Annotated in this window: 41 protein-coding genes and 1 pseudogene (1 of these 42 only partly in view); 23 read left to right on the forward strand and 19 right to left on the reverse strand. The window is 69.9% G+C overall.

Annotation, left to right across the window (positions count from 1 at the left end; genetic code table 11):
* The 3 genes from AB0M73_RS17250 to AB0M73_RS17260 all read right to left on the reverse strand — a co-directional run.
* Positions 1–498, reverse strand: the beginning of a protein-coding gene (locus AB0M73_RS17250) for an aldose epimerase family protein (RefSeq protein WP_363891586.1). It extends 759 nt beyond the left edge of the window; only the first 498 of its 1,257 coding nucleotides appear in the window; its start codon is at positions 496–498; the stop codon falls past the left edge of the window.
* A gap of 281 nt (positions 499–779) precedes the next feature.
* The gene (locus AB0M73_RS17255) at positions 780–1,433 is read right to left on the reverse strand and encodes a response regulator transcription factor (RefSeq protein WP_363891587.1); all 654 of its coding nucleotides are present in this window, start codon (positions 1,431–1,433) and stop codon (positions 780–782) included.
* A complete protein-coding gene (locus tag AB0M73_RS17260) occupies positions 1,433–2,557 on the reverse strand; it encodes a histidine kinase (RefSeq protein ID WP_363891588.1) in 1,125 nt (374 codons plus the stop codon). Before AB0M73_RS17260 ends, AB0M73_RS17255 begins: the two co-directional genes overlap by 1 nt.
* Positions 2,558–2,677: 120 nt before the next feature.
* Between AB0M73_RS17260 and AB0M73_RS17265 the strand changes: the two genes are divergently transcribed.
* The 6 genes from AB0M73_RS17265 (at position 2,678) to AB0M73_RS17290 (ending at position 7,796) form a co-directional block, all read left to right on the forward strand.
* Positions 2,678–3,769 carry a DUF418 domain-containing protein gene (locus AB0M73_RS17265; RefSeq protein ID WP_363891589.1) on the forward strand — a complete coding sequence of 364 codons (1,092 nt, stop codon included), beginning with the start codon at positions 2,678–2,680 and terminating at the stop codon, positions 3,767–3,769.
* The gene (locus AB0M73_RS17270) at positions 3,744–3,974 is read left to right on the forward strand and encodes a hypothetical protein (RefSeq protein ID WP_363891590.1); all 231 of its coding nucleotides are present in this window, start codon (positions 3,744–3,746) and stop codon (positions 3,972–3,974) included. The genes AB0M73_RS17265 and AB0M73_RS17270 overlap by 26 nt, the downstream gene beginning before the upstream one ends.
* Positions 3,975–4,058: 84 nt before the next feature.
* Positions 4,059–4,814, forward strand: a complete 756-nt coding sequence (locus AB0M73_RS17275) for a nuclear transport factor 2 family protein (RefSeq protein ID WP_363891591.1) — start codon at positions 4,059–4,061, stop codon at positions 4,812–4,814.
* 38 nt (positions 4,815–4,852) lie between these two features.
* Positions 4,853–5,854, forward strand: a complete 1,002-nt coding sequence (locus AB0M73_RS17280; RefSeq protein ID WP_363891592.1) for a macro domain-containing protein — start codon at positions 4,853–4,855, stop codon at positions 5,852–5,854.
* A complete protein-coding gene (locus AB0M73_RS17285; RefSeq protein WP_363891593.1) occupies positions 5,842–6,699 on the forward strand; it encodes a hypothetical protein in 858 nt (285 codons plus the stop codon). Before AB0M73_RS17280 ends, AB0M73_RS17285 begins: the two co-directional genes overlap by 13 nt.
* Positions 6,696–7,796, forward strand: a complete 1,101-nt coding sequence (locus tag AB0M73_RS17290; RefSeq protein WP_363891594.1) for an NAD(P)-dependent alcohol dehydrogenase — start codon at positions 6,696–6,698, stop codon at positions 7,794–7,796. Before AB0M73_RS17285 ends, AB0M73_RS17290 begins: the two co-directional genes overlap by 4 nt.
* 37 nt (positions 7,797–7,833) lie before the next feature.
* Here AB0M73_RS17290 and AB0M73_RS17295 read toward each other — a convergent pair whose 3' ends face one another.
* Together AB0M73_RS17295 and AB0M73_RS17300 are read right to left on the reverse strand one after the other, a co-directional pair.
* On the reverse strand, positions 7,834–8,829 hold the full coding sequence (locus AB0M73_RS17295) for an amidohydrolase family protein (RefSeq protein ID WP_363891595.1): 996 nt from the start codon (positions 8,827–8,829) through the stop codon (positions 7,834–7,836).
* Positions 8,826–10,250: an MFS transporter gene (locus AB0M73_RS17300; RefSeq protein ID WP_363891596.1), complete on the reverse strand. Its 1,425-nt coding sequence runs from the start codon at positions 10,248–10,250 to the stop codon at positions 8,826–8,828. The genes AB0M73_RS17295 and AB0M73_RS17300 overlap by 4 nt, the downstream gene beginning before the upstream one ends.
* A gap of 129 nt (positions 10,251–10,379) precedes the next feature.
* On the opposite strand from AB0M73_RS17300, the gene AB0M73_RS17305 reads away from it, so the two are divergent.
* The 5 genes from AB0M73_RS17305 to AB0M73_RS17325 all read left to right on the forward strand — a co-directional run bounded on the left by AB0M73_RS17305 (position 10,380) and on the right by AB0M73_RS17325 (position 15,603).
* Positions 10,380–11,030, forward strand: a complete 651-nt coding sequence (locus AB0M73_RS17305; RefSeq protein ID WP_363891597.1) for a GntR family transcriptional regulator — start codon at positions 10,380–10,382, stop codon at positions 11,028–11,030.
* A 2-nt stretch (positions 11,031–11,032) separates the two neighbouring features.
* Complete coding sequence (locus AB0M73_RS17310; protein ID WP_363891598.1) at positions 11,033–11,731, forward strand: 4-carboxy-4-hydroxy-2-oxoadipate aldolase/oxaloacetate decarboxylase; 699 nt, start codon at positions 11,033–11,035, stop codon at positions 11,729–11,731.
* Positions 11,728–12,729: a PrpF domain-containing protein gene (locus AB0M73_RS17315; RefSeq protein WP_363891599.1), complete on the forward strand. Its 1,002-nt coding sequence runs from the start codon at positions 11,728–11,730 to the stop codon at positions 12,727–12,729. Before AB0M73_RS17310 ends, AB0M73_RS17315 begins: the two co-directional genes overlap by 4 nt.
* Positions 12,730–12,741: 12 nt before the next feature.
* Positions 12,742–13,680 carry a VOC family protein gene (locus AB0M73_RS17320; RefSeq protein WP_363891600.1) on the forward strand — a complete coding sequence of 313 codons (939 nt, stop codon included), beginning with the start codon at positions 12,742–12,744 and terminating at the stop codon, positions 13,678–13,680.
* Positions 13,681–14,193: 513 nt separating this feature from the next.
* Entirely contained in the window at positions 14,194–15,603 is a 1,410-nt protein-coding gene (locus AB0M73_RS17325; protein WP_363891601.1) for an RNA polymerase sigma factor, read from the forward strand.
* Positions 15,604–15,698: 95 nt separating this feature from the next.
* On the opposite strand, the gene AB0M73_RS17330 is transcribed toward AB0M73_RS17325, so the two are convergent.
* The 3 genes from AB0M73_RS17330 to AB0M73_RS17340 form a co-directional block, all read right to left on the reverse strand.
* A complete protein-coding gene (locus tag AB0M73_RS17330; RefSeq protein ID WP_363891602.1) occupies positions 15,699–16,271 on the reverse strand; it encodes a DUF4360 domain-containing protein in 573 nt (190 codons plus the stop codon).
* Between the two features lie 91 nt (positions 16,272–16,362).
* A complete protein-coding gene (locus tag AB0M73_RS17335; protein ID WP_363891603.1) occupies positions 16,363–16,554 on the reverse strand; it encodes a hypothetical protein in 192 nt (63 codons plus the stop codon).
* Positions 16,555–17,317: 763 nt separating this feature from the next.
* Positions 17,318–19,135, reverse strand: coding sequence for a GAF domain-containing protein (locus tag AB0M73_RS17340; protein WP_363891604.1), 1,818 nt, complete (start codon positions 19,133–19,135; stop codon positions 17,318–17,320).
* Positions 19,136–19,278: 143 nt separating this feature from the next.
* Between AB0M73_RS17340 and AB0M73_RS17345 the strand changes: the two genes are divergently transcribed.
* Complete coding sequence (locus tag AB0M73_RS17345) at positions 19,279–20,667, forward strand: MFS transporter (RefSeq protein ID WP_363891605.1); 1,389 nt, start codon at positions 19,279–19,281, stop codon at positions 20,665–20,667.
* A 20-nt stretch (positions 20,668–20,687) separates the two neighbouring features.
* Complete coding sequence (locus tag AB0M73_RS17350) at positions 20,688–22,346, forward strand: tannase/feruloyl esterase family alpha/beta hydrolase (RefSeq protein WP_363891606.1); 1,659 nt, start codon at positions 20,688–20,690, stop codon at positions 22,344–22,346.
* A 59-nt stretch (positions 22,347–22,405) separates the two neighbouring features.
* Here the strand turns inward: AB0M73_RS17350 and AB0M73_RS17355 are convergent, their stop codons facing one another.
* From AB0M73_RS17355 to AB0M73_RS17395, 9 genes are all read right to left on the reverse strand, one after another.
* A complete protein-coding gene (locus tag AB0M73_RS17355) occupies positions 22,406–23,722 on the reverse strand; it encodes an alpha-glucosidase/alpha-galactosidase (RefSeq protein ID WP_363891607.1) in 1,317 nt (438 codons plus the stop codon).
* Positions 23,719–24,651, reverse strand: coding sequence for a carbohydrate kinase family protein (locus tag AB0M73_RS17360; protein ID WP_363891608.1), 933 nt, complete (start codon positions 24,649–24,651; stop codon positions 23,719–23,721). Before AB0M73_RS17360 ends, AB0M73_RS17355 begins: the two co-directional genes overlap by 4 nt.
* Positions 24,652–24,654: 3 nt before the next feature.
* The gene (locus AB0M73_RS17365; RefSeq protein ID WP_363891609.1) at positions 24,655–25,521 is read right to left on the reverse strand and encodes a carbohydrate ABC transporter permease; all 867 of its coding nucleotides are present in this window, start codon (positions 25,519–25,521) and stop codon (positions 24,655–24,657) included.
* A complete protein-coding gene (locus tag AB0M73_RS17370) occupies positions 25,518–26,435 on the reverse strand; it encodes a sugar ABC transporter permease (RefSeq protein ID WP_363891610.1) in 918 nt (305 codons plus the stop codon). Before AB0M73_RS17370 ends, AB0M73_RS17365 begins: the two co-directional genes overlap by 4 nt.
* Positions 26,436–26,447: 12 nt before the next feature.
* Positions 26,448–27,746, reverse strand: coding sequence for an ABC transporter substrate-binding protein (locus AB0M73_RS17375; protein ID WP_363891611.1), 1,299 nt, complete (start codon positions 27,744–27,746; stop codon positions 26,448–26,450).
* Between the two features lie 17 nt (positions 27,747–27,763).
* Positions 27,764–28,567 carry an endo alpha-1,4 polygalactosaminidase gene (locus AB0M73_RS17380; protein WP_363891612.1) on the reverse strand — a complete coding sequence of 268 codons (804 nt, stop codon included), beginning with the start codon at positions 28,565–28,567 and terminating at the stop codon, positions 27,764–27,766.
* A gap of 192 nt (positions 28,568–28,759) precedes the next feature.
* A complete protein-coding gene (locus AB0M73_RS17385) occupies positions 28,760–29,950 on the reverse strand; it encodes a Gfo/Idh/MocA family oxidoreductase (protein ID WP_363891613.1) in 1,191 nt (396 codons plus the stop codon).
* Positions 29,951–30,038: 88 nt separating this feature from the next.
* A complete protein-coding gene (locus AB0M73_RS17390; RefSeq protein WP_363891614.1) occupies positions 30,039–30,161 on the reverse strand; it encodes a hypothetical protein in 123 nt (40 codons plus the stop codon).
* A complete protein-coding gene (locus tag AB0M73_RS17395) occupies positions 30,162–31,058 on the reverse strand; it encodes a hypothetical protein (RefSeq protein ID WP_363891615.1) in 897 nt (298 codons plus the stop codon).
* Between the two features lie 200 nt (positions 31,059–31,258).
* Here AB0M73_RS17395 and AB0M73_RS17400 point away from each other — a divergent pair, with 200 nt between their 5' ends.
* The 3 genes and pseudogenes from AB0M73_RS17400 to AB0M73_RS17410 all read left to right on the forward strand — a co-directional run.
* Positions 31,259–31,489 (forward strand): TetR family transcriptional regulator, encoded by a 231-nt coding sequence (locus tag AB0M73_RS17400; protein ID WP_363891635.1) that lies wholly within the window; start codon positions 31,259–31,261, stop codon positions 31,487–31,489.
* Positions 31,486–31,653 (forward strand): hypothetical protein, encoded by a 168-nt coding sequence (locus tag AB0M73_RS17405; protein WP_363891616.1) that lies wholly within the window; start codon positions 31,486–31,488, stop codon positions 31,651–31,653. The genes AB0M73_RS17400 and AB0M73_RS17405 overlap by 4 nt, the downstream gene beginning before the upstream one ends.
* Positions 31,654–31,785: 132 nt before the next feature.
* A pseudogene (locus AB0M73_RS17410) lies at positions 31,786–31,985 on the forward strand (integrase core domain-containing protein); the annotation flags it as partial.
* Positions 31,986–31,998: 13 nt separating this feature from the next.
* Here the strand turns inward: AB0M73_RS17410 and AB0M73_RS17415 are convergent.
* Entirely contained in the window at positions 31,999–32,976 is a 978-nt protein-coding gene (locus AB0M73_RS17415; RefSeq protein WP_363891617.1) for a LuxR C-terminal-related transcriptional regulator, read from the reverse strand.
* A gap of 166 nt (positions 32,977–33,142) precedes the next feature.
* Here AB0M73_RS17415 and AB0M73_RS17420 point away from each other — a divergent pair, with 166 nt between their 5' ends.
* Positions 33,143–35,047: a S53 family peptidase gene (locus tag AB0M73_RS17420; RefSeq protein WP_363891636.1), complete on the forward strand. Its 1,905-nt coding sequence runs from the start codon at positions 33,143–33,145 to the stop codon at positions 35,045–35,047.
* Positions 35,048–35,115: 68 nt separating this feature from the next.
* Here AB0M73_RS17420 and AB0M73_RS17425 read toward each other — a convergent pair whose 3' ends face one another.
* Positions 35,116–35,337 carry a TetR family transcriptional regulator gene (locus AB0M73_RS17425; protein ID WP_363891618.1) on the reverse strand — a complete coding sequence of 74 codons (222 nt, stop codon included), beginning with the start codon at positions 35,335–35,337 and terminating at the stop codon, positions 35,116–35,118.
* 390 nt (positions 35,338–35,727) lie between these two features.
* On the opposite strand from AB0M73_RS17425, the gene AB0M73_RS17430 reads away from it, so the two are divergent.
* From AB0M73_RS17430 to AB0M73_RS17455, 6 genes are all read left to right on the forward strand, one after another.
* Positions 35,728–36,594, forward strand: coding sequence for a hypothetical protein (locus tag AB0M73_RS17430; protein ID WP_363891619.1), 867 nt, complete (start codon positions 35,728–35,730; stop codon positions 36,592–36,594).
* 93 nt (positions 36,595–36,687) lie between these two features.
* Positions 36,688–37,617, forward strand: a complete 930-nt coding sequence (locus tag AB0M73_RS17435; protein WP_363891620.1) for an alpha/beta hydrolase — start codon at positions 36,688–36,690, stop codon at positions 37,615–37,617.
* Between the two features lie 161 nt (positions 37,618–37,778).
* Entirely contained in the window at positions 37,779–38,381 is a 603-nt protein-coding gene (locus AB0M73_RS17440) for a MerR family transcriptional regulator (RefSeq protein WP_363891638.1), read from the forward strand.
* Positions 38,382–38,633: 252 nt separating this feature from the next.
* A complete protein-coding gene (locus tag AB0M73_RS17445) occupies positions 38,634–39,620 on the forward strand; it encodes a hypothetical protein (RefSeq protein ID WP_363891621.1) in 987 nt (328 codons plus the stop codon).
* A 139-nt stretch (positions 39,621–39,759) separates the two neighbouring features.
* Positions 39,760–40,494, forward strand: coding sequence for a rhomboid family intramembrane serine protease (locus AB0M73_RS17450; protein WP_363891622.1), 735 nt, complete (start codon positions 39,760–39,762; stop codon positions 40,492–40,494).
* Positions 40,495–40,877: 383 nt separating this feature from the next.
* Positions 40,878–42,218 (forward strand): hypothetical protein, encoded by a 1,341-nt coding sequence (locus AB0M73_RS17455; protein ID WP_363891623.1) that lies wholly within the window; start codon positions 40,878–40,880, stop codon positions 42,216–42,218.
* Positions 42,219–42,381: the final 163 nt, after the last annotated feature.

A 42,381-nucleotide genomic window follows, 5' to 3' on the forward strand; every position in this document is an offset into this window, starting at 1 on the left:
GTTGTTGAGGGGAGTCCGGTAGACGACGCCGTCCAGGGTGAACCGGCCGCCGGCGATCCGGTTGGCGTACCTGCCGATCAGCGCCCCGAGGAAGACCCTGGCCGCGCCCGGCTCGTTGTTGGCGACATAGCCCTCGAGTCCGGCGAACCCAAGCACCACATTGCCCGGCAGCCCGTCGCGATCCGGCGCCTCCAGCGACTGGATCACCCCGCCGTAGTCGAGAACGCGCACGGTGAGCCCGCCGGGCCACGCCAGAACGTACCGATGGACGTCGGTGTCCCCGACCCGTCCGAAGAACTCCCGGCTGAGTTCGGGCGCCGTCGCCGTGAAGCGGGCCATCAGACGAACTCCTCGCTGGTTCGGTCCAGGGGCCGGCGAGTTCCTTCTGCCCGCTCCGACGCCGCCGGACAAGTTGTTAGCGCTAACACAACGCCGCCGCGTCGACAGTAAGATCCGCAACGGCCAGCGGTCAAGAGCACGCGAGATCTCCCCGTTCATTCGGCTACCGCCGCGCGGACCCTGCGGGGCTCGAAAAGTCGTCGCTACAGCTCAGGCCACGTATCGATCGTCGCTGACGACTCCGGCGAGGACTCGAGTCCGTAAGAGGCCGCAGGCCTTGACCTTCAGGCACGGCCCAGCGTTGCTGCTGCCCTGTAGCCGGGCGATGACTACGCAGGTGCCACCCGTCCCACGGATTGATGACGGCACCACTGCCGCTGCAGACCGTTTCCGCGCGCATCCGCTCATGCCGGGCGGAGGAAGTGGTTCCGCGACGGCCGTCAGGTGGCGCGCAACAGGCCGTTCTCCCAGGCCCATACGGCGATCTCGACGCGATTGCGCAGGCCCAGCTTGTGCTGGACGCCGGCGACGTGGCTCTTGACGGTGCTCAGCGAGATGAACAGCTCGGCGGCGATCTCCTGGTTGGTGCGGCCACGGGCGACGGCACGGGCGACCTCGGTCTCGCGGTCGGACAGGGCGCGGGGCGCGCCGCTGCGGGAGGTGGTGATGGCGGTGAGATGGCGCAGCAGGCGGACGGTGATCGAAGGCGAGACGAGGGCGTCGCCGGCATGGGCGGCGCGCACGGCTTCGACCAGCAGGGCGGGACCGGCGTCCTTGAGGACGAAGCCGGCGGCACCGCCGTGTAGGGCGCCGTAGACGTACTCGTCCAGGTCGAAGGTGGTGACCACGACCACCCGCAACGGATCCACGACGCCCGGACCGGCCAGGGCGCGGGTCACCTGGATGCCGTCGACGCGAGGCATGCGGATGTCGACCAGGCACACGTCGGGGCGCAGGCGTCGGGCCAGGGCGACAGCTTCGAGGCCGTCGGCGGCCTCGCCGATCACGGTGATGTCGGGCTGGTCCTCCAGGATCAGCCGCAACCCGCGGCGGATCATCGCCTGGTCGTCGGCCAGCAGCACGGTGATGCCCATCAGCGTCGGCCCGCCGGAACGGGCAGCCGGGCGACCACGGACCAGCCGCGTTCTGGACCCGGACCGGCGGTGAGCGTGCCGCCGAGGGCTTCGACGCGTTCGCGGAGTCCGATCAGTCCGTAGCCGCCGCGGTGTCGCATGGCCGGCGCCGGGGCGTCGTCGGCGACCTCGACGGCGACATGCCCCGGTTCCTGGCTCACCTGCACGGTGGCGCGACCGGCGTTCGGGGCGTGCCGGACGACGTTGGTCAACGCCTCCCGCACGACCCGGTGGACGGTGCTGGTGATCTCGTACGGCCACTCCGACTGGTCTACGGGCAGCTGCAGGCTCACGGCGGGCCCGTGCCGGGCGAAGCGGCCCACGAGATCGGCAAGGTGCTCGGTCCCGGCCGGCGCGGCGTCGTCGGCCTGACGCAGCAGACCCACGACCCGGCGCATCGCGATCAGCGCCTCGGAGCTGGCCGTCTCGATGTCGGCCAACGCCTCGTCGAGCTGCTCCGGATGCCTGCGGCGGGCGATCCTGGCGGCCTGCGCCTGCACGACAACGCCGGTGATGTGGTGGGCGACGACATCGTGCAGTTCCCGCGCCAACTCCAGACGTTCGTCGCGGCGAACCTGGTCGATCACGGCCAGCCGGCGGATCCGGCGCAGCCTCAGCGCGAGGCCCGTGGCGACGGCCAGCAGCCAGCCCAGCCCATTGGCCAGGACCACACCCGAGTGCAGGGGCGAACCATGCGCGGTGAGCAGACTGCCCGCGGCCACCGCGAGACCGCCGACCGCGACGCCGGTCACCGGTAGCGGCGGCAGCGTCCGGACCGCGGCGGCCACCAACACCGAAAGCGCCAGGGCCATGGCGGGCCCTGGTTCTCCCGGCCAGCCGGTGAATCCCGCGACGGCAACGGCAACCGCGGCCACGGCCAGCGCCGCGACCGCCGGACGGGCCGGCTCACGCCGTCCCAACAATGCGATGCCGCACACCACGGCCCCAACGGCCAGGTCGAACTGCCAGTAACCCGCGCCCCAACTCGTCGCGATGCGCACAGCCTCAAAGCCGAGCGCGGCAGTGAACACCACCCCGAACACGACATCTGCAGCGGTCCTCGCCAGCCGCCCCCACACGTTCACGCGGCCAGGCTACGGAGTCGTGCCCGGGGCGGAGCACTGGCCGAAAGTACGAACGCGGGCCCGTCAATCGTGCTTTGCCCTGATGTCGACGGTCGGTCCGGCTGGCCAGGATCAACGGCCATGTCCACCCAAGATGCTCCGGTCGACCGCGGTCGAATCGTGGCCCTCGACGTCGTCCGCGGGTTCGCACTGTGCGGGATCCTGCTTGCCAATGTGCAGCCGATAGCCGCCGAGGGAGGGTTCGCCGCCACCTCGGGACCGGTGGTGGATCCCGCCGGGTTCGGGCTGTTCGTGGAACAGCGCTTCATGCCGATCTTCTCGCTGCTGTTCGGTGTCGGCTTCTCGCTCCTGCTGCGCGCCGCCGCCGGCCGCACCCCCAGCCCTCGACTGCTTCTGCTGCGCCGGTTGCTGGCGTTGCTAGTCGTCGGTGTGGCGCACTTCGTGTTCCTGTGGCACGGCGACATCCTGTCTACCTACGCCGTCATGGGCTTGCTCGTGCTGCTGCCTTCCACCTGGCTGCCTCGCGCCGCCGTCGCCCCGCTCGGCGCCACCTTCCTCGCCACATCACTGCTCACCGGCGACGGCCGCTTCACCTACGTCGCCGGCCTGTTCCTGCTCGGCTCCGCCCTGGTCCGGTACGACGTCATCGACCACTCCGTCCGGGGTGTGCGCCTGGCGGCCCCGGTGCTGGCCGTCGCGGCCGTGCCGGCCCTGTGGTGGCAGTCCGGTCTCTCGTCCACCGACCGCCACTTCCCGCTGGCCCTGGCCCTGGCCGGCCTCCTGCTGGCCGGGTTCTACATCTGCTTGATGCTTCTCCTGCTCCGCACCCGCTTTGGGCCCGTGCTCGTGACCGTGTTCGCGCCGCTCGGCCGAATGGCCCTGACCAACTACCTCACCGCCACCGTCTTGGTGCTCGTCATCGGCCGCCTGATCGGCGGCCACCCCGAGGCCTGGACCGCCGGCGCCGTCGTGGGCATCGCCGGCGGCATCCTCGCCATCCAGTGGCTCTGGTCAACCCTGTGGCTGCGCCGCTGCCACTACGGACCCGTGGAGTGGCTCTGGCGCTGGGCAACGTGGCTGCGCCGCCCACCCCTGCGTCGCCGTCGCACCGGGTCCGCATTCGTGGGGGTGCGCGGTGGCGCCAAGAATGCGGATGCGCCGGCCAGTGTGCCGGGTGGGTGCAGGGGTGCTCGCCGAAATCGACCATCGTGAAGCCGGCATCGCCGGTGAACAGGAACACCTGTTGGAGATCGGTGCGGTGCACTGCGGCCACCGACTCGGGCGACAATCTGGCGCGCAGAGTGCGGAAAACGACCACCTCGAGTCCGAGGTGAGGCCTTTCGGAGTTGCTGAAGCCGGATTGGACGACCGGATCCCGCGGCGTGACGTGTCCACTTTTGACCACCACGATTCCTGAATCTACCTCGTACCGCCGCCCTTGCCCGGGCAGATTGGTCACGGCGGGTGAACGGGCCCGCGGACCAGACGAGGGAGACCGACGGTGGACAACAAAGAACTGGTGCTCAAGGCCGCGGGCGAGCTGTTCGGCGAGCGGGACACGACGGCGGTCGACCGGTGGGTCGCGCCCGGCTACCGGCAGCACAGCTCGTTGGCCGCGGATGGCCCAGAGGCGCTGCGCGACTTGGTGGCCGGGCTGCCCGACGGCTTCCGCTACGAGCTCGCCCGGGTGATCGCCGACGGCGACCTCGTCGCCCTGCACGGCATCTACCACGGCTTCGGCCCCGAGCCTCTGGTCGCGTTCGACCTGTTCCGAGTGGAGAACGGCAAGCTCGCCGAGCACTGGGACGCGCTGACGCCGGTGGTCGGCAAGACCGCCAGCGGTCGGTCGCAGACCGACGGCGCCGCCGCGCCCGCCGCGTTGGCGGACACCGAGGGGAGCCGCGCGGTTGTCGCCGAGTTCGCGCAGCGCGTGCTCATCGACGCCGATTACTCCGTGCTCACCGACTACATCTCGACCGAGACCTACCTCCAGCACAACCCCGAGGCGGCCGACGGCCTGGACGGTTTCGGCGCCGCCGCCGCGCGCTGGGCGGCTGATGGCAAGAACCTGGCCTACAAGACCGTGCACCGGGTCGTGGCCGAAGGCGATCTCGTGCTGCTCCAGTCGGAGGGCGAGTTCGGCCAGGCGGTCGCCTACTGGGACCTGTTCCGGGTCGACGGCGGCAAGATCGTCGAGCACTGGGACGTCATCGCGCCGGTCCCGGCGGAGCTGCCGCACCGCAACGGCCTGTTCTGAGCCGGCGGGCGAAACGACTGGCACGAAAGCGAACCATCATGGTCATCGAGCGAGGGGCCGTCATCGGCGGGCAGAGCGTTTCCGCCGCGGGCCGGCGCACCACCGAGAACGTCAATCCCCACCCGGGCAGGCCGGCCAGCGACCTCCGCGTCAGCTTGCCCCTGGGCGCGTACCGCGAAGCCATCCTCCTCGACCGGCCGTTTCAGCCCACGGCCCCGCCCGCCTCGCCGGAGCTGCTCGACGGCATCGCGGAAGCCGCGGTGCGGGCGCTCGGCCATGGGGCGAGCACGTGGCGGAACACGGGGCTCACGCCCCGCCAGGTGTTGCGCGCGGTGCTCACGGTCCGGATGCCGGAGCCGTTGGAGCCGCACGTCGCATTGCTACTGGACGCGTTGCTGGGCGGGGAACGCGCACTGCGCATGGCAGCGGACGCGCTGGCCGTGCCCACGGTGGCGGAGATCTGGCCGGCGACCCGATATCCGGCCGCCGATCTGACGGCGCTGTGGCGTGGCGACATCACGATGCTGCGGGCCGACGCGGTCGTCAACGCCGCCAACCGTGCACTGCTCGGTTGCTTCCGGCCGATGCACAACTGCGTGGACAACGCTGTCCACGCCGCCGCCGGGCCGTGGCTGCGCGAGGACTGCCACACGATTGCGACTGCGCAAGGGGCGCCGGAGGCGACCGGCGCCGCGAAGATCACCCGCGGGTACCATCTGCCCGCCCGCTACGTGGTGCACACGGTGGGGCCGATCGTCGACGGCCCGCTCGAGCCGTGGCACGAACAGGCACTGACCCGGTCGTACCGAGCCTGCCTCGATTTGGCCGCGGAGGTCGAGGACATCCGCACGGTCGCGTTCTGCGGCATCAGCACCGGCGTGTTCGGCTTCCCGAAGGCTCGTGCCGCCCGGATCGCCCTCGACGCCGTCGCCGACTGGCTCGGCACGCGTCCCACCCGGTTCGACCGCGTCGTTTTCACCACTTTCGCCTCGGACGACGACGCCGCATACCAGGAGCACCTAGCCACATGGACGATCTGACCCGCACGCTGTCCCGCTGGTTCGACGAGGCCGACCACGTGCTGGTGGCGGCGGGCGCAGGCCTCTCGGCCGCCGCAGGTTACGACTACGCCGACACCGGCCGGTTCGCCGAGCTGTTTCCGGTCCTGCGCCGGCTCGGACTGCGTGCCCGCTACCAGCTGATCGGCCTGCCGCTGCCGCCGCACCTGCTGTGGGGCTACTGGGCGGTGCACGTCGACGACATCCGCTTCGGCCCGGGGACCGCCACGGTGTACGAACAGCTGCGCGAGCTGGTCGGCGAGCGGGACCACTTCGTCTGGACGTCCAATGTGGACGGACTGTTTGACCGCAACGGCTTCGCACCGGAGCGGGTCTGGACCCCGCAGGGCGACTACGCCCGCTACCAGTGCGAACTCCCGTGCAGCGGCGAGACCTGGCCGAGCCGGCCGATCATCGAGGCCGCGTTGGCCGCCTACGACCCGGCCACCGGCGCGGTCGCCGACGACGCCATTCCGGCCTGCCCGAACTGCGGCGGAGCCGTCTTCCTCAATGTCCACAAGGGACCCGAGTTCATCGGCGAACCGTACGACGCCACCGGACGAGAGCTCGCCGGCTGGTGGCGAGGCCTGCCCGCCGGCGCGCGCCCGCTGGTGGTCGAGATCGGCGCCGGACTCAGCACCCCGTCGGTGGTTCGCTGGCCGGTCGAGGCGGCGACCCGGCTCGTGCCGGGAGCTCGGCTGGTCCGGATCAACACCGCACACCCCGAGGTGCCGCCGGACCTGGAAGGCCGCGCCCTCGCCGTGCCGAGGGAGGCCACCGGGTTGCTGGCGGATCTCGCCAGCACCTACCGAAAGGCGAGGACATGAAGATCACCGCCGCGGTGGTGGACGAACTGCACGGCTCGTTCGGCCTGCGTGATGTGCTGCTCGACGAACCCCGGCCGGGCGAGGTGCTGGTCCGGGTCGCCGCGACCGGGATCTGCCACACCGACTCGATCACCCGCCACGGCGATCTGCCGTTCCCGCTGCCCGGCGTGCTCGGGCACGAGGGTGCCGGCGTGGTGGAAGCGCTCGGGCCCGGCGTCGACCACGTCCAGGTGGGCGACCACGTGGTGCTGGGCTGGCCGTGGTGCGGGGCCTGCCGCAACTGCCTCGACGGTCAGCCGCGCTACTGCCTGCGGCTGACGGACCTGCTGGTCGGCGGTCGCCGTCCAGACGGGTCGACCGCGCTGCGCGACCTCGACGGGACGCCGTTGTCGAGCCACTTCTTCGGCCAGTCCTCGTTTGCCACCCGGGCGGTTGTGCCGGCCCGCGGGCTGGTCCCAGTTGCCCCGGACCTCCCGCTCGACCTGCTCGGGCCGCTCGCCTGCGGGCTGTCGACCGGCGCGGGCGCGGTGCTCAACGTGCTGCGTCCGCACGCCGGCTCCGCGCTTGTCGTCTACGGCGCGGGCTCGGTCGGGCTCGCCGCGATCATGGCGGCCCGCAACACCGGCGCCACGCGGGTCATCGCCGTCGACCGGCACGCCTCGCGGCTTTCGCTGGCCAGCCGGTTCGGCGCCACCGACACGATCGAGGCCACCGGCACCGACCCTGTCGCCGCGGTGCACGAGATCTGCGGCGGGCCGGCCGACTTCAGCCTGGAGTGCACCGGCGTCGTCGCCGTCTGCCGCCAGGCCGCGGACTCGGTCGGCATGCGCGGGGTCTGTGCGCTCGTCGGCGGCGCGCCGGCCGGCGCCACGATCGAGCTGGACCACCTGAGCACCTTGTGGGGCAAGCGGATCATTGGCATCCTCGGTGGCGAGGGGCGGAGCATCCCGCTGATCACCACCTTGATCGAGCTGCACCGCCAGGGCCGCTTCCCGTTCGACGAGCTGGTCACCCATTTTCCGTTCGAGCGCATTGAAGAGGCATTCGCCGCCGCGCACTCCGGCGCGGTGCTCAAACCGGTGCTGCGCATGTCATGAGCCCGGCACCGAGCGGGCGGCAGCGGTCGGTCGTCGCTCACAGCCGGGATGGGACCGTCTTCAGGCGCGGGTATACCCGGCGGGCATTGTGCTCGTAGACCTTGGCACGGTCCACTTCGGACAGACCGGCCGCGTCCACGTACCGACGGGTGTCGTCGAAGTGGTGGCCGGTCCGACTGTCCACGCCGCGGACCGCGCCGAGCGTCTCCGAGCCGAACAGCACGGCGTCCGCGCCGATCACCTCGAACAGCAGATCGATGCCAGGCTGGTGGTAGACGCAGGTGTCGAAGGACACGTTCGCCAGCACGTGCTCGGCCGGCTCCGGCCGGGCCAGCATGTCCGCGAGCCCGCGGTAGCGGCCCCAGTGGTACGGGACCGCGCCGCCGCCGTGCGGGATCACCAGCCGTAGCTCGGGCAGGTCGGCGAACAGGTCGCCCTGCAGCAGCTGCATGAACGCGGTCGTGTCGGCGTTGAGGTAGTGCGCGCCGGTGGCGTGGAAGACGGGGTTCGCGGACGCGGACACGTGCACCATCGCCGGCACGTCCAGCTCGATCATCGCCTCGTAGAACGGATACCAGCCGCAGTCGGTCAGCGGCGGCGCGGTCCAGTACCCGCCACTGGGGTCGGGATTCACGTTGCAGCCGACAAAGCCCAGTTCCTCGACGCAGCGGCGGAGCTCGCCGATGGACCGTTCGATCGGCACACCCGGCGACTGCGGCATCTGGCCGACGCCCGCGAACCGGCCCGGGTGGAGCGTGACCACGCGGTGCACGAGGTCGTTGCACGCGCGAGCCCAGGCGGCGCTGGTCGATTCGTCGCCGAGGTGGTGGGCCATGGCGGAGGCGCGCGGCGAGAAGATGGTCAGGTCGATGCCGCGCTCGTCCATGACCCGCAACTGGCCCTGCACCGACTCGCGGATCTCGTCGTCCGTGATGGTCGGGTACTTCCGTGCGTCGCCGGCGAGTTGGTGCTCCCGCCAGGCCGTATGCGCGGCCGGCGCGGTCGTGTAATGGCCATGGCAGTCGATGATCACGGGGACAGCTCCTCCAGTGCGCGGTTGCGGGTACGCGGCGTGAACTGGGCCAACACCGCGGCGACCACCAGGAAGCTCGACACCAGCAGCAGCGCCGGCAGCGGTGCGAGCAACGGCACCAACGGGGCGATCACCAGCACGCCCATCGCCCCGCCGAGTACGCCGATGCCGTCCACCAGGCCGAAGCCGGCGGACCGGACCCGGGTCGGAAAACTCTCCGCGGACAGCGCGAACGTCGGCGGCACCCACACGTTGAAGCCGAAGAACACGAGGAACGAGCCGGCCAGCGCCCAGCCGATGTCGGCGCCGAGCAATGCGATGATCACGGCGCCCAGCACGGTCATCGCCGCGCCCACGGGCAGCCAGTAGCGGCGCTCCAGCACCTCGGAGTACCGGGCCGAGAACAGGCCCTGCACGAAGAACCCGACGCCGCCGGCGGCGGAGATCATGCCGGCCACCGGCGGCGTGAAATGCAGACTGGTCAGCACGACCGTGGAGCCGGTCGAGTAGGAGAAGACCGTCGCGTAGCCGGTGAACCACATCGCGACCAGCAGCAGCGCCCGGTTTCGGTAGCGGCGGTCCACGAACAGCTCGCGGTAGGCGTGCCGCGCGTGCTCGGCGGGCGGCGGCACCGTCGACGTATCGGGCTCGGACAGCGGGCCCTTCGCCCTGGTCTCCAGCCTCGCGACGACCGCTGCCGCGTCGTCGATCCGGCGATGTTCGACCAGCCAGCGCGGGGATTCGGGCAGTCTTGACGCGGCGGCTACGGCGAGCGCGCCCAGAATGACCGCCACCCAATGGATCCAGCGCCAGCCGCTGGCCAGTCCGAACGCGACCGGCATGCCCTCGGGGAACGGCGCGGCCTCCGTGGTGAGCACCAGCCCGAGTCCGATGCCCACCATCGCGCCCAGCGTGCACAGCACGAAAGTCGTTGCGGTGTACCGGGCTCGGGCACCGTGCGGGGCGAGTTCGCCGATGTAGGTGTTGCCGACGGCGAGTACGGCACCCATCGCGATGCCGGTGATGGCACGGCCGATGGTGAACGTGCCGTAGTCGCCGGCGACCGCGGCGATCAGCGAGCCCAGCGCGGCAAAACCCACCGAGCCCGCGAGCACCGGCCGGCGGCCGAGGCGGTCGGACAGCGGGGCGATCAGCAGGCATCCGACGACGTAGCCGGCGAGGTAGGCGCAGACCGGCAGCGGCAGCCAGGACTGCGCGACGGCCGGGGTGCAGGCCGGCACGATCTGGCCGCACGTCTGGAGAAACGAGACGTTGATGTCGAAGTTGCAGTAGAAGATCACGAACATCGCGAAGCCGACGATGCCGGTGGCGGCGTGGCTGACGGCCTGTCGCGGCAGCCGGTCCAGCCTGGCCAGCACGGCGGCCCGGTCCCGCGTCGGCACTTGCGCGCTGCTGGACATGAACCCTCCCTCGGGTCGATGGCCACGAACCGTAGCTCTGTCGACGTGATCGTCACAAGAGTTGTCGACAGGATTGTTGACAATCTTGTGTGAGATGCTTAGCGTCCGTTGTCGAGGAAGGGAGCACCCATGTCCAGCGCGCCTCAGGAGGGCGAGGCAGGCAGGCAGGCCACGGTGGCGGCGCTGCGCGCGGCCCTGCTGGCCGGGGACGTCGTGCCGGGCCAGCGCCTGGTCGAGGCGGAGCTGGCCGACACGTTCGGGGTGACCCGGGCCAGCGTGCGCGCGGCGTTGATCGACCTCACCGCCGAGGGGCTGGTCGAGCGCATCCCGAATCGGGGGGCCAGGGTCCGAGTCGTCACCGTCGACGAGGCCGTGGCGATCACCGAGTGCCGCATGGTGCTGGAGGGGTTGTGCGCGGCCAAGGCCGCGGTGAAGGCCACCGACGATCAGATCGACGCGCTGGCGCGGGTCGGCGAGCGGATGCGGGCGGCGGTGGCGGACGGGGAGCCGATGAAGTACTCGGCGCTGAACCGGGAACTGCACCGGCTGGTCCGCGAGATCGCCGACCAGCCGGTGGCGAGTGAGCTGCTGGAGCGGCTGCACGGCCAGATCGTGCGGCACCAGTTCCGGCTGGCCATGCGGGACGGCCGCACGCACGTGTCGCTGCCGGAGCATCTGGCGATCATCGACGCGATCGCCCGCCACGATCCGAACGCCGCCGAGCAGGCGGCTCGCGACCATCTGCGGAGCGTGATCACCGCGCTCAGGGAGACGGAGTAGGCATGGACACGGTTGTGGTGACGGACGTCCCGCGCGCGCCGCTGGCCTCGATCGACCGGCTGGCCGGATACGGGGTGGCAACGGTGCACGAGGCGTTGGGGCGCATCGGTTATGTCGGCACCGGGCACCGGCCGACGCACCTGGGCAGCCGGATCGGCGGCTCGGCCGTCACGGTGTTGTGCTGGCCCGGCGACAACCTGATGATCCACGCCGCGGTCGAGCAGTGCCAGGCCGGCGACGTCCTGGTCGTCACCACCACCTCTCCCTGCACGGACGGCATGTTCGGCGAGCTGCTCGGGACCTCATTGCAGGAACGGGGAGTTCGCGGGCTGGTCATCGACGCCGGGGTGCGGGACGTGGCCGAGTTGCACCACCTCGGATTTCCGGTGTGGTCCAAGGCGATCAGCGCGCAGGGCACCGTCAAGTCGACCGCCGGCGCGGTGAACGTGCCGATTGTCGTGGGCGGGCAGGCGATCCGGCCCGGCGACGTGATCCTCGCCGATGACGACGGCGTGCTCTGCGTTGCCCAGGGCGCGGTGCCGCGGGCGATCGAGCTTGCCCAGGCTCGGGTGGAGAAGGAAGAGGCGGCGCGAGAGGCGTTCCGCGCCGGGCAACTCGGCCTCGACCGGTACGGATTGCGGGACAAGCTGGCGGAATTGGGCGTGCGATACGCGACCGCCGCGGAGTACGGGGCCCGATGATGACCGGCGTGCCGTGCGTGCTGATGCGGGGCGGCACCTCCAAGGGCGCCTACTTCCTCGCCGCGGACCTGCCGTCGGATCCGGCCGCCCGGGACGACCTGCTGATCCGGATCATGGGTAGCGGGGATCCGCGTCAGATCGACGGCATCGGCGGCGCGAACCCGTTGACCAGCAAGGTCGCCGTCGTGTCGCCGAGCTCCAACCCGGACGTCGACGTCGACTATCTGTTCCTGCAACTGGGCGTGGAGGAGGCGACCGTCTCCGACCGGCAGAACTGCGGGAATCTCCTGGCGGGCGTCGGCCCGTTCGCCGTGGAGCGCGGGCTGGCGCCGGCGGGCCGCCCGGTGCGGATCCGGATGGTCAACTCCGACAGCGTTGCCACGGCCCGGTTTCCCACCGAGGGCGTCGCCATCTCCGGCGTTCCCGGCACCGCACCCGGCGTGGTGTTGGACTTCGAGGACACCGAGGGTGCGAACGGCGTGCTGCCGACGGGCAATCTCGTCGACGTGATCGGCGGCGTGCCGGTGACCTGCGTCGACAACGGCATGCCGGTTGTCGTCGCCCGGGCCGCGAGTCTCGGTATCACCGGCTACGAGCCGGTCGCCGAGTTGGCCGAAGATGTTTCCCTGCGCGATCGTGTGCAAGAACTCCGCTTGTCCGCGGCCAAGCTGATGGGGCTCGACAACACTACTTCGGTGCCCAAGACCACGGTGGTGGCCCCGGCGGTCGACGGCGGCTCGATCTGCACCCGCACGTTCATTCCCTTGAAGCTGCACACATCCATCGGCGTGCTCGGCGCGGTCAGCGTCGCCACCGCGCTGATGATGGACGGCGCCGTCGGCAACGAGCTGTTCAGTGGATCGTCCAGAGTGGACGTCGAGCATCCGACCGGCCATCTCCAGGTGGAGGTCGAGCTGGACTCCGACGGCCGCGTCCGGCGCAGCGGGGTCGTGCGCACGGCCCGGAAGCTGTTCGACGGCAAGGTTTTCCCCCGCTGACAAGGAGATCGCATGGCTCCCCGGCACGACGTCGCGCACCTCGGACACGTCGAGCTGCTCACCCCGGAACCCGAGCGCAGCCTGTGGTTCTTCACCGAGCTGATGGGGCTCACCGAAAACGGCCGCGACGGTGATTCGGTGTTCCTGCGCACGTGGGACGACTACGAGCAGTACAGCCTCGTGCTCACCGCCAACGACACGTCCGGAATACGCCGCACCGCCCTGCGTGCATCCAGCCGGGAGGCGCTGGACCGGTTGGTGTCCTTGAATTCCGGTGGCCGTTGGTTGGCGGCGGGGGCCGGCATCGGTCCCAGCTACCTGTGCACCGATCCTGACGGGCACGAGATCCAGCTCTACTGGGAGACCACGTGGTTCGAGGCGCCGCCGGAGTCGCGGCCGTCGTTGAAGAACCAGCCGCAGGCGTATCCGGGGCGTGGTGTCTCCGTTCGCCGGCTCGACCACGTCAACTTCCTGGCCGTCGACGTGCCGGCCAATGGACGCTTCGTGTCGGACGGCCTCGGCGGCGAGGTCACCGAGCAGATCGTGCAGGACGACGGATCCGTTGCCGCGCAATGGCTCCACTTTGGCAACAAGTCGTACGACATCGTCTACACCAATGACTGGACCGGCAGTACCGGCCGACTGCACCACATCGCGTTCGCCACGGACACCCGCGAGGACATCCTCCGCGGCGCCGACATCTTCCTCGACAACGGCGTGTTCATCGAGACCGGCCCGCACAAACACGCCATCCAGCAGACGTTTTTCCTGTACGTCTACGAGCCCGGCGGCAACCGCATCGAGCTGTGCAACCCGTTGACCCGGCTCGTGTTGGCCCCCGACTGGCGGCCGATCAGCTGGACCCAGGACGAACGCGCCAAGGGCCAGGCATGGGGATTGAAGACCATCGAGTCGTTCCACACCCACGGCACTCCCCCGGTACCGTCCTAGTAGCACATCGTTGAGTCGGGTGAACCCGCTTATGTTGCAGCAAGTCCGCGCCGTTGATCACCGCGTGAAGCTTGATCATGTCGACCGCCCACGTGACGAGCTGGAGTCGTTCGCAGCGAGATGTCTGTCTTGTCGCAGCGCAAGGACCAGCGACGATGGGGCGCGAGTTACCTGCGGAGCCTGATGGTGGACGGTGACCTGGACGATGCCACCGGCCAGGTGCGCCTGGTCGCAGGTGACGGCGTTGCCCGAGTAAACGATCGCCCGATCGTCTCCCGACGGTGGCGGGGTGTCCGTCGCCGCGGCCGCCACACCCGACGCCATGATGCCGCGAGATCATGCGCTGTGCGCTCCCGAATGGACAGTGTCGTTAGCTCTTTGTTAGTTACCGCGGGCGACTGGCCAAATGCGGCGCGCGCGTCGACGTCGCCGAGGCGGCCGGCCACGGAGGGGTTCCCTAACGGCACGGGCTGGACCATGATGTCGCGGTCGTCGACATGTCGCAGAATGGTGGTGAGGGCACTGGTGTCGGTCCGCCCAGGAGACAACGGGCCGGGCACGCCGGACGACCCGTCGGCGGCGTTGCGGGCTGCGCAGGAGGACGGCGACGAGGATGCGTTTCGGGTGCTGTATCGCGCCGTCCAGCCCAATCTGCTGCGCTACCTGAGTGTTCTGGTCGGCGACGACGCCGAGGACGTCGCGTCGGAGGCGTGGCTGCACATCGCGCGGGACCTGGCGACGTTCCGCGGTGATCTGGACGGATTTCGCGGCTGGGCGGCGACCATCGCCCGCAACCGCGCCCTGGACCACCTTCGCCACCAGCGAAGACGTCCGGTCAGTTCGGAGCAGGACGAGCAGTTGGCCGAGGTGCCCGCCCGCGAGGACACCGCCGAATCCGCGGTGAACGCGATCGGGACCGACGAGGCGCTGGCGTTGATCGCGACACTGCCCCGTGACCAGGCCGAAGCGGTCCTGCTCCGGGTAGTCATGGGGCTGGACGCCGCAGCAGCAGCCCGGGTGCTCGGCAAGCGCGCCGGCGCCGTGCGCACCGCGGCCCACCGCGGGCTGCGCAAGCTCGCCGACCTCGTCGACACCGAGCCGGAAATCCGCAGGTCAACGAGTGGTGACACAAACGAGGCCGCCGACGCTGAAGGAGGTGAGATGAGCACACACCGCCGCCACCTCGACCGGCGCACCGCCGAGCAGATGTTGAACGGTGCCCTGGTCACAAGTGGCGATCCGCTGACCGACCTGCTCGCCCACGCGGCCGCCCCGGCCCGTGACGGCGAGCTGGCCGGTGAGCACGCAGCGGTCATGGCGTTCCGTGCCGCCCGTCTCGAAACTGCCCTTGTGCCCCGGCGACCGTCGATGCTCAAAGCCTTGCTGGCCAAGCTGATCACCGCCAAGATCGCGGCCGTCGCCGCCGCCTTGACCGTGGTAGCCGGCGGCGTCGTGGCCGCCGCCGCAACCGGCTACCTACCCTCACCGCTGGGTGGGGATTCCACCGTCGCGCCCGTCCGTTCCAGCGCTCCCACCAGCTCGGCTCGACCGTCCTCAGCCGACGCCGGTGACCGTGACAATCACGACGCCCCAGGGTCTTCTGGCTCCCCGTCGCCATACCCGTCCCTGACCGGTCTGTGCGACGCCTACACCGCCGGCGCGGGCTCAGAGCACGGCAAAGCCTTGGACAGCCCGGCATTCGGTGCGCTGATCACGGCTGCCGGGGGCAAGGACAAGGTCGACGGGTACTGCGCCACACTGCTCCCCCACCGGCCGGGGCAAGGCGGCGTCACCGTCACGACCGCTCGGCCGCCCGGTGCCGACGAGGGCCATGGGCACAGCGGCAATGGTTCGCCGACAAGCCATCCCGGCCCGAACACCAACCACCGTTCGGGGCCACCGACCACGCATCCCAGCCACTGATCACCGGACTGCGGCGCCTGGGCCTCCCACCCGGCGCCGCTCCTGGAAGGGCGGTGGTGCCTCCGCCGGCACCACCGCCCTTCCGCGTGCAGTGGTCAACATTTCAACCAGGACAAGTGGAATCGTGCGCTCACGCTGGCGTCGGTGGAGTCCATGCTCATGAAACTCGCGGCGGATGTGCCGTTGAGCTGAAGATCGGCGGTGATGGTGAGCGGACGTCTGTCGTTGCACGGACCGTGCACGACCGATCCCGCGTCCGGCTGGTCGCTGACCTGCCAGTCGTCGTCCATCGGGCCGGCGAACGTCTGCGAGCTGCGCCTCGTTGGTAGGCCGGTGAAGTGATAGGTCGCCGCCTCCACACCGCGAGCGCCCGGGTCCAGGTGGGCGAAGCCGCGGTAGTCCGTCTCGTCGACACCGTAGGTGACACCGTCTGGGTGGTTCACCCGCAGCGTCAACGTGCAATCCTTGTGCGCCGCCTGTCCGTGCCCCTGCACGACGAAGTTGCTGTAGGTCACGGTGAACGCGGTGTTGTCGGGCGAGATCGCCACTGCCGTGGTGGTCGCGAGGCACCCCGATCCGCTGACGGTGAGCAGGTCGATCGTGACCGACTGCGGCGGCGTGATGGCCGTGGACAAGGAGAACACAGCCGCCACCAGCACACTCCGCATGACTTTCCTCCCAGGCGGTGCACCCGTGAACGCGTCGGCGGACACTATCGCCGGAGTCGAGGACCGGTACACCGCCGACTGGCAGAAGCCGTCACCGCGCCTGGCCGGCGGGGATATCCGAGGTGCCGGCCGCGGGCACCGAGATCCCGGTGCGCGTCAGCTTGTGCCACGGCAACCGCGCGCCGGCCACTGCCGTCATCACCGACTGCACCACCGGGTACATCAACTGCCGGTACACGAACTGCTGCAACGGCAGCGCCAGCAGCGATTTCGCCCGGGACACGGTGAGATTCCCTTGCTGTGCCGACTTTCCGAGTCGACCGTTCGGTGCGCGGCTGAGCGCCCCGGGCGCGGGCGGGACGGGCGGCGGAGTGCTGGGGGTCAGACCGCCGCCCGTCCCCGAGCGGCGGCCTGAGGCAATGGAAATCGGGCCGCCGCCGGCTGGCGGGTTGTGGTGTTCGTGTGGGCTGGGTCGTACGGCTGGGGTTGTGGTCGTGCGCGTGCTGGGTCGGCGGGACGGTGGGTTGCCCGGGTCCTCGTGGTGGACCGGGAGCAGGTCGTTCGGCGCACGACCGCCACCGGCCGGGGGGGGGCGGGGGGGCCGGCGCCCCCGCGCCCCCGCGGGAGAGGGGGGGACCGGCGCCGGGGGGGAGAGAGAGAGGGAGGAAAACCGCGGGGGGTTGCGGGGGTCTGGGTGGTGCCGGGGGAGCGGGTCTGGGGCCCCCCGCCCCCCCCGGGCGGGGGTGCGCGGGGTCAGCCCCCCGGCGCCACGCCGGTCGAAGAGTCGACGACGCGCTCCTGTCTCATCTCCTTCAGCGTCGAAACCGTCGTTTGTGTCACTCCACCCACTAACCTGCGGTTTTCCGAACCTGTGCGTGCCGAGAACCACGTCCACGCAAGTCGACAAGCATCGGCGTGTGACCGGTCGTCATCGGCATGATCGCGGCTCGTGCTGGTTGACCCGCGGCCCGTCCGCGCCGAACTCGCCGCTGATCAGCACCACTCGCCGCGACACCATCAGGCCGCCTCTCGCTGTGCACCCGAGTTCACAGTGACGTGGAGCTGAGTGGTGGCGGCCCGACCATCGCGGCCGCGCTGAGATGGTGCAACTGGAGTCCGAGCCGCAGTTCCAGGTCGTTCTGGTGGCGCCAGTCGGGGCCGAGGACGTCGCCGGCCCGGTCCAGTCGCTTCAGCAACGTGTTGACATGCACGTGCAATGCGCGGGCGGTCGCCGCGACGTTGGTGTGGTGGACGTAGTAGGCACTGAGGGTGCCGACCAGATCGGTGCCGCGTCGCCGGTCGTGGTCGAGGAGCGCACCGATGGAGTCGGAGATGAAACGGCCGAGTTCGTGGACGCGCTCGGTGTCGAAGACCATGGCGTAGAGGGCGTATCTACCCGTGGTGGCGCCAAGGTCGTCGTGTCCGATCGCTCGCATGACGGCGCCGCAGCGACTGGCCAGCGAGAAGGCGCGGGCCCAGTCGTGGTTGACCGCGCGTTCTCCGACCACGACCACCGGGCCGCCCACCGTGCGACTCAGCCGACGATGGACCTGCTCGACGGTCTGGTCGTCGTCAACACTGTGCTGGATCAGGGTGGCCCGGCCCAGATGTTCGCCGGCCAGTCCGGAGCAGTCGCGGGCGATGTCGTGCAGGTGGCGCGACAACTCGGTCGGCGACAACACGAGGGAGTCCGCGACGAGGACCAGATCCAGGCGGTCGGGGTCGAGGTTGCGGGCCCGGGCGCGAGCGCGCTGGGCCGCGCTGATCCCCGGGCTGCCGACCATGAGTTCGGTCAGGAGCTCTCCGCTCAACCGCTCGCTGGCCTCGGCGACCGCCCGCTCCTTGAGGATGAGCAGTCCCATGATGTGCGTGGCCCGTTCGAGGGTGCGCAGGTCCATGTCGTCCGGCGCACCGTGATCGGCCACTGGTTCCCGGCTCCACGCCAGCGCGCCGAGATAGGTGTCGCCCGCCTGGATCGAAGCCACGCTGAGTGCGACTCCTGTGGTGTCGACCGAGGTCGTGCAGCGACCGGTTCGGCGCGCGTTCCCCATGGCGTCGGCCAGGTCGGTCTCCGGTGCGGTCCGGCGCGGGCTCGATGCCGAGTCCCGGCGAACGACGGCGGCGCCGGTCCGCTCGAGGAGTGTGACGCTGCCGCCCAGTTGATCGGCGAGGAGCTCGGCGACCTCGCCGGGCGATCCGCCGCCGAGCACAACACCGGTCAGGGCTTCGTGGATCGCTTGCGCACGCTCCATGACGCCCATGTGTTTCTCGATCTTCCGGTACGCGATCTGCAGCTCCCGCAGGGCAGTCCGGCTGGCCTCGTACAGCCGGGCGTTGTCGAGGGCGACCGCGGCATGATCGGCGAACGCGGTCAGCAGCGCGATCTCGTCGGCCTGGAACGACCGCTCGGAGCGGTCCGCGGCGAACAGCGCGCCCACCGCCTCACCCCGGATGACCAGCGGCACACCGAGCAGCGCGACGAGTCCCTCGGCAGCGCCGAGGCGGTCGAAGTCCGGGTCGTGGTCGATCAGGGTGCAGGCGGCGTAGTCGCGCACCCAGTACGGGCTCCGGGCGGCCAGCACCTTGCCACCGAGACCGACATCGGGTGGTATCGCCGCCGCGAGAAAGGAGGCGGAGATCGTTCCCTCCGACGCTCGGGCCGACAGCCTGCCGTCCGCGCCGACCAGCGAGAGGTAGGTGAAGTCCGTGCCGATCAGATCGTGCGCATGGTGGACGATCGACTGCAGCACCTCGTCGAGCGTGCCGAGCGCGGTAAGCGATTTGGCGGTGGCGTACAACGACGCCAGTTCGCGCTGTCGCCGCACGAGCGAGTACGACTCCGCCTCGCCGGGATCACCGGCCACAGCGCCATCCTCCTCGGCAACGGGTGGGAGAAACGCCCACCGAACCGGCGCGAGGTGTGGAGGAAGCACACCTGAACCACAGGGTAGCGGCACCTTAATATGACCGCCATCACATGCCTGCGCTATCGATGAAGGCGGCCCGCATGGTTACCCCGATCGCCCAACCCGGCGGACACTCCGGCTTTCTCGGCGCCGGCTCGTCCCCGATTCGACGCCGAGCCTTCCGCAAGCTGCTGGCCGCGGGACTCACCGGCAGCTCGATCGAGTGGTACGACTTCTTCCTCTACGGCACCGCGGCCGCGCTGGTGTTCCCCCACGTGTTCTTTCCGAACTCCTCGGCGCTGACCGGAACGCTGCTCGCCTTCAGCACGTTCTGGGCGGGCTTCGTCGCGCGTCCGATCGGCGGGGTGCTCGCCGGCCATCTCGGTGACAGGTATGGACGCAAACCGGTCGTCGTGGCCTGCCTGGCGGTCATGGGGGCGGCGACCTTCCTGATCGGCTGCCTCCCCGGCGCGGCCTCGGTCGGCGCACTGGCTCCGACGCTGCTGGTCGCGCTGCGTTTCGTGCAGGGGCTCGCGGCGGGTGGCCAGTGGGGCGGCATCGTGCTGCTGCTCACCGAATCCGCCGGCCCCAAGCGGCGCGGTTTCGCCGGCACCTTCGGGCAGACCAGCGTCCCCATCGCCGTGATCATCTCGAACCTGATCTTCGTGGCGGCCAGCGGCCTGATGCCCGACGACGCCTTCCTCAGCTGGGGTTGGCGCATTCCCTTCCTGGTCAGCGTCGTGATGTTCGCAGTGGTCAGCTACATCCAGGCCAAGGTGGAGGACACGCCGGAGTTCCGCGAGCTGCAACGACAGGTGTCGCGGCCGGAGCGTGCGGTGGTCCGGGCTCCGCTGGCCCAGGTCGTCCGCGACAAGTGGGGAACCATCCTGCTCGGCTGCGGGCTGCTCTCCGCCACCAACAGCCTGTTCTACGTCAGCATCTCCGGACTCCTGAGCTACGGCACCGGCTCCCTCCGGCTGGAGCGCGGCCCACTGCTCGCGGTCGTGCTGGCCAGTTCCGTGGCGATGGTGGTGGTCCTGCCCTGGTCCGGTCACATCTCGGACCGGGTGGGCCGTCGGCCGCTGATCCTGATCGGCGGCCTCGGCGTCGCCGTCTGGGCCTTCCCGTACTTCCGGCTCGTCGACACGGCGTCGCTGCCGCTGATCTTCGTCGCGGTGGTGGTGGGTTTCGTGTTCCAGTGCCTCACCTACGGCCCGATCGCCAGCTTCCTCGGCGAGCTGTTCGCGCCCGGCGTCCGCTACTCGGGCGCGTCGCTGGCCTACCAGCTCTCCGCCGTCCTGGTCAGCGGCGCCACGCCGTTCCTCATGACGGCGCTCATCGCCGCGACCGGGAGCACCCTGCCGGTCGCCGGCTACATCACGGTCATGGGACTGATCACCTTCGCCAGCGCGTGGTTCCTGCCCGAGACGAACACCGCCGAGGTCCGAGCGGACCCGCATGCCATCCCGGGAACGCATCTCTACCGCTGAGATTCCGAGAAGAGGCCAGCGTGAGCAGGACATCGGCAACGGGCATCCGGAATCGGCGGCTCCTGGTGCTGGCGGCCGTGGCGCTGATCGCCGGCGCGCCCCAGTTCGCCGGCGCCGCGACCGCCACCGCGACGACCGCGCCAGACTGCGGCGGCCTGGATCGGATGGCGATCCCGGCGTCGGTGATGAGCCTGCCGACGACCGGCGGCCGGGTCGAGTCGACCGCGGTGACGACCATCGTGGTCGGTGGGGAAGCCATCGAGTACTGCCAGGTCGACGCCGACATCTTCGCCGTCGATCCGGCCGCGCCCGACATCAGGATGCGGGTCGCCCTGCCGTACGGCTGGAATCGCAAGGCGATGATGTTCGGCGGTGGCGGCTACAACGGCACCATTCCCGATCTGGCCGGGAACGTGCCGTTCGGCCCCGTCGACCGGCCGGCGCCCCTGGCCCGGCGATACGCGGTGTTCGCCAGCGACTCCGGCCACCAACAGAGCCCGACGGCCGTTCCGACCTTGGACGGCTCGTTCGGCGTGAACGACGAGGCCCTCGACAACTTCGCGGCCGGCGACGCACTCAAGAAGACGCGCGACGCAAGCCTGTTCCTCATCCAGCACGCCTACCGGACGATGCCGGCCGAGGTCTACTTCGCCGGCGGCTCGACCGGCGGCCGCGAAGCCCTCGACGTCGCCCAGCGGTGGCCGACCGCGTTCGACGGGGTGATCTCCGCCTTTCCCGCCTGGAACAACCTCAGCGAGATCCTGGATCTGGGCTACCTGGCGCAGGTCCTGTCCCGCCCCGGCGCTTTCCCCGGACCCGACAAGCAGACGCTCCTCCACACCAGCGTCATCGCCGCGTGCGACGGTCTGGACGGCGTCAAGGACATGATCATCTCGAATCCGCGGGCCTGTCACTTCGATCTCGACACGGTTCGCTGCCCCGGCGGTGTCGACGCCGGTCCGACCTGCCTGTCGGATGCGCAGATCGAGGCCGTGACGGCGATGTCCGGCAGCTTCAGATGGCCGTATCGGCTCGCCAGCGGCGAGACCGAGTACCCGGGCTTCCCGTTCCTCTCGGGGGCCGACATGAGGACCCCGTTCCTCGGCTTCGGCGCCACCGCACCGGCCGACCCCATGCCGGTGACGAGCGGCTACGGGATGCAGTACTGGGACCAGTGGGTCAAGTACTTCCTGACGCGCGACCCCGGCCACAACCCTCTCGACGTGGATCCCCGGCATCCTGGGCAGTGGCTCGACCGAATCAGTCACCTGTCCACCATCGAGGATCGCAACAACGCGGATCTTCGGCCGTTCGCTCGCGCCGGCGGCAAGCTGATCCTGCTCCACGGCGCCGCGGACGAGCTGGTCTCCGCCCGTTCGACGAGCGACTACTACCACCGAGTGCTCGACACGGTCGGCCCCCGGTCGACCGGCGCGTTCCTGCGTTACTACGTGGTGCCCGGGGCCAACCACGCCAACTTCGGCACGCCGGCGTTCGCCGCCAGCTGGGATTCGCTCTCCGCGCTCGAGCACTGGGTCGAACGGGGACAGCCGCCGACGAATCCGATCGTGGCCGACGCGATCCACAATCGCGATCGTCCGCTGTGCCAGTACCCGGAATGGCCCAGGTACCGAGCCGGTGATCCGGACCGCGCCTCGAGCTTCGCCTGCACCCGCTGACGCCCGGCTATCGGGTTTCGGTCCGGTGGCCGGTGTTCCCGTGTCCGGCGCGGTGTCCACTACCCGGGGCGAACCTCGGACGCCAGAACCGCCCGCAGGCCGGGCTGGAGGCGGTCGGCGTGGGCGATCACCATGTCGTCGCACAGCCGCCAGATCGCCTCCACCGGCAGCGCCGCGGCCGTGGCCGGATCGGCCATGGCGGCGTGCCGGATGTGCCGGGGCTCGTCCTCGACGGCGGCGCGCACCACCAGGTCGGTCACGCTCAGATACGCGCGGTTGAGCGCGGCGAGTTGCGGCGGCAGCGGGTCGGCGCGGGTGGGTTGCACGCCGGTGGCGTCGACGAGGCAGGGCACCTCGACGGCGCCGGTGGCGGGCAGGTTGGGGATCAGTCCGTGGTTGGGCACGTTGCCGTACACGGTTCTGGGCACGCCGGTGGCGATGCTGTGGATGACCTGCGGCGCATACTCCATCGTGCCTTCGACCGCGGGCGGCTCCCCCATGGCGAGCGCGGACCGCGTCCGCTCGTAGTCGGCCTCGTTCGCGGCGACGATGCCCAGGTAGTCCCCGATCGGCACGCGCAGCCGCTCGATCTCGCTGTCGTGGCGCAGATACCACGGCACGTACTCGCAGGAGTGCTCGCTGGTCTCCGTCGGGTAGAAGCCCAGGCGCCGGAACATGTCGAACCGCACCCGGCGCCGCAGCTCGGGGTCCCGCTCGGCGAGTTCGGCCAGCCGTGGATAGAGATCGACGCCCTCGTGCTCGAAGCGCAGGATCCACGCCTGGTGGTTGACGCCGGCCGAGCGGTAGACGATCTCCTCGTACGGCACGCCGACCAGGTCGGCCAGGCCGCGCATGGTCCAGTACACCGAGTGGCACAGGCCGACGACCCTGGTCAGCCCGGTGGCCTCGGCCAGGTACTGCACGTTCATGGCCATCGGGTTGGTGTAGTTGAGCAGCCACGCCCGCGGACACACCTCGGCCATGTCCGCGCCGAGGCCCCGCAGCAGCGGAAAGGTCCGCAGCGCGCGGAAGATGCCGCCGATGCCGAGGGTGTCGCCGATGGTCTGACGCAGCCCGTGGCGGGCCGGCACCTCGAAGTCCGTGCGGGTCGCCTCGCCCATGCCGACCTGCACGATGTTGATCACGAAGTCGGCGCCGTCGAGCGCCGGCCGGCGCTCCAGGTGCGCGGTGATCGCCGGTGTGGCCCCGCGGACCTGCGCGATGTGTCGTGCCGCGGCGAGCGCGGTGGCCAGCCGGTCCTGATCGATGTCGTGCAGCGCGATGTGCACGTCGGCGAACTCGGGGAAGGCCAACAGGTCGGCGAGCAGTCCCTGGGTGAACACCACACTGCCGGCGCCGACGAAGGCGATCTTCATGATTGGTCCGTTCGGTAGCTTGGAAGATGGCCGAGCGCCTCGGCGAGGGTGGGCTGGGCGGCAGTGCCGCCGGCGGCCCTTGTGGACAGTGCGCCGCAGGCGACGGCCAACGCAAGTCGTTGGCGCGGCGGCATGTCGTGCAGCAGACCGGTGATGAAGCCGGCATTGAAACTGTCTCCGGCGCCGACTGCGTCCACAGTGGACACTTTGGCGGTCGGGCACTCGACGATGTCGGTTCCGTCGTGGGACAAGGCCCCGTCGGCGCCGTTCTTCACGGCGACGAGCCGGCCGTCCACGGCGAGCGCCGCCGCGGCCGCGCGGACGGTGGCGCGCCCGGTGAGCTTGATCGCCTCGGCGGCGTTGGGCAGCACGACATCCGTCTCCGCCAGCACGGCGCCGACGTCCCATCGCCCGGACGGATCGTCGTTGGTGTCCAAGGAAGTCGTGGCACCGTGCCGGCGCGCCTCGCGGAACAGCTCCGGCACCGCCAACCGGGGCATGAGGAAGTACGACGACGCGTGCACATGCCGGCTGGCCGCCAGAAGCTCCGCCGGCACGTCGGCGGCCTCGGTGCGGGCGAGCGTGCCGGACGCGGTCAGGATCGCACGGTCGCTCCCCCGGGTCAGCACCGTCGTCACGGGTGTGTTCGCGTCGTCGTCCAACCGCAGAAAGCAGGCCACACCGGAGGAGGTGAGGAGGTCGCGGACCATGGCGCCGGCGTGGTCGCGGCCGACCCGTCCGGCGAACGCCACGCGCAACCCGAGTCGGGCCGCGCCCCGCGCCGTGATGGCGCCGGACCCACCGAGCACGATCGCGCCGGTCGGCACGAGAACCTCGCGCTGGCCGAACTCGATCGGATCGGGCACCGGGCCGAGCACGACGTCCGGGTTGGCGTCGCCGACGACCAGCAGGTCGAAATCGTGGGGCATGGCTCACCCCTTGAGGCCGCTGGAGGTGATGGACCGGATGAACGCCCGCTGGGCGCCGAGGAACGCCAGCAGCACCGGCAGCACGGTGATCAGGTTGCCGGCCATCACCGCGGACCACTGGGTGTGGTGCAGGCCCTGGAACGTGGTCAGGCCGAGCTGGAGCGTGTACCGGTTGTCGTGGTTGATCGCGATCAGCGGCCAGGTCAGATCGTTCCACGTGCTCAGGAACGTCAGCACGGCCACGGTGCTCAGCGCCGGCCGGGACAGCGGCAGCACGATCTGGAACAGCACCCGCAGCCGGGAGCAGCCGTCGATCCAGGCCGCCTCCTCCAGCTCGCGCGGCAGCGACAGGAAGAACTGCCGCAGCAGGAACACCGACAGCGGCGTGACCAGCGACGGCACGATCAACGCGCCGAGCGAGTCGATCAGGCCCAGCCACTTCATCACCAGGAAGGTCGGGATCATGGTGAGCTGGAAGGGGATCGCCATGGTCGCCACCATCGCCACCAGCAGCGCCCGCGAGCCGGCGAACCGCATCCGGGCGAACGCGTAGCCGCCGAGCGCGCCGAACAGCAGGTTGGCCAGCACGGTCACCGCCGACACGATCAGCGAGTTCATGAACCAGGTCGGGAACAGGGCATTGGCCAGCACGTAACGGAAGCCGCCGAGGTCGACGGCCGACGGCCACAGCGCGGGCGGGAACCGGTTGATCTCCGCGTCGCTCATGACCGAGCTGAGCACCAGCCACAGCAACGGGATCACGAACAGCAACGCCAGCGGCACCAGCAGCAGGTGCCACGGGCTGAACGGCAGCCGCCACGGGCGTTTCACCTTGGCGTCGACCGTCGTCACGGCGATCGTTGCGGTCATCGCGGAGCTCCTTGGACGCTGCGGCGCCGGGCCAGGCGCAGGACAACGGCCACGGCCAGCAGCACGACCGCGAGGACATAGGCCGCCGCGGCGCCGTAGCCGGCGGTGAAGTTCCTGAACGCCTGCTCCCAGATGAAGTAGACGATCACGGTCGTCGAGCCGAGCGGGCCGCCCCTGGTCGTCACGTAGACCAGGTCGAACACCTGCAACGAGTTGATGGTCTGCCACAGCACCAGGAAGACCGTCACCGGCGCGATCGCCGGCAGCGTGATGTGCCGCAGCAGCTGCCACCGGCCGGCCCCGTCCAGCCGGCCGGCCTCGATCAGCGTTGCCGGCACGTCCTGCAACGCGGCCAGGAAGATCACCACACAGAACCCGGTGCCGCTCCACAACGTGATGGCCACCAGCACCAGCAGCGCCTGCGCCGGATCGGTGAGGAAACCCTGTGGCGAGACGCCGAGGTGGTGCAGCACCGAGTTGGCCACGCCGAACTGGGGGTCGAGCACGAACGAGAACAGCACGCCCTGGGCGGTCGCGGAGATGACGAACGGCACCACGAACATCGTCCGGTACAGGCCGACGAACCGGATCCGCCGGTTCAGGGCCAGCGCCAGCGCCAGCCCGAGCACGATGCTCAGCGGCACGTAGCAGACCGTGTAGAGCAGCGTGTTGCCGACCGACTGGGCGAAGTGCGGATCCTTGGCCAGGGCGGCGTAGTTGTCCAGGCCGACGAAGCGGCTCGGCGTCACGAGATCGTTGGCCTGGAACGACAACAGCAGCGACCAGACCACCGGCACGACGCTCAGCCCGATGATCACCACCACCGACGGGGACAGATAGGTCCACGCGGTCGCGGTCTCGCCGTGCCTGCGCCGGGTCGCGAGCGTGATCGGGGTCGGCAGGCGCCGAGGCATGACCTCACCTCCTCATCGGGGAATGATCAGCGCCGCGTCGGCCTCGTCGGCACAGGCCGCCATCGCCTGCGCCGGCGTGCTCCGGCCGAGCAACATGGACACGATCGCCGTGCCGACAGCCTGGGAGACCTGCGGATACGCGGGATGGGCCGGCCGGACTCGGGCCGAAGCCAGCGCGTCGACAAAAATCGACAGTCCCTCACTTTGCGCGGAGTTGTCTTTCCATTCCTTGAGGTTCTCCGCGTCCTTGCTCAGCGGCAGGCTACCGGCGCCAACGTCCCACCGCACGTCCTGGGCCGGCTGCGTCAGCCAGCGCACGAACGTGCGGGCGGCGCGCACCCGGGCCGGGCCGTTGTCGAACAACGTCCAGGCGTCAGGCCCGGAGATGGTCGCCGGCCGGCCGTCGAACGTCGGCATGGGCACCACGTGATAATCCACACCGGACTGTTGGATGTCCGGCAGCTGCCACGGTCCGGTGAGCAGCATGCCCATCCGTCCCGCGTCGAACACCTGGTACATCTGCTCGCTGCCGGTCTTGGGGTCGATGTAGACGCTCCGGTCCGAGGCCAGTTGCCGCACCACCCCCAGTGCCCGCGCCCCCACCTGCCGGAAGCCGATGCCGGTGCCGTCCGAGTCGATGATCTCGCCGCCGAGGTTCCACACCAGCGGCCACAACCGCCAGACGGTGTCCTCGTCGCCGGCGCCCGGCCAGCCGGTGCCGAAAACGCCGGCGGCCGGGTCGGTCAGCTTCTTGGCCGTGGCCAGGAACTTCGACCAGGCCCAGCCCGGCTCGGGCAGCTCAAGACCGGCCTGGTCGAACAGGGACTTGTTGCACACCACGGCAAGCGTGTCAACGACCGCCGGCACCGCACGCACGCGTCCGTTGACCGTGACGGCGTCCCGCGCCGGCTGCCAGTAGTCGGTCCACGGCACCGCCCAGGAGTGCACCTCGTCGGTCATGTCCACCACCTGTGGGCTGCGCGCCACACTCGGCAGGTCGGCGCCGAAGATGTAGGCGATGTCGGGATGCGAGCCCGAGGCCAGCGCCGTCATCACCTTCTCCAGCAGGCCATCGGCGAGTGCGCCGCCGCTGGTGTCCACCACGATGTCCGGGTGGCTGCGCTGGAAGTCGCCGATCAGCGCCTCGATCACCTTGCGGCCGTTGTCGTTCTGACCGTGCCACAGCTCGATCGTCACCCGGCCGTCCGGCCCGACGCCGTCGCCCGTGCCCGCGCAACCGGAGATCGCCCCGGCCAGCGCCGTGACGCCGAGGCCGCGGAGCACGTCGCGGCGGGACAAGTGCGCGCCCATGTCCATTCCCTTGCGGCTCAGCAGGTGCGGCGGACGTAGCTGCCACTGCCGGGCGCCGTCACGTCGACATAGCGCTCCACGACGCTCAGCGTGCTCCCCCACTTCGAGCACGCCTTGCTCAGGCCGCTGTCGGTGTACTCGATGACCTCGACGTGGTTGGCGAACGCCGACGCGTAGTCGCCGCACTCGTCGTATTCGGCGCATTCCTCGGCGACGGCGAAGTCCAGGCCGTTGGCCTTGGCGTTGCCGGCCAGCTCGGCGGTGTTCTTCTGCGCGATCGCGAGCCCGCGGCCGTGCGCGTGGGCCGAGAGCAGTCGGATGTAGGACTGCGCCTGGTCGGCGGTCAGCAGGTTCTTCGACCGGGTGTAGCTGTCGTAGTTGTCCGGCTCGACGCCGTTGAAGCCCTTGCCGGCGCACTGGTCGATCCAGGTCTCGACCTTCGCGGCGACCCGACCGCGTTTGTCCGCGGTGCGCAGGTCGAGCAGCGCCTCGTTCCAGTCGGGATCCTTGACCACGTTGCCGTTGGCATCCCGCAGCAGCAGATCGGCGTCCCAGCTCCCCTCGGCGCCGGTCTGCGCCTGGAAAGCGTTGACATAGCAGACGTTGTAGAGGCCGGCCGCCGGGCCGGCGTCGTGGTCGCGGCTGACCACGCGCACCCCGGACGGCGGCGAGTAGGGGCTGCCGATCTGGTAGTCGAAGCCGGCGTGCACGGGCGGCGCGGTCACCGCGTGTCCGTCCGAAGTGGACGGCAGCAGCAGGCCGCCGGCCAACGTCACGATCGCGCCGAGGGACGGCAGAACTCGCAGGGAAGTCAGGGCCATCGTCGAACTCCGACTGCTGGCGGACACGTCCCCGCCTCGGACGCCGAAGCGCCCTGGCGACTCAGTCCGGGCTCGCACAATGCATACCGGCTGGGCGTGCCATCTGCCACCGAGGGCCGCGGCCCGTCGGGGTGCACCCGAGTAAAGGGCCTGGCCGCGTGTCTGTCAAGCGTCGCAACGAGAATCGTCCGGTCATGACGTTTCCTCCGTGCCCTGACGCCCCTCGAAGTGGCGGACGAGCGCAGGGTCGAGTCCCGGCACCGCCGTCGGCGTCCCACCCGAACGCAGCGACGTCGTCGCGGCGACGGCCGCGGCCACCGCCTCCCGGGCCGCGATCGGCGAGGTCTCGGTCGGCCCGCCGGCGGCGGCGAACCGAAGGAACTCCGTGACCAGTGCCCGGTCGGCGCCGCCGTGCAGGTCCTGTTGCGGTATCGGGATCGACAGGTCAGCGTCCCGCCGGTAGCCGGACCGTCGCCGGTTCCAGACGTTGATCACCGCCGGGTCTCCGTCGAGCCCGTCGCCGAAGTTCTCCAGCCGGCCCTCGTCGCCGATCACCGTGTAGTTGCGCCAGTAGTCGGGCGTGAAGTGGCACTGCTGGTAGCTCGTGAGGACTCCGTTGTCCAGCCGGGCCAGCATCATGCTCAGATCCTCGACGTCGATGACGGGGTGCAGGTCCCGCAGCCGCGACGGCGGCCAGACCGCCGGGTCGAACCAGTCCCCCATCCGCCGGCCGGCCGGGTCGTCCACCCGCCGGTGCGGATTGTCCCCGTACACCCGCAGCCCGCCCATCGCGACGACGTCACGTGAGTAGCCGCCGGCCAACCAGTGGATCACGTCGATGTCGTGCGCGCCCTTCTGCAGCAGCAACCCGGTGGTCTTGGCCCGCTCGGCATGCCAGTCCTTGAAGTAGAAGTCACCGCCGTGCCCGACGAAGTGCCGGCACCACACCGACTGCACCCGGCCGATCGCCCCATCGTCGATCAACTCCCGCATCCGGCGCAGCATCGGCAGGTGCCGCAGGTTGTGCCCCACGTACAGCCGGCTGCCGGTGCGGGCCGCCGCCGCCAACACCTCGTCGCAGTCCGCCAGGCTGATGGCCAGCGGCTTGTCCACGAACACCGCGACTCCGGCGTCGAGGAAGTGCAGCGCCGGCCGGGCATGCAGATGGTCCGGTGTCAACACGAACACCGCGTCCAGCCCGTCCGTGGCCAAGTCCTCGTACCGCTCCCGGACCTCGACGTCGGGCCCGAACAGCTCGCGCGCGTCCGACCGTCCTCGCGGGTCGATGTCCGCACAGGCCACGACCTCGGCCACGCCGATCTGGTTCGCCAGGGTGGCCATGCGCGCCCGCTGCCCCACGCCGACGACCCCGATCCGCAGCATGACCACGACCCTAGACGCTCGATAATGAGCGTTCAAGAACCGAATCGAGCAGTTTCGCGCATCCCTACCGTGGCTGTCGGAACGGTCGTCAAGAGTCGGCGGTGGCGGTGCCGCACCCGCCGACGCCGCTCGGCATGCCCGGTGCGAAGCCGGCCGCCTGCGCCGTGCCGCTCACCTTGGCGACCGCCCCGCCGATCTGCACCCTCAGCAATCAAGCCCCTCCGTATACCGTCCAAGAATTATAGGAATCGGCCACGGTGAAACTCAACCTCGGACAGAAGAAAGAACCTCCTGTCGACAGGTACGACGAGTTCGATGCTGTCGCGGCACTGTTACCGGCGCCGTCCAGCAGTCTGATGTTGGTGCTGTCGAACCGCGTGTTGGCGAGCGACGCGCAATAATATCCGTCGCCGGTCTGCGGGCCGACGGTCGAGTAGGCTTCAAATATGTCCCAACCCAGATCGGGATTTCCGTTGGCATCGGGCGTGCCGGAGCTGGTGTAGAAAAGGTTCCACACGGCCGTCTTGTAGTTGAAAAGCGATGCCGTCCACGTGTTCGCGGCGGGATTGGTGCGCTGGATTCGCACCAGGTAAGCACGACCGTTCCCGGTCGGCGCCGGTTTGGTGTAGACCGGGAGGAACGACGAGTCCGCCACCACTGCCGTCCTGGCGGGCCCAGGAGTGGACCGGCACCAGTCCCAAGCCCACAGTGAGGCGCCGGCCGACTGACCGTAGACGGTTGTCATCTCGATGCAAGAGTGTGCGGGCTTCATCGTCGGTGCGTACAGAAATTCGCCGTGTTCAGTGCCGATCCCCAGGTTCGGGTACACGGTGTGAAGTGAGATCATTCCGTCCTGACCTGCGCCGGTATTCGGCTCCAGCCCCCACGTCGCATGATTCAGGTCGGTGGGACGTGGCTGCTCGACCTCGGCCGGTCGAGTGTCGGGCACCGTTCCGAAATTCGGCGCGTTCACGTCCACGTCGATCGCGCTCGATAAATGCGAACCGCGCACGCTCGCTGCCGCCGACGGGCCCGTTGTCACCGAGGCCAGAACTAGCATTGCACTTGCGGCGAGCGTGACGGAACGACGTTTTACCATCATTTCCATACCTCAATCCCCATCAAGGCAAGTATCCTCAAGCTGACCACGTGTCACCAAGTCCGCATACCGCCGATCATCCCATCCGTCGTATGGGGCGTCGCGCCGTTCTTGCTGGGCCGGTAGCCAAGTGGGTCAGGATCCGTCGGGCGATGAACCGCTGCTCGTCCGGGCGGACGTCGCGCAGGTAGCTCGGACGTGACGGCCTCCTGCAGGTCCTCGATGCTGTCGAACCACGGCTCGGTGATGCCGTCGAATCGGGGGCCCAGGTCGACCGGATCGCGGCCGCCGCATCGGCCAACAAGCAGGCCATCTACGCCTGCTTCGGCTCCAAGGAAGGCCGCTTCGAGGCCGTGCCGGCCGACCGGCTGCGCATCCTAAGGCCGCCGCGATCGCCAGGCACCACAACGTCGAACTGCCCGCCGCGACCGACGTCATGATGATCGTGCTGGGCGCGGCCATGACCTGGAACACCACCGCCGCCGGGATCCGCAACCCGCGCGAGGACGACGCCGACCAACGTCTAGCCGAGCACCGCGCCGCCGTGGTCCGGGCGGTCGCGGCGATCGAGACCGCCCTGCTGACCGAGTCCACGTCAGACTGAGGCCGGCGGAACCGCGGCCGGGCGGATCGGATCGACCCGGCGAACGCCCGTATCCCGGACACGCGGTCGTCCTCCATGCCCGCAGCGACGCCCGCGCCAAGGAAGCACGCGATCAGTGCCCACCATACGACGATCAAGCCCCACTGTTTCCTGGCAGGACGGCAAAGTCGAGCGGTTCAACCGCACCGCGCAGACCGAGTGGGCCTACCGAGAGGTCTTCCCCGACAACGCCGCCCGCGCTGGTGCCCTGGCTGAATCACTACAACACTGAACGGGCTGACACCGCACTCGATGGACACCCGCCCATCACCCGCACGCCGTCACCAACGTGACGGCCAAGGACGTCTAGAGCCAGCCGTTGCGCTTGGCGTGCAGCGCCAACTGGAAGCGGTTCGCCGCGCCGGTGCGGGACATCAGGCCTTCCAGATGGCGGAACAGCGTCCGGCGGCTGATGCCGAGAGCGCGCGCGACCTGCTCGTCGCCCAGACCGGCGGCCAGCAGGCCCAGCAGGCGACGTTCACTCGGTTGCAGGAAGGGGCCGCTGCCCTGCTCACCGAGTGCCAGCGGCAGCGCGGCCTGCCAGCACACCTCGAACAGCCCGGTCAGCGCGGACAGCAAGCTGGACGGTCGGATCAGCAACGCGGAGCCGATGCCGTTGTCCATGTCGGCCAACGAGACCAGGGCGCAGTCCGTGTCGAATATCAACAGTTTCACGGGCACGTCCGGCAGGGTGCGCGCCTCCTCGCCGGCCTTCACGCACACAACCACGTTGTCCGCCAAGTACTCCGAACGCTCCAGCGCAGTCTTCGCGTACACGGCGCGATAGCGGATGCCGTCGGCGAGATTGTCCAGTTCCGTCTGGTTGACGTCCGCCCCGGTGTAGTACGGCGGCGAGTCCAGGCCCCTGACCTCGGCCCGCACCGACTGCTCGAGCTGCCGGATCCGATCCTGCACCGCAGGTCCCTTGATGATTTCGAGTAGATTTTCGAGCCCCTCGACGGCGTCCCGGCGCAGCGCCCGGTAGGTGTCCGCGGCGGCCACCCTGGCCGCCGCCAGCTCCGCCTCTCTTCGGCGCGTCAGCAGGTCCAGCGCCGGCCCCGGCGGCATCGCGACCAGGTGCTCGCGGTCGGGACCCGCCCGCCCGGCCAGCCCCACGTGGAGCAGTTCCTCGACGCTGCAACGGATCTGCTCCGGCCGGTGGCCGACGATCGCCGCCAGCTCGTCCGATGTGGACGTTCCGAGCGAGACGAGCGCGAGGTAGGTGCTGGCGGCCCGTTCGCCCAGTCCGAGCGTGACGAGGTGGCCGGTGTCCGCCGAAACCATGGCTTCTCCCTGGGCTGGCGTGCGTTTCGGCACATTAGTGCCAGTGACACCGGTGCGCCACCGATTGAGGCCGTGGCGGAGTACACATCGGAGCACGGCTTCCCTCTACCCCTGCCATGGAGGAACTGTGCGCACTCCCCGACGATGGTTGGCCGCACTCACCGGAATGGCGGCACTGGCCCTGACCGCGGGCTCTGCGATGGCGTCAGCGACGCCCCTGCCCGCGACCGCCACCGCCCACCCCGTGACCCACGTCTGCAACCAGAATCCGAAGCCGGGCTTCGCGGCCTGCTTCGCGCTGCGCAGAACGGATGTCACCGCGTCGCCGAACACGCCGGCGCTGCCCAGCGGCTACGGCCCGAGCGACCTCCGCAGCGCGTACAACCTGACGGCGTCGGGCAGCGCGGCGGCAACCGTCGCCATCGTCGACTCCAACGACGATCCGAACGCCGAGTCGGACCTGGCCACCTACCGGTCCACCTACGGCCTGCCGGCGTGCACCACCGCCAACGGATGTTTCAAGAAGGTGAACGAGAACGGGCAGACCAGCCCGCTGCCGTCCGGCGACACCGGCTGGGCCGGCGAGATCTCGCTGGACGTGGACATGGTCTCGGCGATCTGCCCCGGCTGCCACATCCTGCTCGTCGAGGCCAACCAGCCGTCCATGGCCGACCTCGGCACGGCCGTCAACACCGCGGTGAGCATGGGCGCGAAGTACGTGTCCAACAGCTACGGCGGCTCGGAGGACGGCACCGAGAACTCCTCCGACTCCAGCTACTTCAACCACCCGGGCGTGGCGATCACCGCCAGCACCGGTGACAGCGGCTACGGCATCAGCTACCCGTCATCCTCCGCGTACGTGACGGCGGTCGGCGGCACCTCGCTCAGCCACGCCAGCAACACCCGTGGCTGGTCCGAGACCGCCTGGAACGGCGCGGGTTCCGGCTGCTCCAGTGATGTGGCGAAGCCCTCGTTCCAGAGCAGCGTGAACACCGGCTGCGCCAAGCGCGCCGACGCCGACGTGTCCGCGGTCGCGGACCCGAACACCGGCCTTGCCGTCTACCAGACCTATGGTGGCAGCGGCTGGGCTGTCTACGGCGGCACCAGCGCCTCCTCGCCGATCATCGCCTCCGTGTACGCCCTGGCCGGCACCCCCGGCTCCAGCGACCGACCGGCGTCGTACCCGTACGCCAACACCGGCTCGCTGTACGACGTGACCTCCGGCAGCAACGGCAGCTGCTCGCCGTCGGTGCAGTGCAACGCCGGCGCCGGCTGGGACGGCCCGACCGGTCTCGGCACGCCCAACGGCACCGCGGCCTTCACCGCCGGCGGTACCCCGCCGCCGCCCGGCTCGCCGAGTGTCACCAGCCCGGGCAGCCAGTCCGGCACCGTCGGCACCGCAGCCAGCCTGCAGCTGTCCGCCACCGGCGGCACCGCGCCGTACACGTGGAGCGCCACCGGGCTGCCGGCCGGCTTGTCGATCTCCTCGTCGGGTCTCATCTCCGGCACGCCGACCACCGCCGGCTCGTACTCGGTGACCGCCACGGTGACCGATACCGCCGGAAAGTCCGGCAGCGCCACGTTCTCGTGGACCGTCAACCCGCAGGGTGGCGGCGGCTGCTCGGGCCAGAAGCTCGGCAACGCCGGCTTCGAGTCGGGCACCACGCCGTGGACCACCACCTCCGGCGTGGTCAACGCCAACGGCGCCGGTGAGACCTCGCACTCCGGCACGTACTACGCCTGGCTGGATGGCTACGGCACCACGCACACCGACTCGGTCACTCAGTCGGCCGCCATTCCGACGGGCTGCCACGCGACGCTGTCGTTCTGGCTGCACATCGACACCGCGGAAACCACGAAGACCACGCAGTACGACAAGCTGACTGTGAAGGTCGGCTCGACCACCGTGGCCACGTTCTCCAACCTCAACGCCGTGACCGGTTACGTTCAGCATTCGTACGACGTCTCGTCGCTGGCCGGCCAGACCGTCACCGTCTCGTTCAGCGGGGCTGAGGACTCCTCACTCCAGACGTCCTTCGTGCTCGACGACACGGCCCTCACGTTGAGCTGAAACGCTTTTCTGCACTACGGGGGCGGGGCGCCGGTCGGTGTCCCGCCCCGCTTTTGCGCCGGATGTCCTCAACTCGTCCAGCACCTACGGCCTGCACCTGAACCCGCACCAGTAAGCGGAGTCCATGCCTGTGGTGGGCCCTGTCCACCACAGGCGCAACGTTGCATCAGCCCTCGGTGAGGAAGACCAGCCGGCGCGGCGGCGAGGGCCTCCAGGAGTGCCTGTCGGTTGGCGAAGCGGTGGTGCACGGTGATCCTGGTCAGGCCGGCCGCCTCGGCGATCTGCTCCATCGAGGCGCCAAGGTCCTGGACGGAGTTCGCCGGATCGGTCGCCTGGCCGGGATCCAGGCGCGGGTGCCGCAGCTCGGGAAGGCCATCGCCGAGATCGGTCTCGAGGAGATCGAGCGAACCCGGGCCACTACGCCGGCCTCATCAACGAGCAGGCATAACCACCGCCGGCTCACCCGAAGTGAAGGGCATCGACATCATGGCGGACGTCCGGACGGCCCGGTCACACGCAGCGGCGCAGGCCGAAATCACGCAATGGGGACGTATCGGCGAAGGACTGGACCGGGACCGGCTCCCGGGGCACATCAATGAAGTCCAGCGAGCCGGCTCCACGAAACTCGGGGCACATCACGGTCTCCACCAAATCCGGAGCAGCTCACCTATTATCCGTTGATGATCGAGCGGTTGGCGTGGGTGACGGCGCGGGAAGCGCGGGGACTGGACGAGGACGAGTCGATCGCCCTGACCGCACTGAAGCGAACCGGTGTGGCGGTCGATGTCGTGGACTGGAACGACCCCGGCGTGGCCTGGTCCAGCTATGACCGGGTGGTGCTGCGCTCGGCCTGGGACTACCCGCAACACCTGCCCGAGTTCCTGAACTGGGTAGAAGACGTGGACACCGTCAGTGAACTGGTGAACCCACCCGCGACCGTGCGATGGAACCTGGACAAGCAGTACCTCGCCGAACTGGCGGAGGACGGCGTGTCGATCACCCCGACGGTGTTCGTGCATCCCGGCGCGACCGCGCGGTTCCCGGACGGCAGATTCGTGGTGAAGCCGGCCGTGGGCGCGGGCAGCCGCGACGCTGCCTGGTACGGACCCGACGAGCATCACAGCGCGACCGCGCACGTCGCCCGCCTGCACGCCGCTGGCCTGACTGTCCTGATCCAGCCGCTGTTGGCGTCGGTCGCCCAGGACGGTGAATGGCCGATGGTGTTCTTCGGCGGAACGTTCAGCCACGCCGCCAGCAAACGGGTCACTCTGCCCCGGGCCGGGGCGGTGGAGGCGCTGTTCGCGGCCGAGGCCAACGCCGAGCACAGCGCGTCGCCCGACCAGATCTCCGTTGCCACCAAGGCATTGGAGTCCGTCGCGCGTCGGCTGGGCACGCCGACCTACGCCCGCGTGGACCTCGTCCGTGATGACAACGGCCGCTACTGCGTGCTGGAGGTCGAGCTGATCGAGCCGTCGCTGTTCCTGCCGTTCGCCGACGCCACCGCCGCGGACCGGTTCGCCGAAGTCCTGATCCACTCGCCGGGCTGACAGCCGGAGGTGCGGCACCGGCGCGCATTGCCCTTCCGGGGAGCGGCCGACGGGCTTGACCCTGACCGTGCGTCAGGGTTCGAGCCTTGCCCCATGACGGAGAACATCACTTCCGCGGCTCGGCCCGCTCCGCCGACCGGTGGGTTCCAGGAGATCGACGGCCGCCGCGTGTTCGTGCGTCGGACGGGCAGCGACGGACCGGCCGTCGTCTTCCTGCCCGGCGCCAGCTCGGTCGGTCTGGACTACTTCCTTGTCCAGCAACAGGTGTCCCAGTTCACCACCGCCGTTGTGTACGACCGCGGCGGCACGGGCTACAGCGATCCGCTGCCACTGCCACGCACCGCCGCCGCGGTCGCCACGGAACTGCACGAGCTGCTGCACGCCCAGGACATCGCCGCCCCCTACGTTATGGTGGCGCACTCCCTCGGCGGCGCCTACACGCACCGGTTCGCGCAGCTGCACCCACGCGAGGTAGCCGGGCTGGTCTGGTTGGACGCGTTCCATCGCGACTGGGACGACTTCATGCCCGCCGAGGCGGCCCTGGCCGCGGGCGAGCGGATGGCGCCTGATCCCGCGCAGATCCAGCAGATGCGCCCAGCCCTGCGCGAGATGTACACCGAGCTGGTGGCGGACTACCCGGAACACCTGCGGCTGCCGCTGATCGATGCCCACACGAGCGATGAATGGCTCCAGGCCGGCTTCGCCGAGCGCGGCAACCTCGTCGCACTCGCCGAGGAACTACGGGCCGGACCGGACATCCCCGACGTTCCGCTGATCGCGCTCACCGCGGAGGGCGTCGACCCCGCCCAGCACGCGCTGACCTCGCAGCAAACGCGGCTGCGGATAGCGCAGCGGACGCTGCGGGAGGTAGGTGAGGGCAAGCAGAGGATGATCGCCGCCCTGGTGAGCGCGGTCTCGCACGGGGAACAACGCACCGTCTCCGGCGTCGGCCACAGCCAGCTCTGCTTCCAGCGTCCTGATGTCGTGGTCCAGGCGATCCGCGACGTCGTGGCGCGCGTCTAAAGTCGACACGACAGGCGGAGGAGGACGGTGCTCACGATCAGCCAACTCGCGGCGAGCGCCGGCGTGACCGTACGCACCGTCCGCCACTACCACCGCGTCGGTCTGTTGGCCGAGCCGACCGCGACGCCTCCGGCTACCGCCGCTACAACGCGCAAGCAGCGGTGGACCTCATCCGGATCAGGACCCTGGCCGATGCCGGGGTGCCGCTGGCCCGCATCGACGCGCTGCTGCACGCCCAGCCGACCGAATTCGCCGCGGCCATCACCGACATCGACGCCGACCTGCGGCGCAAGATCGACCGGCTCGCCGAGCACCGGCACCGGATCGCCGAACTGGCCAGCGGTGAACGGTTGGTCCTGCCGCCCGAGGTGGTCGCCATCCTGGACCGGATGCGCGGCATCGGGGTCAGCGAACGGACGGTGCGGCTGGAGCGGGACGCGCGGATCTTGATACACGCAGTGGACCCGCGCGCCACCTCGCAGTGGATACAGGACAAGAACGCCGGCTTCGCCGACCCCGACCGGACGCGCCTGTACCTGGCCTGTGATCAAGCAGTTGACTGGGATCCGCACGATCCACGGGTGGACCGGCTCATCGACGACCTGGACGCCTGGGAACTCGAACACGAAGGCGACCTCAGCCGGCCAGGGAGCAGCACCGTGGTTTCTTCCCTGGTCACCGAGGCATCACCGGCGTGGCAGCGGATCCTCGATGCGCTCGCCCACCGCGCCCAGCGGCGCAGCATCGCCGTGCCCGACACCTGATCTCCGGCCGGCTCCGGACAAACGCACATCGGCAGATGCGGATGGTCTACTGGACCTCTGGGCGCCAGCCCGCAGGCGGTCCATCAGCGATTCTCGCCGTTCGGGGTCGGCCGCGTGGCCGGCCCGGCGGGTCCGGCGCCGTTCAGCCTGTGTCGGCGGTGCTGGCTGGCCGTGCGGACTTGATGGGGCGTGGCTGGGAATTGAGTAGTTGCCCGGATGCCAGGCCTGGGAGCAGGCCCGAGGATTCCCGCTGTGCACAAGCGACCGGCCGTGTCGGCCGAACAGGCCCTTCCCGCTCGGGGGCTGGCGGGGCAATGCGCTCGGGCTGCGGCTGTCGGCAGTGCGCTCGGCCTGGCGGTGACCGCGTACGCCTTCACCATGCGCAACAAGGAACTGGAGGCGCTGGGCGAGTTGGCGGTCGCTGTGCTGGCAGCCTGGGCGCTGTCCTGGCCGCTGCTGCTGATCGTACGAGTGAGGCGGCCCCGGCTGACAGCCCTGCTGGCCCCAGTGGCGCTGGTGGCGCTGACGCGGGGCCTGTCCATGCTCGCCCCCTATGCCTCAGTCCTTGGCCAGTGGCAGCAGGCGGCCACGGTGATCGCTGTGGCCGTGGTGGCGGCCGGCGGCTACGCAGCAGCCGCGTTCGTCGGCGGGCCGGGCGCCCGGCCGCGGTGGCGGGTCATCGTGGCGGTGATGGTGGTTGCGCTGATCCCCGCAGCGATGGTGGTGGATCCGATCCAGCAGGCCGCCCGCGACGCAAACGAGGCCACCGACAGAGCCGCCCAGCTGGCGGCTTTCCCGCATCCGCTGTTCGCCCCGGACCTGCCCGGCTACACGATCATCGAGTACCACGTCGACGACTCCGGGTCCTCCTTCGCCTTCTGGCTGCGGCCCCAGTCGGCGCGCCAGCAGTCGGACGGGCCCTCCAGGCTGTCGGCGGCCGACGGCTCGCTGAACATCGCGGTGTTCCAGACGCCTGCGACCGCAGGGTTCAACCCCCCGGCCGATTGCGTGATCCCCAACCTGGGCAGCGATAGCAAGGTCGCCGTGCCGTGCGTCACGGCCGGCCCCGACGTCTGGCGAGTCTCCAAACCCGCCAACGGGTGGGAGTCGCTCTACCTCGCCCGCAGAGGCGACCGGGTCATCCAGATCAGCACGGGGTCAGCGGCAATCCCCGAAAGCGACCTGGCGAGGGCGGCGACCACCCTGCGCCAGCAGCCACCAAGCTACTTCCTGGGTTGATCCGGTCCCCCGCCTAGGCCACCCCGGCCCGAGCCGGCGCCGACCTGACACCACCCGATTGACACATCAATGACTGAGATGTCCCCCGCCCGCAACGCTTTCCACGCCGACCCGACCGAAGTGCCGTCCAATGCAACCGGTGCGGTGGATCATCCGTCCTGAGAATGTGGAGACAGCGGAGCGGAAGCCGATCATCGCGGCCACGGCGGTCGGCGTTGCCGCGGTCGCGGCGGTTGTGCAGTATGCGGTGCCTTTGGCGGTGCCGGTGTTGGAGCGTGAGCCGGGCGCGCTGGAGGCCGGTCAGTGGTGGCGGTTGGTGACACCGCTGTTCGTGCAGACCTTGGGCTGGTACCAGGTGGTGACGAACCTGGTCACGTTGGCGGTTGTGGGCGTGGTCGCCGAGCGGCTGTTCGGCCGCTGGCGATGGGCGGTGCTGTTCACCGCCGGAACGATCCGCGGCCAGATCGCCGCGTATGCCTGGGGGGAACCCGGTGGTGGCGATTCGATCGCGATCTGCGGGCTCGCGGGCGGGGTGGTGGTCTGGTTGCTGACAGACCGGCGGGACGCGAGCCGGTGGGCGGTGGGGGCTGTGGTGTGCTACATCGCCGCGTTGACGGGCTGGGGCTTCGGCGGGATCCGGGCCGCCGCAGTGGCTGCCGTTGCCGCTGTTCTGGTGTTGTGCGTTGTTCGCGCTCGGGGACTCGCGTTGGTCGGGTCGGTTGCCTGCGCTGTGGCACTGACGGTCGCCGCTGACCTGCACGGCGTTTCCTTGCTGTCCGGGATGGCCATTGCGTTGGTCATCACATGCTGCGGTGTGGGCTCTGCCCCAAGGTCCAACGCCGCGGCCGGCTTCGTTCCTGTCACGGACCGCTGAGTCGGCTCCCCCGCAGGGGCTTTCGACGGTGACTCGTCAATCTCTTCATCTGCGTGCATCCACTTGAAGAACTGGTGAGAAGGCGGCGTAACTCTGCCTGAGTTGTCACGATCTCCCGCCGGCGCGCGATCGGAAGAACCCCCGTCACCCGGGCGACTTCTCGTCCGGCCTACCCGCGGACCTCAGGCTGCCCGCGGCGCGGATTGGCTTGCACCGCTTGGGGTCGGTCGACGTAATGAGCCGATAAGTCTTCTGTAAGGAGCAATCGGCACGGTGGGGCGTAGCGTCACCGCCGTCGAGCTCGAACACTCCGCGTTTCCCCTGCCACAGCGCCATGTTCGGCTCGCGTGTCGTGCTTTTCCCGTAACGGCAAGGAGTGTTTCGTGAGAATTCGCGATCGGCGCCGCGCGATCATGTTGTCCGCTGTGGGGTTGGCGGTGGCATCGGTCCTCGCCTCTGTCGTCCCCCAGGCCGCTGCCTCGGCAACCGGCGGCGACCACCCGTCCGACGCCGGCACCGGGGCCACGACAGGAACCCTGCCGGTCAGCAAGACCATCCTGCCGAGCGCGATCAAGGTCGACCTGCAGAGCGAGTACGTCCGGTTGCCGCTGCACAAGGGGGACTACAAAGGCCGGACGGTCTGGTACGTGCTGACCGAGGCCTCGGACCAGGGCGCCGCTGACGACCTCGGGCTGAACTACGCGCCGAAACTCGCCAACGCCTCGGTCGGCTGCCCGAGCTGCGTCCAGGACGTCACCCTCACCGGCGGTGCGAGCGCCATCTTCAACGAGGCCACCATCCACTTCGCCGGCGTCCCCGACTTCAGCCCGAGCCGGGTGCTGACGGCAGGGCCGACCGGGTTCCCGCCCAGCCAGGCCACGCCCGGCGCCGTCGGCGGCCCCGGCTACAGCCCCTTCATCCGCGTCGCGGGCTCCCCGATCGTCTACAACGCGCCGATCGTCGCCGTCGGCGACGGCCCGTTCGACGTGGACCACCACACCAACACCGCCGACCGCGTACTCGCGGTGCATCCGGCCGCCAAGGACACCGGCCCGGCACAGTTCCACGGCGCGTCCGTCGACCTGTTGTTCATCCGGGGGTTCGACTCCGGCAAGTCGATCATCTACATCTCCACCGACGCCAGTGACGCGACGACGGCGGTGCTGGAGCGCGCGACCTACGTCCCGGCGCTCAACAATGTCGCCTTCCCCGGCGGCGACGACTTCCTCGGCAGTGCCCGCGAGCGCATCTTCCCCTTCGTCAACGGGCAGACCGGCGCGAACAACCCGCAGGCCCAGGGTTTGTCGCACCTCATCCTGGACGGCCACGCCGGCGAAGACGCCTCGCTGGGCGACAAGGCGCTGCTGCAGGCGCTGAGCCACGATGGTGACGCGCTCAACGTCCAGGGTGACTTCCCCACCCTCAAGCAGAACAACCGTCGTGACGCCTACAGCCCGCTGTGGGAGGCGCAGTTCGGCGAGTGGACGCCGAAGGCGGTCCAGCAGAAACTGAACACCCGGCAGACCGACGAGTTCCAGATCCTCAAGCTCGCCGCCGAACACCCCGATCTCCTCACCGCACCCGGCGGTGCGCCCTACGGCAGCGTCAAGGCGTTGATCGACTGCCCGGTGATCGGGTACCTGACCACCGAACCGCAGGAGGACCTGATCCAGCCGGCCCCTGGATCGGCAGTCGACTTCTCGGGCGCCTACTTCCAAGGCTGACGACCGCCGCAACCGCACTGGCACGCGACGAAATGGACCGCCGCCATGGCGGTGGCGGGGGGGGGGCCCCCGCCGCGCGCGCAGGGGCGGGGGGGCCGCCGCACCCCAAGGGGCACGGAAAAAAAGGCCGCCCAAACCGGGGGGGGGCGCTTAAAAAAACAGC

The organism is Kutzneria sp. NPDC051319 (assembly GCF_040682195.1).
In the GTDB taxonomy this organism is placed as follows: Bacteria; Actinomycetota; Actinomycetes; order Mycobacteriales; family Pseudonocardiaceae; genus Kutzneria.

Coding starts and splice junctions, on each gene's coding strand:
- AB0M73_RS17380 (WP_363891612.1), bottom strand. CDS start 28,567: ATGGCCCTGACTTCCCTGCGAGTTCTGCCGTCCCTCGGCGCGATCGTG.
- AB0M73_RS17315 (WP_363891599.1), top strand. CDS start 11,728: ATGATGACCGGCGTGCCGTGCGTGCTGATGCGGGGCGGCACCTCCAAG.
- AB0M73_RS17345 (WP_363891605.1), top strand. CDS start 19,279: ATGGTTACCCCGATCGCCCAACCCGGCGGACACTCCGGCTTTCTCGGC.
- AB0M73_RS17300 (WP_363891596.1), bottom strand. CDS start 10,250: ATGTCCAGCAGCGCGCAAGTGCCGACGCGGGACCGGGCCGCCGTGCTG.
- AB0M73_RS17430 (WP_363891619.1), top strand. CDS start 35,728: ATGATCGAGCGGTTGGCGTGGGTGACGGCGCGGGAAGCGCGGGGACTG.
- AB0M73_RS17305 (WP_363891597.1), top strand. CDS start 10,380: ATGTCCAGCGCGCCTCAGGAGGGCGAGGCAGGCAGGCAGGCCACGGTG.
- AB0M73_RS17285 (WP_363891593.1), top strand. CDS start 5,842: ATGGACGATCTGACCCGCACGCTGTCCCGCTGGTTCGACGAGGCCGAC.
- AB0M73_RS17255 (WP_363891587.1), bottom strand. CDS start 1,433: ATGGGCATCACCGTGCTGCTGGCCGACGACCAGGCGATGATCCGCCGC.
- AB0M73_RS17375 (WP_363891611.1), bottom strand. CDS start 27,746: ATGGGCGCGCACTTGTCCCGCCGCGACGTGCTCCGCGGCCTCGGCGTC.
- AB0M73_RS17290 (WP_363891594.1), top strand. CDS start 6,696: ATGAAGATCACCGCCGCGGTGGTGGACGAACTGCACGGCTCGTTCGGC.
- AB0M73_RS17415 (WP_363891617.1), bottom strand. CDS start 32,976: ATGGTTTCGGCGGACACCGGCCACCTCGTCACGCTCGGACTGGGCGAA.
- AB0M73_RS17385 (WP_363891613.1), bottom strand. CDS start 29,950: ATGCTGCGGATCGGGGTCGTCGGCGTGGGGCAGCGGGCGCGCATGGCC.
- AB0M73_RS17425 (WP_363891618.1), bottom strand. CDS start 35,337: ATGGAGCAGATCGCCGAGGCGGCCGGCCTGACCAGGATCACCGTGCAC.
- AB0M73_RS17395 (WP_363891615.1), bottom strand. CDS start 31,058: ATGGAAATGATGGTAAAACGTCGTTCCGTCACGCTCGCCGCAAGTGCA.
- AB0M73_RS17370 (WP_363891610.1), bottom strand. CDS start 26,435: ATGCCTCGGCGCCTGCCGACCCCGATCACGCTCGCGACCCGGCGCAGG.
- AB0M73_RS17355 (WP_363891607.1), bottom strand. CDS start 23,722: ATGAAGATCGCCTTCGTCGGCGCCGGCAGTGTGGTGTTCACCCAGGGA.
- AB0M73_RS17320 (WP_363891600.1), top strand. CDS start 12,742: ATGGCTCCCCGGCACGACGTCGCGCACCTCGGACACGTCGAGCTGCTC.
- AB0M73_RS17310 (WP_363891598.1), top strand. CDS start 11,033: ATGGACACGGTTGTGGTGACGGACGTCCCGCGCGCGCCGCTGGCCTCG.
- AB0M73_RS17330 (WP_363891602.1), bottom strand. CDS start 16,271: ATGCGGAGTGTGCTGGTGGCGGCTGTGTTCTCCTTGTCCACGGCCATC.
- AB0M73_RS17365 (WP_363891609.1), bottom strand. CDS start 25,521: ATGACCGCAACGATCGCCGTGACGACGGTCGACGCCAAGGTGAAACGC.
- AB0M73_RS17280 (WP_363891592.1), top strand. CDS start 4,853: ATGGTCATCGAGCGAGGGGCCGTCATCGGCGGGCAGAGCGTTTCCGCC.
- AB0M73_RS17435 (WP_363891620.1), top strand. CDS start 36,688: ATGACGGAGAACATCACTTCCGCGGCTCGGCCCGCTCCGCCGACCGGT.
- AB0M73_RS17265 (WP_363891589.1), top strand. CDS start 2,678: ATGTCCACCCAAGATGCTCCGGTCGACCGCGGTCGAATCGTGGCCCTC.
- AB0M73_RS17360 (WP_363891608.1), bottom strand. CDS start 24,651: ATGCCCCACGATTTCGACCTGCTGGTCGTCGGCGACGCCAACCCGGAC.
- AB0M73_RS17405 (WP_363891616.1), top strand. CDS start 31,486: ATGATGATCGTGCTGGGCGCGGCCATGACCTGGAACACCACCGCCGCC.
- AB0M73_RS17420 (WP_363891636.1), top strand. CDS start 33,143: ATGGCGGCACTGGCCCTGACCGCGGGCTCTGCGATGGCGTCAGCGACG.